Source organism: Salmonella sp. SSDFZ54, from assembly GCF_004010735.1.
GTDB classification, from domain to species: Bacteria; Pseudomonadota; Gammaproteobacteria; order Enterobacterales; family Enterobacteriaceae; genus Salmonella; species Salmonella enterica.
This window is the reverse complement of the sequence record NZ_CP034819.1, coordinates 2993776-3051446: the sequence shown is the minus strand read 5'-3', so window position 1 is coordinate 3051446 and position 57671 is coordinate 2993776. Positions and strand designations below refer to the sequence as shown.

General features: G+C 53.5%; 50 protein-coding genes, 4 tRNA genes, 3 rRNA genes and 1 pseudogene (2 of these 58 only partly in view). 18 read left to right on the top strand and 40 right to left on the bottom strand.

Annotated features, from left to right (window positions below; genetic code table 11):
• From tssM to tssH, 16 genes and pseudogenes are all read right to left on the bottom strand, one after another.
• Window positions 1–3212, bottom strand: partial view of a type VI secretion system membrane subunit TssM gene (gene tssM / locus EOS97_RS15065; protein ID WP_001168963.1) — the 5' portion only. It extends 658 nt beyond the left edge of the window; only the first 3212 of its 3870 coding nucleotides appear in the window; it begins with the start codon at window positions 3210–3212; its stop codon lies off the left edge, out of view.
• A 33-nt stretch (window positions 3213–3245) separates the two neighbouring features.
• Window positions 3246–3677: a putative Shiga-like toxin A subunit gene (locus EOS97_RS15060; protein ID WP_023166851.1), complete on the bottom strand. Its 432-nt coding sequence runs from the start codon at window positions 3675–3677 to the stop codon at window positions 3246–3248.
• 202 nt (window positions 3678–3879) lie between these two features.
• Window positions 3880–4653 carry a Rap1a/Tai family immunity protein gene (locus EOS97_RS15055; RefSeq protein ID WP_023165879.1) on the bottom strand — a complete coding sequence of 258 codons (774 nt, stop codon included), beginning with the start codon at window positions 4651–4653 and terminating at the stop codon, window positions 3880–3882.
• A gap of 4 nt (window positions 4654–4657) precedes the next feature.
• Complete coding sequence (tssL, locus tag EOS97_RS15050) at window positions 4658–5962, bottom strand: type VI secretion system protein TssL, long form (protein ID WP_000132481.1); 1305 nt, start codon at window positions 5960–5962, stop codon at window positions 4658–4660.
• Entirely contained in the window at window positions 5959–7302 is a 1344-nt protein-coding gene (tssK, locus tag EOS97_RS15045) for a type VI secretion system baseplate subunit TssK (RefSeq protein WP_000118732.1), read from the bottom strand. The genes tssL and tssK overlap by 4 nt, the downstream gene beginning before the upstream one ends.
• 3 nt (window positions 7303–7305) lie before the next feature.
• The gene (gene tssJ / locus EOS97_RS15040) at window positions 7306–7842 is read right to left on the bottom strand and encodes a type VI secretion system lipoprotein TssJ (protein WP_001007107.1); all 537 of its coding nucleotides are present in this window, start codon (window positions 7840–7842) and stop codon (window positions 7306–7308) included.
• Between the two features lie 66 nt (window positions 7843–7908).
• Window positions 7909–8394 carry an Hcp family type VI secretion system effector gene (locus EOS97_RS15035; protein WP_000119443.1) on the bottom strand — a complete coding sequence of 162 codons (486 nt, stop codon included), beginning with the start codon at window positions 8392–8394 and terminating at the stop codon, window positions 7909–7911.
• A 142-nt stretch (window positions 8395–8536) separates the two neighbouring features.
• Window positions 8537–8920: a type VI secretion system amidase immunity protein Tai4 gene (locus tag EOS97_RS15030; RefSeq protein ID WP_000379146.1), complete on the bottom strand. Its 384-nt coding sequence runs from the start codon at window positions 8918–8920 to the stop codon at window positions 8537–8539.
• Window positions 8905–9390, bottom strand: a complete 486-nt coding sequence (locus tag EOS97_RS15025) for a type VI secretion system amidase effector protein Tae4 (protein ID WP_001081550.1) — start codon at window positions 9388–9390, stop codon at window positions 8905–8907. Before EOS97_RS15025 ends, EOS97_RS15030 begins: the two co-directional genes overlap by 16 nt.
• A gap of 42 nt (window positions 9391–9432) precedes the next feature.
• A pseudogene (locus tag EOS97_RS27225) lies at window positions 9433–9627 on the bottom strand (type VI secretion system lipoprotein TssJ); the annotation flags it as partial.
• Between the two features lie 67 nt (window positions 9628–9694).
• Window positions 9695–10180 (bottom strand): Hcp family type VI secretion system effector, encoded by a 486-nt coding sequence (locus EOS97_RS15020; RefSeq protein WP_000312802.1) that lies wholly within the window; start codon window positions 10178–10180, stop codon window positions 9695–9697.
• A 253-nt stretch (window positions 10181–10433) separates the two neighbouring features.
• Entirely contained in the window at window positions 10434–10880 is a 447-nt protein-coding gene (locus tag EOS97_RS15015; RefSeq protein ID WP_001804665.1) for an STY0301 family protein, read from the bottom strand.
• A gap of 12 nt (window positions 10881–10892) precedes the next feature.
• Complete coding sequence (locus EOS97_RS15010) at window positions 10893–11003, bottom strand: BPSL0067 family protein (protein WP_077905252.1); 111 nt, start codon at window positions 11001–11003, stop codon at window positions 10893–10895.
• A gap of 62 nt (window positions 11004–11065) precedes the next feature.
• Window positions 11066–12574, bottom strand: a complete 1509-nt coding sequence (tssC, locus tag EOS97_RS15005; RefSeq protein WP_000013884.1) for a type VI secretion system contractile sheath large subunit — start codon at window positions 12572–12574, stop codon at window positions 11066–11068.
• Window positions 12575–12597: 23 nt separating this feature from the next.
• A complete protein-coding gene (gene tssB, locus EOS97_RS15000; RefSeq protein ID WP_000996815.1) occupies window positions 12598–13140 on the bottom strand; it encodes a type VI secretion system contractile sheath small subunit in 543 nt (180 codons plus the stop codon).
• 99 nt (window positions 13141–13239) lie between these two features.
• The gene (gene tssH, locus EOS97_RS14995) at window positions 13240–15879 is read right to left on the bottom strand and encodes a type VI secretion system ATPase TssH (protein ID WP_000449790.1); all 2640 of its coding nucleotides are present in this window, start codon (window positions 15877–15879) and stop codon (window positions 13240–13242) included.
• A gap of 367 nt (window positions 15880–16246) precedes the next feature.
• Here tssH and tagK point away from each other — a divergent pair, with 367 nt between their 5' ends.
• From tagK to EOS97_RS14965, 6 genes are read left to right on the top strand one after another with little or no spacing between them, the layout of a single operon-like run.
• Window positions 16247–17149, top strand: a complete 903-nt coding sequence (gene tagK / locus EOS97_RS14990) for a type VI secretion system-associated protein TagK (protein WP_001524811.1) — start codon at window positions 16247–16249, stop codon at window positions 17147–17149.
• A complete protein-coding gene (locus tag EOS97_RS14985; protein WP_000750537.1) occupies window positions 17136–17960 on the top strand; it encodes a type VI secretion system accessory protein TagJ in 825 nt (274 codons plus the stop codon). Before tagK ends, EOS97_RS14985 begins: the two co-directional genes overlap by 14 nt.
• On the top strand, window positions 17957–18451 hold the full coding sequence (gene tssE / locus EOS97_RS14980) for a type VI secretion system baseplate subunit TssE (RefSeq protein WP_000108007.1): 495 nt from the start codon (window positions 17957–17959) through the stop codon (window positions 18449–18451). Before EOS97_RS14985 ends, tssE begins: the two co-directional genes overlap by 4 nt.
• Before the next feature lie 15 nt (window positions 18452–18466).
• Window positions 18467–20350, top strand: a complete 1884-nt coding sequence (tssF, locus tag EOS97_RS14975) for a type VI secretion system baseplate subunit TssF (RefSeq protein WP_000371508.1) — start codon at window positions 18467–18469, stop codon at window positions 20348–20350.
• Window positions 20347–21342, top strand: coding sequence for a type VI secretion system baseplate subunit TssG (gene tssG / locus EOS97_RS14970; RefSeq protein WP_000145236.1), 996 nt, complete (start codon window positions 20347–20349; stop codon window positions 21340–21342). Before tssF ends, tssG begins: the two co-directional genes overlap by 4 nt.
• 10 nt (window positions 21343–21352) lie before the next feature.
• Complete coding sequence (locus tag EOS97_RS14965) at window positions 21353–22408, top strand: ImpA family type VI secretion system protein (protein ID WP_000367621.1); 1056 nt, start codon at window positions 21353–21355, stop codon at window positions 22406–22408.
• 320 nt (window positions 22409–22728) lie between these two features.
• On the opposite strand, the gene EOS97_RS14955 is transcribed toward EOS97_RS14965, so the two are convergent.
• Together EOS97_RS14955 and dnaQ are read right to left on the bottom strand one after the other, a co-directional pair.
• Window positions 22729–22805, bottom strand: a tRNA-Asp gene (locus EOS97_RS14955).
• Window positions 22806–22938: 133 nt separating this feature from the next.
• Window positions 22939–23670 (bottom strand): DNA polymerase III subunit epsilon, encoded by a 732-nt coding sequence (gene dnaQ / locus EOS97_RS14950; protein ID WP_001670675.1) that lies wholly within the window; start codon window positions 23668–23670, stop codon window positions 22939–22941.
• A gap of 63 nt (window positions 23671–23733) precedes the next feature.
• Here dnaQ and rnhA point away from each other — a divergent pair, with 63 nt between their 5' ends.
• The gene (gene rnhA / locus EOS97_RS14945) at window positions 23734–24201 is read left to right on the top strand and encodes a ribonuclease HI (RefSeq protein ID WP_000917872.1); all 468 of its coding nucleotides are present in this window, start codon (window positions 23734–23736) and stop codon (window positions 24199–24201) included.
• Here the strand turns inward: rnhA and EOS97_RS14940 are convergent.
• Window positions 24198–24920: a class I SAM-dependent methyltransferase gene (locus EOS97_RS14940; RefSeq protein ID WP_000801238.1), complete on the bottom strand. Its 723-nt coding sequence runs from the start codon at window positions 24918–24920 to the stop codon at window positions 24198–24200. The genes rnhA and EOS97_RS14940 overlap by 4 nt on opposite strands.
• A gap of 34 nt (window positions 24921–24954) precedes the next feature.
• Between EOS97_RS14940 and gloB the strand changes: the two genes are divergently transcribed.
• Window positions 24955–25710, top strand: a complete 756-nt coding sequence (gene gloB, locus EOS97_RS14935) for a hydroxyacylglutathione hydrolase (protein WP_001052775.1) — start codon at window positions 24955–24957, stop codon at window positions 25708–25710.
• A 71-nt stretch (window positions 25711–25781) separates the two neighbouring features.
• Window positions 25782–27149 carry a murein transglycosylase D gene (gene mltD / locus EOS97_RS14930; RefSeq protein ID WP_000644706.1) on the top strand — a complete coding sequence of 456 codons (1368 nt, stop codon included), beginning with the start codon at window positions 25782–25784 and terminating at the stop codon, window positions 27147–27149.
• A 55-nt stretch (window positions 27150–27204) separates the two neighbouring features.
• On the opposite strand, the gene EOS97_RS14925 is transcribed toward mltD, so the two are convergent.
• The 3 genes from EOS97_RS14925 to EOS97_RS14915 form a co-directional block, all read right to left on the bottom strand.
• Window positions 27205–27975, bottom strand: coding sequence for a class I SAM-dependent methyltransferase (locus tag EOS97_RS14925; RefSeq protein ID WP_000207222.1), 771 nt, complete (start codon window positions 27973–27975; stop codon window positions 27205–27207).
• A 77-nt stretch (window positions 27976–28052) separates the two neighbouring features.
• Window positions 28053–28853, bottom strand: coding sequence for an endonuclease/exonuclease/phosphatase family protein (locus tag EOS97_RS14920; protein WP_001230970.1), 801 nt, complete (start codon window positions 28851–28853; stop codon window positions 28053–28055).
• 131 nt (window positions 28854–28984) lie between these two features.
• The gene (locus EOS97_RS14915) at window positions 28985–30160 is read right to left on the bottom strand and encodes an MFS transporter (protein WP_023165878.1); all 1176 of its coding nucleotides are present in this window, start codon (window positions 30158–30160) and stop codon (window positions 28985–28987) included.
• A gap of 104 nt (window positions 30161–30264) precedes the next feature.
• Between EOS97_RS14915 and yafC the strand changes: the two genes are divergently transcribed.
• A complete protein-coding gene (gene yafC / locus EOS97_RS14910; protein WP_000648522.1) occupies window positions 30265–31179 on the top strand; it encodes a DNA-binding transcriptional regulator YafC in 915 nt (304 codons plus the stop codon).
• Window positions 31180–31199: 20 nt separating this feature from the next.
• On the opposite strand, the gene dkgB is transcribed toward yafC, so the two are convergent.
• The 8 genes from dkgB to gmhB form a co-directional block, all read right to left on the bottom strand.
• Window positions 31200–32003: a 2,5-didehydrogluconate reductase DkgB gene (gene dkgB, locus EOS97_RS14905; protein WP_000154878.1), complete on the bottom strand. Its 804-nt coding sequence runs from the start codon at window positions 32001–32003 to the stop codon at window positions 31200–31202.
• 164 nt (window positions 32004–32167) lie between these two features.
• Window positions 32168–32244 (bottom strand) — tRNA-Asp (locus EOS97_RS14900).
• Window positions 32245–32298: 54 nt separating this feature from the next.
• Window positions 32299–32414 (bottom strand): 5S ribosomal RNA (rrf, locus tag EOS97_RS14895).
• A 197-nt stretch (window positions 32415–32611) separates the two neighbouring features.
• A 23S ribosomal RNA gene (locus EOS97_RS14890) occupies window positions 32612–35598 on the bottom strand.
• 182 nt (window positions 35599–35780) lie between these two features.
• Window positions 35781–35856, bottom strand: a tRNA-Ala gene (locus EOS97_RS14885).
• A gap of 109 nt (window positions 35857–35965) precedes the next feature.
• Window positions 35966–36042, bottom strand: a tRNA-Ile gene (locus tag EOS97_RS14880).
• 69 nt (window positions 36043–36111) lie between these two features.
• A 16S ribosomal RNA gene (locus EOS97_RS14875) occupies window positions 36112–37653 on the bottom strand.
• Together the 16S, 23S and 5S rRNA genes with 3 tRNA genes alongside form the textbook arrangement of a ribosomal RNA operon.
• Before the next feature lie 370 nt (window positions 37654–38023).
• On the bottom strand, window positions 38024–38590 hold the full coding sequence (gene gmhB / locus EOS97_RS14870) for a D-glycero-beta-D-manno-heptose 1,7-bisphosphate 7-phosphatase (protein WP_001140158.1): 567 nt from the start codon (window positions 38588–38590) through the stop codon (window positions 38024–38026).
• A 189-nt stretch (window positions 38591–38779) separates the two neighbouring features.
• Between gmhB and metN the strand changes: the two genes are divergently transcribed.
• The 6 genes from metN to proS all read left to right on the top strand — a co-directional run bounded on the left by metN (window position 38780) and on the right by proS (window position 44367).
• Complete coding sequence (metN, locus tag EOS97_RS14865) at window positions 38780–39811, top strand: methionine ABC transporter ATP-binding protein MetN (protein ID WP_000594021.1); 1032 nt, start codon at window positions 38780–38782, stop codon at window positions 39809–39811.
• Entirely contained in the window at window positions 39804–40457 is a 654-nt protein-coding gene (locus EOS97_RS14860; RefSeq protein WP_001287486.1) for a methionine ABC transporter permease MetI, read from the top strand. The genes metN and EOS97_RS14860 overlap by 8 nt, the downstream gene beginning before the upstream one ends.
• A 38-nt stretch (window positions 40458–40495) precedes the next feature.
• The gene (gene metQ, locus EOS97_RS14855) at window positions 40496–41311 is read left to right on the top strand and encodes a methionine ABC transporter substrate-binding lipoprotein MetQ (protein ID WP_000874215.1); all 816 of its coding nucleotides are present in this window, start codon (window positions 40496–40498) and stop codon (window positions 41309–41311) included.
• A gap of 118 nt (window positions 41312–41429) precedes the next feature.
• Window positions 41430–41834 (top strand): Rcs stress response system protein RcsF, encoded by a 405-nt coding sequence (gene rcsF, locus EOS97_RS14850; RefSeq protein ID WP_001202315.1) that lies wholly within the window; start codon window positions 41430–41432, stop codon window positions 41832–41834.
• A complete protein-coding gene (gene tsaA / locus EOS97_RS14845) occupies window positions 41831–42538 on the top strand; it encodes a tRNA (N6-threonylcarbamoyladenosine(37)-N6)-methyltransferase TrmO (protein WP_000093985.1) in 708 nt (235 codons plus the stop codon). Before rcsF ends, tsaA begins: the two co-directional genes overlap by 4 nt.
• 110 nt (window positions 42539–42648) lie before the next feature.
• Window positions 42649–44367, top strand: a complete 1719-nt coding sequence (proS, locus tag EOS97_RS14840) for a proline--tRNA ligase (RefSeq protein WP_001260683.1) — start codon at window positions 42649–42651, stop codon at window positions 44365–44367.
• 73 nt (window positions 44368–44440) lie between these two features.
• Here the strand turns inward: proS and nlpE are convergent, their stop codons facing one another.
• From nlpE to EOS97_RS14825, 3 genes are read right to left on the bottom strand one after another with little or no spacing between them, the layout of a single operon-like run.
• The gene (gene nlpE, locus EOS97_RS14835; RefSeq protein ID WP_000252578.1) at window positions 44441–45142 is read right to left on the bottom strand and encodes an envelope stress response activation lipoprotein NlpE; all 702 of its coding nucleotides are present in this window, start codon (window positions 45140–45142) and stop codon (window positions 44441–44443) included.
• Window positions 45143–45173: 31 nt separating this feature from the next.
• On the bottom strand, window positions 45174–45596 hold the full coding sequence (gene arfB / locus EOS97_RS14830; protein ID WP_000560523.1) for an alternative ribosome rescue aminoacyl-tRNA hydrolase ArfB: 423 nt from the start codon (window positions 45594–45596) through the stop codon (window positions 45174–45176).
• A complete protein-coding gene (locus tag EOS97_RS14825) occupies window positions 45593–46138 on the bottom strand; it encodes a YaeQ family protein (RefSeq protein ID WP_001185319.1) in 546 nt (181 codons plus the stop codon). Before EOS97_RS14825 ends, arfB begins: the two co-directional genes overlap by 4 nt.
• A 197-nt stretch (window positions 46139–46335) precedes the next feature.
• On the opposite strand from EOS97_RS14825, the gene EOS97_RS14820 reads away from it, so the two are divergent.
• Both EOS97_RS14820 and rof read left to right on the top strand, forming a co-directional pair.
• Window positions 46336–46536: a YaeP family protein gene (locus tag EOS97_RS14820; RefSeq protein WP_001518678.1), complete on the top strand. Its 201-nt coding sequence runs from the start codon at window positions 46336–46338 to the stop codon at window positions 46534–46536.
• Window positions 46523–46783 (top strand): Rho-binding antiterminator, encoded by a 261-nt coding sequence (gene rof, locus EOS97_RS14815; protein WP_000062330.1) that lies wholly within the window; start codon window positions 46523–46525, stop codon window positions 46781–46783. Before EOS97_RS14820 ends, rof begins: the two co-directional genes overlap by 14 nt.
• Window positions 46784–46866: 83 nt before the next feature.
• Here rof and tilS read toward each other — a convergent pair whose 3' ends face one another.
• The 7 genes from tilS to rnhB all read right to left on the bottom strand — a co-directional run.
• On the bottom strand, window positions 46867–48159 hold the full coding sequence (gene tilS, locus EOS97_RS14810; protein WP_000210057.1) for a tRNA lysidine(34) synthetase TilS: 1293 nt from the start codon (window positions 48157–48159) through the stop codon (window positions 46867–46869).
• Between the two features lie 62 nt (window positions 48160–48221).
• Entirely contained in the window at window positions 48222–48611 is a 390-nt protein-coding gene (locus EOS97_RS14805; RefSeq protein ID WP_000901086.1) for a VOC family protein, read from the bottom strand.
• Between the two features lie 55 nt (window positions 48612–48666).
• Complete coding sequence (gene ldcC / locus EOS97_RS14800; RefSeq protein ID WP_001021045.1) at window positions 48667–50808, bottom strand: lysine decarboxylase LdcC; 2142 nt, start codon at window positions 50806–50808, stop codon at window positions 48667–48669.
• Window positions 50809–50883: 75 nt separating this feature from the next.
• Window positions 50884–52647, bottom strand: a complete 1764-nt coding sequence (locus EOS97_RS14795) for a chitinase (RefSeq protein ID WP_000524171.1) — start codon at window positions 52645–52647, stop codon at window positions 50884–50886.
• A 179-nt stretch (window positions 52648–52826) separates the two neighbouring features.
• A complete protein-coding gene (gene accA, locus EOS97_RS14790; RefSeq protein ID WP_000055753.1) occupies window positions 52827–53786 on the bottom strand; it encodes an acetyl-CoA carboxylase carboxyl transferase subunit alpha in 960 nt (319 codons plus the stop codon).
• 12 nt (window positions 53787–53798) lie between these two features.
• Window positions 53799–57281: a DNA polymerase III subunit alpha gene (gene dnaE / locus EOS97_RS14785; protein ID WP_001294818.1), complete on the bottom strand. Its 3483-nt coding sequence runs from the start codon at window positions 57279–57281 to the stop codon at window positions 53799–53801.
• Window positions 57282–57304: 23 nt separating this feature from the next.
• Window positions 57305–57671 carry the 3' portion of a ribonuclease HII gene (gene rnhB, locus EOS97_RS14780; protein ID WP_000569412.1) on the bottom strand. The gene runs 230 nt beyond the window's last position, so the window shows 367 of its 597 coding nt (coding positions 231–597); its start codon lies off the right edge, out of view; the stop codon is at window positions 57305–57307.

Here is a 57671-nt window from a genome sequence, read left to right as displayed (position 1 = left end):
CGGCAGTCGTCGCCCATCATCGCCTCCATCTGGGTGTTCAGCACGTCGCCGGTCCCGGCGTTGATTTTGCGCGTTCCCTGCTTCGTCAGATCCAGCAGGATGTTTTTCAGCGGCGCAGGCAGTTTCGCCGCCTCCAGTTGCAACTTGTCTGCGGCAGTAATGCGCGCTGGCAACGTCCCCGCCGCCAGCGCGCTATCAGCAATGGTCAGTTGGGTGTAATACTCGTTGAGCATGGTCAGCAGCGAAGCGATCTGCATCGTCCCACCGCCGCTCTGTCCGCCGTCCGTCCGCCCGGCAATGACCTCGCGCAGCGCGGCGAAACGGTCATCCACCAGCGTTTTTTCCAGCCGTTCTTCCGGGTGAATATCCTGGAACAGTTTTGCCGTCTGTACCACTTTCCCCGCGTTACCGGACGCGCGCTGCGCCAGCTGTTTCTGTCTGGCCTGCGGGTCCGGCGGCGGCACCAGCGTGGTCTGCTCCACCACCGCTTTTCCCAGCCGCATCAGCGGTGAGTCCGGCGATGCCAGGGTGCGCAGCACCTGTAAATCATAGGCCAGGCCGGAACTGCCCTCTTCCCCGGCACTGTTGATACTATGGATACTGTCCAGAAAATCCTGCCAGCGGCGGGCATATTCTGTCAGGTACAAACGGCGGACTTCGCGGGCGACAGACTGCTCCTGCCCCGGTATCTGGCTGCGCAGGCTGTCAGTCAGCTTTTTTGGCGTACTCTCCCGGCCCATCACCCAGCCATCGTTCTCCGTCGCCGCCGCCACAAATTCCGGTAATCGTTTGTCGAACAGCTCCCGGTAACCTTCACGGGTAAAAATACCCGGCACGCCCCGATCCAGCGGCGCGCCGTTGCTACGCACAAACACCGTTCCCGCATCCGCGCCCACAGCGCGTACCAGCGTGAACTCCTGCGGCGCTTCGCTCTCCATTGCCGCCAGCGCCCGCGCATAGATACGCTCGGTACTGGTGTGACCGTCGAGGAATGCCCGCGCCTGGCGGATCAGCGCCTCATCTTTCTCATACGGTGAATGCACCACCCGGCTGCCGTCAAACAGCGCTTCGATATGCGTCAGCACGGCGGCGCGCCCGCCGAACCCGGCCACGCTGTCGCTGTTCCCCAGATCGTTAATCACCCACGACTGGATCTCCGCCGCGTTGTATTTATCTTCGTGATCTTTATCCAGATTCAGTAGCAGATAGATGCGCAGGGCATCGTAGGCCGCTTTACTGTCCTGACGGGCAATGGCGTCCGCCAGCACATACTCCATCCGTTTCACCAGCGGCGGCAGCAGCAGTTGATCCAGCAGGCGGTTGTACAGCGACGCCACGCTGTCGGTTACCGGCGGTACGCTGTACAGGCCGTAGCGCCAGGTCAGCGGCGGCGCGTCCGGGTCCAGTTCCGGCCAGGCGGACAGTTCCCTTGCGCTATCCAGCAGTGCCGGGACGGGAGCCATCGCCGGTTTACCGGTGTAGGCTTTCACTTCACCGTCCAGCCGGGTCGCGCGGGCGCTGATTTCATTCATATAGTCGCCGTTGGTCTGCTGGCTGGTCTGCATCCCCTGCCACAACAGGAATGCCAGCACCAGTACCAGCAGGTGCCCGCCGAGGCGCAGCAGGCGGTAACGCCAGGCCCACTGGAGGTTTGGCTCCACCAGGTGCGCTTCACGGAAAATAAACTGTGTTAGCAGATCATGCAGAAAGTAGCTGCGGTTGCCGTCCGGCAGAGCGTGTGGGAGAGAGGCGGAGGATTCGCCACGGGCGGTTTTTATCGCCCGGACAAAGCGCTGCCAGATACTCAACTGGTCGGCCACGGCGTCGGCCTGCGCCTGCGCGGCGCTGGTGAAAAACACCCCGCGCAGCGTGTTATTCAGTTGCGTGGCATCGAATTTTGAATCGAGGAAGATCTGTTCAATAGCCTCCAGCAACGGCTCGCCGAGGGCGGCGAACTCACGCGGGAAGGTATACAGCCGCTGGCGGCTTTTAAGGTCGTACTCTTCCTGTAACCGGGTATCCAGTCCCTGATCCAGCCGCAGCGTCAGGCGCGCCAGCTCCTGCGCGCAGGCGGCATGCAGCGCCTGCGGGTCGCCCGTTTTTCGCCTGCGGCTGTACGGCAACGTAAAGCCCCAGATTTGTGCGCGAAGATGGCTGGTCAGCGTGCGAAAATACTCGCTGAACCCCGGCAACAAATCCATTTTGGTGACCACCAGATAGACCGGAAAGCGAATCCCCAGGGTCTCGCGCAGTTCTGCCAGTCGCGCCCGCAGAGCGGCGCAGGCCGCCAGGCGTTCCGCCGGTGACTGTGCGGTTAAATCCGCCACGTTTAGCGTCAGGATCACGCCGTTAAGCGGCGCGCCGGGGCGATGTTTACGCAGCAGACCGAGAAAGCCCTGCCACTCTCCGGCGTTACGCTGCGCGGCGCTCGCTTCACCACCGTCATCGTGGCGGGCGTAGCGTCCGGCGGTATCAATCAACACCGCTTCGTTGGTAAACCACCAGTCGCAGTGTAGCGTGCCGCCACCCGGCACTGTCAGGATACGCGAGGTCTGCTCCATTTGCTCCGCCAGCGGGAACTGCAATCCGGTGTTCAGCAGGGCCGTGGTTTTGCCATCGCCGGGACTGCCGACCACCATGAACCACGGCAGCTCATACAGAAAGCGTTTACCCTCGAAGATTTTACGCCAGCCAGGCATATCCACCCGCAGCTGCCGCAGCTGCCGGATGGCCTGCGTGACAATATGGTTGACGGTGCGCAGGTCGGCTTTGATCTCGCCTGCCACCGGTACCTCTTCCCCGCGCGGATGCAGGAAGCGACGCAGCAGTTGTTCATCCATACGCAGCGCACGCCACAGCCGGTACAGGCCGTACAGCGCGTACATCAGCAGGATGAAACCAATTAATGTCAGGCGGACCCACAGCGGCGCAAACGGATGGACATCGCCCAGGGCCAGCAGCGGTGTGACGAAGCCAATCGCCAGGCACAGGACACTGATGCCGATGATACTCATCGACCAGTTGACCAGCCACAGTACCAGCAGCATCAGCAACAGGGCAATGGTCACTACCCGGCTACCCACGGAGGCCAGCGGGCGCAGGGTATCAAATGACACCAGCGGCCCGACAAACCAGACCAGCAGCGCCAGAACCAGAACGCCCACAACTGCCAGCGCGCGCCGGGAAAAAAGCAGACTAAGAAATTTTTGCATTATATTTCGACTCGCCACCCAATAATCAATATTTTAAAATTCCCTGGATAAAGTAATATAACCATTAAATCTTACAGAACACTCATCAGCATTCATGAAGCTGGATGCAATGAAAATATCTTTTTCTTTATCTTTGTTAATATAGGTATATTTTGCCACGATAGATTTAACCTGATTTTCATAGTAACTATCGAAATAGGATTTTTTATCTAATATTGCCACTTTATTTTTGGCCTTATCTTTTTCATAATCCATCCTGGCCAGAGATTCTGCATAGACCTTAGATACAGGCGAGATATCAAGAATCTCTACCTTTGTTTTATCCTTTATAATAGTAGCGACATCTATATTCAGGTCATTTTTTATGGCATCAAATAATGATGACTCCATTGATGCTCCAACCGTAGCACACCCATAATCGTGCGCATAAGAAATGGCAGGAATACCCACCAACAGACAGACCATTATCTTAAACATATCAATCCCTTACTACCAAGACTTTACCACCAAGACTTTATCTGAACTGGCAGCGATAACATTATCACAGGGTATACCTGTCACATTTCAGGCTACATGTGCGCTGGCTTTACTCTCTTACCCCAGTCACGAACCAATGTATGCTCCCGGGGATTTATTTCCTTGCCGCCTTGATGCAACTTGAATGATTTTATATCTTACAGGGGTACTCTATTAATTTATTTATGATAAGTTCAGCCGCGCGAGAATTCAGTTCCTCATTGGTTTTATTTTTAAGAGAAACATAGACTAATTCATTTAATGTTAGCGTCTTAAATAAAGCGTATCCACACCACAGTTTGTTCTCTGTCGCATCCTCCACGCCGAGCAGATAGACACCCGCCCTGAGTTTATCCCGTTGATTACCAGACACCCAAAATTTAAAAAAGTCATTACCTGAAAGATTAAGCGCATCCGGAGTCAGGGATAAAATGGGAGATGACCGGGAAGCAATTTTTATGGAGGAGTCTGTCCTCTGACAGGGAAAATTTTTAACTAATGCTTCCTCTATTAGTATTGAAGCCCTTACATCAGGCTTTTTCACTGCGTGCTGTTCAAACCAGGTCAGCACAGTATGGTTTATTGTTATACTGTCAACCTGACCATATCCACACCAGGCTTTACTTTCTGTAGCATCCGCCACCCCCAGCATATACATCAGAGCATTGTCTTTTTTCTGTACGTTGTCAGTGGCATAAAATTTCAGGAAATCCCGAGTACTGAGGTTGACATTATCGGGGGAAATGAATCCTGCGTTAATCGGGGATCCGGCAAAAGCGCCACCGGATAACAGGCAACATAAGATGATCAAAAAAACACGAACAGATCGTGTTATGTGATATGTCGCTGAGATCCGATAATAATCCCCCGTCACGCCACATACTGCCGAATGATGAGACACATCATAGGTTGATTTTTTCATCATTCATTCACTCCACTACCAGAATTTCCACCCGACGGTTTTTCGCCCGCCCGGCTTTACTGCCGTTATCCGCCACCGGCACCGTATCGCCCTTGCCGACGATATGTACCCGTTCGGCAGGTACGCCGCCGGAGGTCAGTAACGCCGCAACTTCCGCCGCCCGTTTTTCCGACAGCACCAGGTTGGATGGGAATTCAGCCGAATGAATGGGCTGGCTGTCAGTGTGACCCGTTACAGTGACTGCGCCGCCCACGCGGGCGATTTCCCGCGCCGCTTTGTTAATCACTGGCCGGATTGCGTCACTCACCGTTTTCTGTCCCGGTACAAACATGGCGTCGCCACGGAAGACCACCCTACTGTGCTGGTCATCTTCGTCCACGGTCAGCAGGCCACGGGCGATTTCGTTTGCCAGCAGGATTTTCAGCCGCAGCTTATGAACCGGCACGGGCGGCGGCGGCAGTTTTATACCAATCGCATCAATATGCTGTTGTACGGTGACGGTCTGCACATCCATCCGGTGGCTGTAAAGGCCAAACAGCGTCAGCATCGCCAACAGAGCAATCCCGGCGCTCAGCCAGACCGGCACCCGGCGCATCCGCCGCAGTCGTCCGCTTATCGCCCCCTGAAAGTCAGGCGAGAGCGCGGGCATAACCGGATCGCGACGCTGTGAAAGCTGTGTCAGCAATTGCTGACGAATATTGTCCAGTTGCTTACGCCCGTCTGGCTGCACGCTGTAGCGGCCTTCAAATCCCAACCCCAGCAGGTGGTAGATAACCTCCAGTACGTTGCCATGCTCCTGGAAGCTGGCCGCCAGACGCCCGATGATCTGGAAAAGTTTTATCCCGCCTTCGCTTTCACCATGAAATGTTACCAGCAGGCTTTTTCCGGCCCAGACGCCGCGCCGTCCCCAGGTTGTGTTATTGGCGGCTTCATCAAGCGCCGTACACAGGCAGTAACGTACCGCCAGTACGTGCTCGCGCCGCAGATTCGCCTGATCGCATAATGTCTGGTACAGATGCATCTCGCGTACCAACAGATTACGGTAAGGCTCTACCAGGGCCGCATCCAGTTTAGCGGGCATGGCTGCGAGAGCGCACAATAAAGGCCGGGCAGCGGCGAGCAACGGGTTAGCCGCCGCGCTGATTTCAGCCAGCCGAAGTTTGCTGTCCGGACCGTCTTCAACGATGACATTGAGTTCCGTGCGCTGGCTGGTGTGTACCGGCGTTTCATATTCACTGTCCTTATGCTCCGGCGTGGTGGACAAAAAGGACATCATGTCCGCCGCTGGCGGCGTCAGGGTACTGTCTGTCATTTATCGCGCACTCCCCACAGTTCTGTCTCCAGCCCCGGAAATTCCCCGGCGGTATGCATGGCCATCCCGCCGTAACGGGCAATGTGTTCCCACAATGCTCCCTCGCGGCGGATGTCGTAATAGATGTATCCGGCCTGAAACGGGATTTGGCGCGGTGGTACAGGCAGAACCTGCAAAGCCAGCCCCGGCAGATGCGAGCGGATCAGTTCCGGCAGGCGATCGGATGGCCCGATTTTGGTCTGGGCGGCAAAATGTTGCAGTAGCACATCGGTCGGCATTGAAGCCTTTATCGCCAGTACCAGCGTGCTGAAATCGGCAAGATCGGAAGGGGCCACCACCGCATTCAGGATGCCGTAAGTCCCCTCTTTCAGCTCGATGCGCTGCGCGCCCCGGATCAGTACCGCATTCAGCAGGAACTGCACCTCATCAACCAGCGATTTCAACCCGGCATAGGGCGTCAGGTGTTTGTACTCTTTGTATTCAGCGGGCCGTCGCGTTTGTGGACGCACATAGGTGGAGAGTTCCCCGGCCAGTTCGGACAGGTAGCGATACAACACTTCCGGGGCCAGCGGGGTTTTCGCCAGGTGAGTCAGCAGCGGCTCAAAGCGATTGAGAATTTGCAGCAGCAGGTAATCGGAGACCTCCGCTGCTTCATGGCCGTGGTTGTCGCTGCCGGTCAACCGTTCCGCCAGCGAATCGGCCCGCATTCGGATGAGATCGTTGATCCACGACAGCCAGGTACACATCAGTGAACTGGCCTGATAATTAATGATGGGCGGGATCAGGTCGTGGTCGATATCTATCCGCCCGTCAGGGTTTAGCCCGGTGATGCGGGTCAGCGGCAGGCCAATCCAGGCGCCCGTCACCGCTTTTTCCGGCAGCAGCCGCAGGCGCAGGTGACTGAGCTGTAATAACTGCGCGCCACGTCCCAGCGAGTTGGCGTCGCGGATGTCGTGTTCATGTACCGAGAAACGCGCCAGTGATTCCGGGTTATTGTCAAACGTGGTTTCTTCGCTGTTCGGCGCGCGTACCGGTACCGCCAGACAAATCTGCTGGTTCAGGTGCTCCGGCAGGATGGTCAGCGGCGGCGGCAGCGGGGTGTGGTCCGGTGCGTTAAACGGCGTGCCGTCAGGAAAAATCCCTGATGCCTCTTTCAGTATCAGTTTACCGATGTTCAGCGCTTCGCCATCAATATTGTAGTGGCTGAATCCCCAGAAAAAGGGGGTCAGCGGCAGGCTGCGGTAATGCATGACGTGTTCCAGATAACGCTCTTGCTGCTGAAACATCTGCGGCAGTAAAAATTGTCCTTCACTCCAGACTACGCGGTCATTCCAGCTCATAATTCATTTATCCCGTTCCGTAATTACAATGGCGCTTTGTTCCAGTTCCGCCTCCAACTGCACTTTTCCTTTCCCCGGTATGAGGCTGCTGTACCAGGCTTTTTCCGGGGCTTCCGGGATTTTATAGGTTACCCGCCAGACCGATTTGGCCAGGTTACGGTATCCGGCCAGTACGCCGATTGCCGTGGTCTGCGCATTCAGCGGGCGACGCAGTTTTTTCTCTTCGCCGGGACGCAAAATAAAGCTGTCGCGACGCACTAAATCGTCGGTAAGGACGGATTTGTCGTTGTCATGGAGCGACCAGTAATCAGCTGTCGTGAAAGCGGCGTCATTTTTTAGTTCATAAACACGTATCTCAATGGGCGCGGCCTTCTTCTGATTGTCAGGATTCACCTTATCGGAGGCTTTCACGCTCAGGTCGAGTCGCTGTGATTCGAGGTCAGGTAACGCATCGCTACTGCCGCATCCGGAAAGCAGGAGCAGTGCAAAAGGCATAGCTACCGCACATAACCACCGAGTGGGGTTACGCCATTCATTCACTGTAAATTCCTTTAAAATCAAAATAATAAATCCGGCCAGATATAAATCTGGCCGGAAAAACAGCCGTTAAATTTCTTTGTTGGCCTTGAAGTCGTAGCCTGCGGTGATGGTGCCGCCGCTGCCACCCTGCTGGTTCTGCACCACGTATTCCTGCTTCACGGTGCTGAAGGAGAGTTCAATTGATTCGCGAGACGCAATTTCCCCTCCCTGGCTTCCGCTGGGCGATACCATTGCAATAATCAGATCTGTGAAAGTGTACTTGAGGTACTCCAGCGGATTGCCGCCAGCCTTACGCATAACCAGAATGGCCTGCGGAATGTGCTTACCGGAAGAGCAGTATTTGAACAGGTTCGGGCTGGCGCGATCGATGTAATGTTCAAATGAAAGATTAGTGACGGAGACCTTACCGGAACCGAGACCGCTACCGGCGTGCATGGTGGATTCCTGATGAATATTCCAGCGCCAGCTCAGTACTTCAATTTCATTTTTGTGTTTGTCATCCATTGACTCGCCGTCAATGCCGTCAATTTTCAGAAAAATGTCATAAGACATATCTACTATCCTTTTAACTACCTAAATTAAGCCCTGATTTATCTGCTTTATTAGGTGAACAGATTAACTATTCCTGTACAGCTCTTTCTTACCCATAAATTCATCAGAGCAAGAGAACGTATGCTTTTAATATCTTTGAATTTTACTTCTCGACACGCCTTTTAATTAATTCATTTAATTCCCTGTCATGGATAAAATCTATGCACTTCATGGTATTAAAATCTGATGATATCGAACCGTTATATTTCAACCCTGAATATTTTTTCGCAATCTCATCAATTTCATGGTAAATCTCCACAGATTGTTTACCATATTCAAGGTAAGCACTGGCCGTAGCTCTGGCATCGTTTTTAACGACATCATCTTTGTATACTAATGCCAGACAATGACTCAGCGCCCAATTTTTTAAGAGTTCCGACTGTGAATATTGTGTGGTCAATGCTTCTTGTGCAAAGGATGGCTGCCATACCAGCATTCCACTTATGCTGAAAGTAACTAATATTAACCATTTCACGGCAGTATCCACAGAGTCCCAACTTCAGGAACAAATGGTCCATTATCTGGGTCATTTAATAAGTGGCACTGATCTGAACAGATACTGCCATTCCATAATGTAACGTGTCCTCTGGCATTGCTCCAGCCATGCCCTTTTACTACGATAATTCCTTTCTTCCCGATAAAGTCACTCTGTTTCGGATTATTAACAATAAGATCAGGCTTGCCCATAGTATGAGTAAGATAATCAATCATATCATTCACGCGATAAATATAGAATTTATTATCGGCACCACTAACCTTTGCATACGGAGAGTTACGGGCTATTGGGAACCCTGTCGCATTCAAAACATAGCTCATTCGAATAGGGCAGGCATTTTGAAAATAACCACCAGTTATATTTTTCCCAACGTTTCCACCAATAATGCTACCCACATCAGCGACGGAATGATTCACCTTCCTAAAAGCTAACCACGCTTCATTGAATGAAGGTCTGTTCATTTTGCTTAACCTCTAAAAATTCTGTGTAGGTCATTAATTCTCAACACGTATCTTCATGGACGCCGCTTTCTTCTGATTGTCAGAATTCACCTTGTAAAACGCTTTCACGCTCAGGCCAGGCCGCTGCGATTAGGGGTCAGGTAGCGAATCGCTACTGCCGCATCCGGAAAGCAGGAGCAGTGCAAAAGGCATAGCTACCGCACATAACCACCCAGTGGGGTTACGCCATTTATTCACTGTAAATTCCTTTAAAATCAAAACAATAAAACCAGCCAGACATAACATCTGGCCGGAAAAACAGCCGTTAAATTTCTTTGTTGGCCTTGAAGTCGTAGCCTGCGGTGATGGTGCCGCCGCTGCCGCCCTGCTGGTTCTGCACCACGTATTCCTGCTTCACGGTGCTGAAGGAGAGCTCCACCGTTTCACGGGAGGCGATTTCACCATCGTGGCTGCCGCTCGGGGAAACCACGGCGACAATCAGGTCGGTGAAGGTATACTTGAGGTACTCCAGCGGATTGCCGCCAGCCTTACGCATAACCAGAATGGCCTGCGGAATGTGCTTGCCGGAGGCGCAGTATTTGAACAGGTTCGGGCTGGCGCGATCGATATAGTGATCAAAATCCAGGTTGGTGACGGAGACCTTACCGGAGCCGAGGCCGCTACCGGCGTGCATGGTGGATTCCTGATGAATATTCCAGCGCCAGCTCAGTACTTCAATTTCATTTTTGTGTTTGTCATCCATTGACTCGCCATCAATGCCGTCAATTTTTAAAAAAATGTCATAAGCCATTTTTATATCCTTATTAAGTTTTACTTAAAATAAACCTGATTTTATCTATATCTTTTTGTTTATAGATAAATCATTGCCGTACAGAATCCTTCTCCAATAACTTCAGGAGAACAGAAGACTGTATATTTTTCCGGTACCGATAATGTATTTAGTTATTTTATGAATTTGCATTATTTAATGCATATGAATAATGCTTCATAACTTCCGATAATAAAAACCATAACCTGTACTGAAATTTTCACGTCTCAAATCGCTAATTACAGATAAAAGATATAGACTGGTCTTCTGGCGATCCCTCAAAATTATGAGTCTTACAGCGAGTAGAAGAAGCAGGTATTGGTTGCGTCAACCATATCTGTTCATGACCATAAATACACGAAACCCAATAGCGATCGGTTTCTTTATCGCTAACACGTTCTGTTTCCCATACAGACCAATTTTCACCGTTTACTTTTTTAGTCTCTGGTTTGAGATCCATCAGGTTTTCAGGTTTACCCTGCGTTACCCCAATACTACTTAACCATAAACGCGACATATATCGGGGAGAAAGCTGCCACGGCGCTGGGACATCAGACTTCAGGCTCACAGCAGAAGACTGAGTATCAATAACAGCCGGACAACTGACTTCCCAGGCTACAGCATATTGTGAAAAGAGCAGAACAATACCAGGTAACAGATGAAAAGTTGGGCTTATGGTCATAATATGTATTTCCTACTCAATGATATAAAAAGCTTCGGCATTGTTACTGGCATTCGGATATGTGTCATCATTACGTACCCCACCTTTACGAGAAAGTGAGCGGGACGAAATTCTTTTCTTCATATCCCTCTTTATATTCTCTATCTTCTCTGTCTTCACTCGCTTAAACATTCATAAAATATATATCAGGCATTGCCCTGCTTCACTGACGGCAGTTTTGTCACCAGGCGCAGCGATCCCGTCAGCCCTTCAAGCTGGAAATGCGGACGCAGGAAGAATTTCGCGTCGTAATAACCTGGATTGCCTTCCACCTCTTCCACCACTACCTCTGCGGCAGCCAGCGGACGACGGGCTTTGGTTTCTTGCGAGGAGTTCACCGGATCGGCGTCGACATAATTCATAATCCATTCATTTAGCCAGCGCTGCATATCCTCACGCTCTTTAAAGGAACCGATTTTGTCGCGGACGATACATTTGAGGAAGTGAGCGAAGCGCGAGCAGGCGAACAGGTACGGCAGACGGGCGGACAGGTTGGCGTTGGCCGTCGCGTCCGGATCGTAGTATTCCTGTGGTTTTTGCAGCGATTGTGCGCCGATAAAGGCGGCATAGTCTGAGTTTTTACGGTGGATCAACGGGATAAAACCGTTTTTCGCCAGTTCAGCCTCGCGGCGGTCAGAGATGGCGATTTCGGTCGGGCATTTCATGTCCACGCCGCCATCGTCAGTCGGGAAGGTATGGCAGGGAAGATTTTCCACCGCACCGCCTGATTCCACACCGCGAATCAACGTACACCAGCCGTAGTGTTTGAAGGAACGGTTGATGTTTACGCCCATCGCGTAGGCCGCGTTGCTCCAGACGTATTTGGTATGGTCAGAACCATCCGCATCTTCTTCAAAATCAAACTCGTCCACCGGGTTGGTTTTTGCGCCATACGGCAGGCGGGCAAGAAAACGCGGCATCGTCAGGCCAATATAACGGGAGTCTTCGCTAGCCCGCAGCGAGTTCCACGGCGCATATTCCAGGTTCTGGGTGACGATTTTGGTCAGGTCGCGGGGATTCGCCAGCTCCTGCCAGGAGTCCATTTGCAGTACCGAGGGGGAAGCCCCGGCAATAAACGGCGCATGGGCCGACGCGGCGACTTTGGCGATAGAGCCAAGCAGATCCACATCGGGCGGTGTATGGTCGAAGTAGTAATCCGCAATGATACAGCCATAAGGTTCGCCGCCTAACTGGCCGTATTCGGCTTCATACAGTTTCTTGAACATCGGGCTTTGATCCCAGGCGATGCCCTTGTAACGCTTCATGTTGCGCCGCAATTCATCTTTTGACAGATTCATGAAGCGAATTTTCAGCTTTTCGTCGGTCTCGGTGTTGTAAACCAGATGCTCCATACCGCGCCACGAGGATTCCAGCTTCTGCCAGTCGGGATGTTGCAGGATCAGTTTGATCTGTTCGGTCAGTTTAAAGTCGATCTGCGCAATAATAGCGCTGATGCTTTTATAGGCGTCATCGCTGACGGTGATCGTGTTCGCCAGCGCCTGTTGCGCCAGCGTCTGCACCGCGGCTTCCACGGCTTTTGCCGCCTGGGTAGTCTTGGGTCGGAAGGCCTGATTCAGCAACGCATCAAATTCACCGGATGCGGAGACGGTATCCTGAGCAACCGCGTCGGTTGCCTGCATATTACTGTTTGCCATGAAAATTCCTTAAAAATTCGACATTATTCCGCTGATTCATTATCCGCTGACACACCTTGCTGGGTAGCGGCCGGTTTCGGCGCATTCGCCAGCGTTTTCAGCAGAGTCGGGTCCTGCAACAGTTTATTGACCAGATTTTCCGCCCCGGCCTTGCCATCCATGTAGGTCTGGAGGTTCGCCAGTTGAGTGCGGGCTTCCAGTAACTGGTTCAGGGCGTCCACCTTGCGGGCAATCTGTGCCGGCGAAAAGTCGTCCATATTTTCCAGCGTGATATCGACCATCAACTGACCTTCACCCGTCAGCGTATTCGGCACGGCGAACGCCACGCGCGGCGCAATGGCTTTCATGCGCTCATTGAAGTTATCAATATCAATATCGAGGAATTTGCGATCCGTCACCGGCGGCAGTTCTTCACGCGGTTTCCCAGCCAGATCGGCCAGCACCGCCATCACGAACGGCAGCTCGATTTTTTTCTCAGAGCCGTAAATCTCTACGTCATATTCAATCTGCACGCGCGGCGCGCGGTTGCGCGCGATGAATTTCTGCGCGCTATTGTTGATAGCCATAATCCTTCATTTCCTTTTTAGTCAACTGGTTGCCGCAAGGGGAGCGGTATACCGGTACAGTTTTTAAAATCGCACTACGGACACTTCGAACGGCCGGTTTCAGCAAACGATCTCAAAAACAATCTGCTCATCACCATTAACGCCGATATCAATTTGCCTGATAGCGGCTTTTTCCGTCATGGCCTGCAACCAGTAGCGCGACAGTTGTGGCAGGATGTGCTGTTCGATGTAGCCAATCAGCAACCGCGCGCCCGTTTCATGCATTGGACAGCACGCCACAATATGTGCGACCAGTTCCTCGCTATACGTCAGCGTCACGCCGTGCTGCTCACCCATCCGCGCCACCAGCCGGTCAAGGTGCAGACGGGCAATCACGCCACGCGACGTTTCGTCCAGTGGCAGGTAAGGGATCACCGTCACGCGGCCCAGAAATGCCGCCGGGAAATGCTTGCGTAATTCCGGCATTAGCGCCTCTTTAAGCCCCGTAGCATCGGGCATTAAGGCCGGATCTTCACACATCTGGCTGATGAGGTCGGAACCCACGTTGGTGGTGAGTAATAGCGTGGTGTTTTTGAAATCGACATGTGTTCCCTCACCGTCCTCCATCCCGCCCTTGTCAAACACCTGATAGAAGAGTTCATGGACGTCATGGTGCGCTTTTTCGATCTCGTCGAGCAGCACTACGCTCCAGGGGTGGCGACGCACTGCTTCCGTCAGCACACCACCCTCGCCATAGCCCACATAGCCGGGGGGCGCGCCTTTCAGCGTGGAAACGGTGTGAGCCTCCTGGAACTCGCTCATATTGATGGTAATCAGGTTCTGCTCACCGCCGTAGATAGCCTCCGCCAGCGCCAGCGCGGTTTCGGTTTTACCGACACCGGACGGCCCGGCCAGCATAAACACTCCCACCGGTTTGCGTGGATCGCCCAGTCCCGCCCTGGCGGTCTGAATACGTTCACCAATCTGCGCCAGCGCGCCGTCTTGCCCGGTAACGCGTTGCGCCAGTCGGGCAGGCAGTTCCAGCACCTGGCTGGCCTCATCTTTCACCATGCGCCCGGCAGGAATACCGGTCCAGTCGGCGACAATCGCCGCGACAACCGCCGCGCTGACTTCCGGGAACACCACCGGCGCGTCGCCCTGCCACTCCCTTAGCGCCGTTTCGGCCTGTTGCAGCGTGGTTTTGTCATCAGCATCAGACTCTGCGACACGCAGTTCCTGCAACGTATGTACCAGTTCCAGCTCCCGCTGCCAGCGAGATTCGGATGCAGTCAGTTCATTGTTGAGCGAGAAAATTCGCGCCGTCAGCGCATCGCGCCGCTCATCTGACTGAATCCCCATTTTTTCCTGCTTCTGCAACAGCGACCGTTCCATTTCCGCCGCTTTTAGCTGCTGGCGCAGGAACTGTACGCTGGCAGGCGGCGTGTGCAGCGTCAGCGCCACGCGGGCCGCGGCGGTATCCAGCAGGCTGATAGCCTTATCCGGCAACTGCCGGGCGGGAATGTAGCGGTGAGAAAGCTGTACCGCCGCACGTACCGCCTCATCCAGAATCAGTACGTTGTGGTGTTTTTCCAGCGTATCCACCAGACCACGCACCATTTCCATTGCGGGGATCTCTTCCGGTTCGGCAATCTGCAACACCTGAAAACGACGGGTCAGCGCCGGATCTTTCTCAATATGCCGCTTGTATTCGCTCCAGGTGGTGGCGCCGATAGTCCGCAGGGTGCCGCGCGCCAGCGCCGGTTTCAGCAGGTTAGCGGCATCGCCCGTGCCGGATGCGCCGCCCGCGCCCACCAGAGTGTGAACTTCATCGACAAACAGAATAACCGGCTGCGGCGAGCGCCCGGCCTCTTCCAGTAACCCTTTCAGACGCGATTCAAACTCGCCTTTCATGCTGGCTCCGGCCAACAGAGCGCCAACGTCCAGCGCCAGCAGCCGTACTTCCCGCAGCGCGGGCGGCACTTCCCCCTGCGCAATCGCGAGGGCAAAACCTTCGACGACCGCCGTCTTTCCGACGCCCGCCTCACCAGTCAGTAGTGGATTATTCTGGCGACGGCGCAGCAGAATATCCGTCATGGTGCGGATTTCATGCTCACGCCCCGTCACCGGGTCGATTTTGCCGTCGCGCGCCTGTGCCGTCATGTCCTGACAGTATTTTGCCAGCGCGGATTTACCGTCCTGCCCGCTGTTGGGAATCGCCTGACTGCTTTCACCGGGAATGGCTGATGCCAGGCCGGAGCCGTCATAAGGGCGCTCCTGCGCTTCCGGCGATGTTTCGATCAACGAGGGCAGTATTTCCGTCAGTTCATCAACCGGAAGCGTGGCCAGCGGCGCGCAGATACTGCTCAGTACCCGACGCAGTTCTGGCGTGGTCAACAAGGCCAGCAGCAACCAGCCGCTGCGAATTTTGTTATCGCCGTAACGGACGCTCGCCAGCATCCAGGCCTTTTCAACGCTGAGATCGATATGGTGAGAAAAATCACTAATGGCGCTGGCCCCGGCGGGCAGCATATCCAGTTGCCGGAGTAACGCTTTCTCCACATCAGAAAGAGGGATCTGGTAATGCCGAAGAACGTGGAGAATATCGTTATCGGGCTGCTGTGTTAACTGGTGCAGCCAGTGAGTCAGCTCAACCCAGGGATTAGAGCGTAGTTTGCAAAATGCCGTTGCCGATTCCAGCGACCGGAATAGTGGGCCGGCCAGTTTTCCATACAACGCACTGCGTGAAACAGGAGTTTCCATGTGTTATGCCTTGTGACATAAAAATTCATAAAAATAATGCATCAATGCATATAAATATATAAACAATTCTTTATTGATAGCCTCGAAAAAATATCGAAACAAAACAATGATACAGATCAGGGACTAATTAGCAACTAAGCCGTTAATATTAAATAATCAATGAACAGCAAGATAAAAATCGCAATTGCAGAATTAAAAGAAATAATATTTCAAAAAAGACATCTATGCATACAACAATGCATTCACGACGAAAATAATAAAAAGGGTGTCATCAATAATGACTCCCTATGAATTTAGTTAAAATTATTTATGAATTAAAACTCCCTAAACGTTTCCTCCAGAAAAATAAATACATTTAAGGGACATAATGAAACAAGACATGTGGGAATTACGGAAAATACAGTCGCAGGGTATAACGGATAACGCACAGTATCCCGCAGGGACATACATCGTATTTACTGCCGCCGCCCCCTACATTCCGCTTTTTGAGCAACATGGGAAAGACGATATCGCGCTCAGTCTTGTTCGCCACGAAGAGGCGTGGTGGATTGTTAATCACTCTGATGAACTGTGCTGTGCCGTCAATGAGCAGGTGATGGAACCTCATCACCGTATGCGGCTGAATGATGGAGATACGATTGAATGGGGTCTGTCATCCTGGTGCCTTGCCCGCACCAATGATGAGTCCCGTCCCGATGTTTCGTTTCCTCAGTTGGTTCAGTCATCTGAATCCGTTGCTGAGTACCTGGATCTGGACTGGTTTAAACAACAACAGCTCAATCCGCAGAACCCGTTCGATATTATTCCCGTCCGGGAAACCGCATCCTCTTACACCGGCCATGAGGCGGATAGCACGCTACACCAGCTTTACCAGGAATATCAGCAGGCATTGCGGCCCTCCGGGCAGGAAAAGCCCCTCCGTCCTAAACCGTTTCCCCGAAATGAAGACGCTGTCACCCAGGATTTGACGTCGTTATACGATAAAAAGGGCGACACCGACACGTTACAGGATATGGTGGCAGGCGCGCCCGGTATTGATGCCATTCTGGATACGCTGGACACGACCGGTGAGGGTGAAATGCACTGGCTGGCGATGGAATCAATGCCCGATATCCTGCAACTGCTCTCGCCGGAACAGGCGGGGAAAACCGCACATAGCGAGATACTGCCCGATCTGACCCGCCGCGAGCATCGTATTATTGGCATCGACAGCCACTACCGAATCACTCCGACACAGAAAAATGGAAATACCGCCCATGAAAAAAACTGACACGCTTCCTGCTACCCTGTCCGCGCTGATACAGGAATACTCTATTGCGGAGGGGATTCAGATGGCGGAGCAGCAGGTTCGGGAAAATCCGGCGAAAGCGCTCTGCCGCCACAGCCTGTTTCAGTTGCTGTGTGTGGCCGGAGACTGGTCGCGGGCGCTACACCAGCTTCAGCTATGCGCCAGGATGGAGGCCAATTATACCCAGGAGGCCCGGCTGTACCGGGAGCTGGTTCGCTGCGAAATGTTCCGCCACACCGTTTTTCAGGGTGAACAACGACCCGGTTTTCTTCTGCCGCAGCCCGTTTGGGTGGAGTCACTGCTGGCGGCACTCGCCTGTCATGACAATACCGGTGAGGTTGATAAACACCGTAATACCGCACTGGAAGCCATAACAGACACGGGCGGGCAGTGGAACGGCGGCGCATTTGACTGGGCGAGCGACAGCGATTCCCGCCTTGGCCCGGTACTTGAGCTGGTCACCGGCGGCGTGTATATCTGGCTGCCGTTTTCGCAAATACGCTCGCTGGAATCGCCGCAACCGGCGCGCCTGACCGATCTGCTGTGGAAACCCGTTAATATCACCCTGGTGAATGGCGATACGCACGGCGCCTGGCTCTTTACCCGTTACAGCGGTTCGGAAAGTGCATCTGACGCCCTGCGTCTGTGCCGGGAAACCGCCTGGCAGGATGGCCCCGGCGAAACCACCGTGCGGGCGCTGGGGCAGAAAGTGTGGCTGACCAGCCACGGCGATATCAGCCTGCTGGACATGGCCCATTGTACCTTTCATGCTCAGGAAAACGATGGCGCATGAGCACGTCTCGTTTTACACCCGCTAACCACCTGCTGCCCACCCTATTTGATCGGCTGTGTGACAATGCTCCGTATCAGAAAATTGACCGGGATATCAGCGTCACGCCGGTACAACTGAAGGAGATCATTCGTCGGGATCTCTCCTTTTTGCTCAATACCATTAGCCACGAGGGTGACATCGACGCCCGGCGCTATCCGCAGGCGGCGGCGTCAGTGCTCAACTATGGCCTGCCGCCGCTGGCGGGCAGCTTTATGTATGAGCATAAGTGGGACGATATCAGCGAGGCGATCCGGCGCGCCATTATCCGTTTCGAACCCCGGCTGAACGCCGCCACACTCAGGGTCACGCCCTTGCTCGATAAAACCCGGCAGGGTAGCTATAACACGCTACAGTTTGAAATTCGCGGACAAATTCTGACGCAGCCGTATCCCACGGAGTTTCTGGTACGCAGCGCGCTGGATATGGAGCTGAGCCGCATTACGTTCTTTTAATACAGGGCATTATTCATGGATCCACGGCTACTGGAGTATTACAACCGCGAACTGAGCTACCTGCGGGAGACCGGTGCTGAGTTCGCCACCCTCCATCCCAAAATTGCCGCCCGGCTGGGGATGCAGGGAACCGATATTGCCGACCCGTATGTGGAACGCATGATCGAGGCGTTCAGCTTTCTGAGCGCCCGCACTCAGCTAAAAATTGACGCCGAGTTTCCCCGCTTCACACAGCGGTTACTGGAAGTCGTCAGCCCCAATTACGTCACCCCCACGCCATCGATGGCAGTGGTAAAGCTGTATCCCGATACGCAGGAAGGCGACCTGGCGAAAGGGGTCACCGTGCCGCGCGATACCGCGTTCGTTTCCCCTATCCCGGAAGGTGAAAATACCGCCTGCCAGTTTCGCAGCAGCCAGGACGTCACTCTGTGGCCGCTGTCCATCGAGGAGGTACGCCTGACCGCCGCGCCGCCGGATATGCCCGCCCTGCACCGCTATCTGCCGCCTAATATTCATGTCGCCGGGGCATTGCGCATCACCCTGCGAACCTTCGGGGAACTGACTTTCAGCGAGCTGGCCGGTCCGGCACGGCTGCCCTTTTACCTCTGCGGCGAAGAACGCATTGCGTCACACCTGTTTGAGCTGCTGCATACCAGCGCCGTCGCCACACTGGCCGGTGAACCCGGTCACTTTGACGGCGAACTGAATGTGAATCTTCAACACCCGGTGGCGCACGAAGGGCTGGAGCCAGGGCAGGGGCTGCTGCCGCTCGCCTGGAACGTGTTTCACGGCCATAATCTGCTGCATGAATTTTTCGCCTGTCCGGAACGGTTTTACTTCTTCACCCCGACCGGATTGTCTGCCGGGTTACAAAAGGTGCAGGGCAATGTGGCGGAAATTGTCATACTGCTTAACCGCCTGCCGCCGGACTGGCTGATTCATCAGACGGACGCTGCACAGTTCAGCCTGTTCTGTACGCCGGTGATCAACCTGTTTCCCCGCACCACCACCCGGATTGAAGTTACTCACAGCGTGACGGAACAGCATCTGGTGGTGGATCGTACCCGTCCGCTGGATTACGAGGTGTTTTCTGTTCAGGAAGTCGAAGGCCTGGAAGCGGAAACCACACGGAAGATGATTTTTCGTCCGCTGTATCACACCCGTAATAATGACGAAGGCAACCACGGGCGTTATTTTTCACTGCGTCGTGAGCCGCGCCGCTCGTCAGAAAACGCCCGCCGCTATGGCACCCGAACCCCTTATACCGGCTCAGAAGTCTTCCTGTCGCTGGTTGATCAGCATGAAGCGCCCTACCCGGAAAATCTGCGCCATATCACCGTCACGGCAATGGTGACTAACCGCGATCTGCCCTGCCTTATTCCACGTAATGGCCGGGATGATCTGACCGTAGATGCGGCGATTCCGGTGGCGGGCGTGGGTCTTATCAGACCGCCGCGCCCGCCGCAGCCGCCGCTGGCTGAACGCGAAATGGCCTGGCGGCTGATCCGGCAGTTGTCGTTTAATTATCTGCCGCTGGCCGATCTGGATCACCGCACCGGCGGCCAGGCGCTGCGCGATCTGCTGAACCTGTTTATCCCGGCTCACGACAGCCCGCAGTCGCGCCAGGTGCGCAGCCTGATTGGCTGCAAAACCACCCCGGTGACCCGCCGCCTACCCGGCTCCGGCCTGTTGGTCTATGGCCGGGGCGTCAGTTGCGAACTGACCGTGGACGAAGAAGGATTTTCCGGTATCAGTCCTTACCTGTTCGGTCTGGTGCTGGAACACTATATTGCCCGCCATGTTTCCATTAATACCTTCTCGCAGATGACGCTGCACTCGATGCAACGCGGGCATGTCATGACCTGGCCGGTCAGAACCGGGCAACGGGGGAGCGTATGACCGGCGCTCTCGACCAGGCGCAGAAAACCCCCTGGCGTTACGGATTCCTGAACCTGATGCGGCGCGTGGATGCCCAGCTCTGTGATACTCCGGCAGGCAGTATCTGGCAGCCACGGATGGAAAAATTCCGTCTGGGACAGACGCCGACGATGACCTTTGCGCCACGGGAAATCGCCCAGGTCAGCTGGCAGGATGGACGCCTGCACCTGAGCCTGTACAGCCTCGGACTATGGGGGCCAAACGGCCCGTTGCCGCTGCACTATACCGAGCTGGCGCTAAACCGCTCAGAGAGCCGTCACGATCCGACGCTGGTTCATTTTTCCAATATTTTTCACCACCGCTGGCTGACGCAGTTCTGGCAGGCATGGCGCAGCGCCCAGTCCGCTGGTGGCGGGCTGGACAAACCGGAACACGACCGTTTTGCGTTTTATATCGCCAGTATCAGCGGGCAGGATCTACGGGAAAGCGCCGAAAGCCCGCTGTCAGATCATGTTCGCCTGGCTGCCTCCGCCCATCTGGTACGCGAATCGCGCAATCCTGACGGACTGGCCGCCACGCTGGCACACTATTTCAGCGTACCTTTTGCGGTGAAAGAGTTCGCCCTGCACTGGATAACGGTGGCGAACGATGAAATCACCCGTCTGGGCACGCCCGCGCAGTCTTCGGTGCTGGGCAACGGGGCGCTTATCGGCCAGGCCGTACCGGATATGCAGTACAAATTCCGGCTAATTATCGGCCCGCTCACGCTGGAGGATTACCTGCGTTTTCTGCCCGGCGGCAACAATCTGCCCGTGCTGACAGAACTGGTGCGTACGTTCATCGGTTTTGAATATTGCTGGGAAATTGAGCTGCAGTTGAAGCCTCATGCCGCACCGCCTGCGGTGATCGGCGGCGCGCAGCGGCTTGGCTGGACGGCCTGGGCAGGTAAAGCCATGCATGACCGTCCGGTGACCGGCATGATTTTTGAACCTGAACACGGCTTAACCCACTGAGAGTAATGATATGGATATGTCCCTGACTAAACCGGTAAGCGCGGAACAACCCTGCGGCCCCGATCCGGAGTACGACCCGGAATACCTGCTGCTGTTCAGTCGCGCCGCCCCCCAGGCGGAGGCGCAATATGGTGATTTTGTCAGTACGCCGGAAGCCGTGAACTGGCCGGAAATTGAGCGTGATGCGCGCCGTCTGCTCACGCGCAGTAAGGATATCCGGGTGTTGATCCTGCTGCTGCGCAGTCGCATCCAGCAGGCTGGCGCACAGGGACTGGCGGAAATGCTCACACAACTGGCAGAACTGAGCGTAATCTGGTCTGATGCACTCCATCCACAGCTGCTTACCGGCGAAGGCGCATCCGCAGAATCTATTGAAGATGCGGCGCTGGCGCGCAGTAATGCCCTGGCGGCGCTGCTGGATCACGAAGGCGTGATGGCAGACATTCGCGGTATCACGCTGTCAAACAGTGCCGCCCTGCGCCTGCAGGTACGGGATGTGGAGCGAGCGTTATCCGCCCCTCGCCCGGCTGATGCGCTGGCCCCCGAATCCGTCCGCCAGCAACTGGCCGACCTCGAAGCCCGTGGGGCATTACCGCTGGCAGCGTTTCGCGAAGCGCAGGAAAGCGCAGAACGCCTGCAAGTGTGGGCGCGTGAGACATTAGGCGATCTGTCTCCAGATTTTTCACGCCTGCGGCAGTTGTTAGCGCTGCTGCCTGACGTGGTACAGACAACCACACCGGAAATCCCTCCGTCGCCAGCGCCAGTGCCAGACCCCGCAGGCACGGTTATGGATAATGCCGTTCCGGCACGGGCAGAGGATGTGCCGCCTGTCAACGCGCCACCCGGTATATCCCTCCCACACAATGCTGAACCGGGGCCAATTCGCGATCGTAATGATGCGCTGGAGCGCCTGCGGTGCATTCGTCGCTGGTTTGAGAGCAGTGAACCCAGCAGCCCGACCATCCCACTGTTACGCCAGGCTGAAAGACTGGTGGGAAAACGGTTCTCGGAGGTGATCAATGAGATCCCGGTGGAGTTGCTGGAGAAGTGGGATGCCCTGGAGTGATGATGCGCATGTCTGGCGGTTCTCCGTGATTATCTGAGTGACATCAACATTACGCAGTCTGCTTCTGCGCTGAACATGTCCCGATCCCGGTTAAGCACCGCCATGAGGCCGCGCCTTAAATGCCAGTGGGATCAAAATAGCCATGACAGTGAAAGAAGTGGCGGTAATATCCTGTTCGTCATCCAGGCGTAGGTCCATTTGCATTAGATTCCACGATAGGCGGTGGCACTGCTGAAGACGAAAAAAAACCGTATCCCTTTTACAGTGATACGGTTTTTTTTACTTCACAGGATGTATAAAAACACCCTGAGATTTGTATCTGGCGGAACGGACGGGACTCGAACCCGCGACCCCCTGCGTGACAGGCAGGTATTCTAACCAACTGAACTACCGCTCCGTGATGTTCCCGCTGGGAACGAGGCGAATATTACGGTTTGCGGTGTCGCCCGTCAACGCTTTTTCTCACCTTTTGAATCAGTTGCTGCAAAAATCGCCCGAAGGATGATTTTTATAGCCTAAAAAGGAATAAATTATGCCCGCCAAAGGCAACTTCCGCCCTTTTTCTGCACCAGATCAAGCCGCGATTCATGCGCAGCCAGCTCTTCCTCAGAGGCAAAAACGACCCGTAACCGGCTGGCCTGGCGAACGATTCGCTGAATGGTCGCCTCACCTTGCTGCCGTTGCGTCTCTCCTTCCATCGCAAACGTCATGGACGTTTGTCCGCCCGTCATCGCCAGATACACTTCGGCAAGGATCTGGGCATCGAGCAATGCGCCGTGCAAAGTACGTTTGCTATTATCTATCTCATAACGCGAACACAGCGCATCAAGGCTGTTACGCTTGCCGGGGAACATTTTCCGCGCCAACGCCAGGCTGTCGGTAACTTTGCAGAAAGTATTGGTTTTAGGAATATCGCGTTTAAGCAGACCAAACTCATAATCCATAAAGCCGATATCGAACGATGCGTTATGGATGACCAGCTCCGCACCGCGGATATAATCAAGAAACTCATCGACCACATCAGCAAAAACCGGCTTATCCAGCAGAAACTCATCGGCAATACCGTGTACGCCAAACGCTTCCGGATCGACCAGCCGATCCGGCTTCAGGTAAACGTGGAAGTTATTACCGGTCAGACGACGGTTTATCACCTCAACCGCACCGATCTCAATAATCTTGTGACCTTCATAGTGCGCGCCTATCTGGTTCATACCGGTGGTTTCGGTATCGAGGACAATCTGTCGTGTAATTGCAGTGCTCATATCGGTCATTTATGTCAGACTTGCGTTTTGTTATCGATTTCAATTACAGGAAGTCTACCAGAGATGCTTAAACAGGTAGAAATTTTCACCGATGGCTCTTGCCTGGGGAATCCAGGGCCTGGTGGTTATGGCGCTATCTTACGCTATCGCGGTCATGAAAAAACGTTTAGTGAAGGTTACACGCTGACCACCAATAACCGTATGGAACTGATGGCGGCGATCGTCGCGCTTGAAGCGTTAAAAGAACATTGCGAAGTGACATTGAGCACCGACAGCCAATATGTGCGGCAAGGAATTACCCAATGGATTCATAACTGGAAGAAACGCGGCTGGAAAACAGCGGAAAAGAAACCCGTAAAAAATGTCGATCTGTGGAAACGTCTCGATGCTGCGTTAGGTCAGCATCAGATCAAATGGGTATGGGTCAAAGGCCATGCAGGCCATCCCGAAAACGAGCGTTGTGATGAACTGGCGCGCGCCGCGGCAATGAATCCCACGCAGGAAGATAGTGGCTACCAGGCGGAAGCTTAGCCATCCGGTTTGCGATATTGCCGGGTGGCGCCAACGGTCTGGCGGATAGGGGTTTTACTTTTATTATGTCGCAGCGGATTAAGCGTAAGCGGAATGGTCCGCTTACGGGCCACAATAAGCTGTAAACAGCCCAGCGCCGGGATATGCGTATTTAAAAGCCGCCCTCCCTGCTTTTTCCAGGGTAAGACATGAAAACGGCTATAATGTAGCACTTCAAAATTGAGTAAAGACAGCCAGTCCAGTTGCCGCATAAGGGTAAACATCCGACTATTATAGGGCGGTGTTTTACGTAAAACGGGTACCAGTTTACGTAACCCCATCAAACTCAGCGGGTTAAATCCACTGATGACCAGCCAACCGTCATCAATCAATACGCGGTCGGCTTCCCGCAATAAACGGTGCGGATCGGTACACCACGGCAAAGTATGCGCCAGCAGACAAACATCGACGGATTTATCTGCAAAAGGAAGGTGTAGCGGATCGGCCAGAACTTGCATCGGCGACCCCTGCGATGAAACATTCACCTGATGAGAGACCGCGCACGCTTCGGAATTGATTTCTGCGCTTAAATTACCGATTTTAAGCAAATGGAAACCATACATTTTTGCAAACCACGGATTGAGCTGCTGTTCCAGCGCCTCACGGTAGTAATTGCCCCAGGGCAACTCACCCCAACATCCGGGCGCAACGACAGTTTGAGAGAGCCTTGCCGGTTTCATCGCAACCTTCCGCTAATTATTTGAGAGGTAATATATGAATCTTAACAGTATTCCCGCGTTTCAGGACAATTACATCTGGGTGCTGACCAATGATGAAGGCCGCTGTGTGATTGTTGATCCCGGCGAAGCGGCCCCCGTCTTAAAGGCCATTGCTGAACATAAGTGGATGCCGGAGGCGATTTTTCTGACGCATCACCATCACGACCATGTTGGCGGAGTCAAAGAGCTGTTGCAACACTTCCCGCAAATGACGGTTTATGGACCGGCGGAAACGCAAGACAAGGGAGCAACCCATCTTGTTGGCGATGGCGATACTATTCGCGTTTTAGGCGAGAAATTTACTCTTTTTGCCACGCCGGGTCACACGTTAGGGCACGTCTGTTACTTTAGCCGTCCTTACTTATTCTGCGGCGACACGCTGTTCTCTGGCGGCTGTGGTCGACTGTTTGAAGGCACGCCATCACAGATGTATCAGTCACTTATGAAAATTAATTCTCTGCCTGACGACACGCTCATTTGCTGCGCTCACGAATACACTTTAGCTAACATTAAGTTCGCATTGAGCATACTTCCGCACGATTCGTTCATAAATGAATATTATCGTAAAGTTAAAGAGTTACGTGTAAAAAAACAAATGACATTACCCGTTATTCTTAAAAATGAGCGTAAGATTAATCTTTTTTTAAGAACTGAAGATATTGATTTAATTAACGAAATCAACAAAGAAACAATATTGCAACAACCAGAAGCGCGTTTTGCATGGTTAAGGTCAAAGAAAGACACGTTCTGATAATTCTTACTTGTCATTCGCTAACTTCGCCGTTATGATCGGTCGTCTTTTAAGCAACTATTGACACACACATGAAGGCAAAAGCGATATTACTCGCCTCTGTCCTGCTTGTGGGGTGCCAGACGTCTCAGAACACTGGCAACGTCCAACAGCACGCACAGAGCCTTTCTGCAGCTGGTCAAGGGGAAGCAGGAAAGTTTACGAGTCAGGCACGATGGATGGACGACGGAACGTCTATCGCGCCAGATCAGGACTTGTGGGCTTTCATTGGCGACGAGCTAAAGATGGGAATTCCGGAAAACAGCCGGATTCGCGAACAGAAACAGAAGTATTTACGCAATAAGAGCTATCTCCACGATGTAACTTTACGGGCAGAGCCGTATATGTACTGGATAGCGGGGCAGGTTAAGAAACGTAACATGCCTATGGAGCTGGTACTACTACCCATAGTGGAGAGCGCTTTTGATCCTCACGCAACGTCTGGCGCCAATGCCGCAGGCATCTGGCAGATCATACCGAGCACAGGGCGCAATTATGGTTTAAAGCAGACCCGTAATTATGACGCGCGTCGCGACGTTGTAGCCTCTACGACCGCCGCGTTAGACATGATGCAGCGTCTGAACAAAATGTTTGACGGCGACTGGCTGTTAACCGTTGCAGCGTATAACAGCGGCGAAGGCCGTGTTATGCGGGCAATTAAAGCAAACAAAGCGCGTGGAAAACCGACGGATTTCTGGTCGCTTTCTTTGCCCAGAGAAACGAAACTCTACGTACCTAAGATGCTGGCATTGAGTGAAATTCTCAAAAACAGCAAACGCTACGGCGTACGTCTGCCAACAACAGATGAAAGCCGAGCGCTGGCACGAGTTCGTTTAAACAGTCCAGTTGAAATGGCCCAGGTTGCGGATATGGCGGGCATGTCTATCAGCAAGCTGAAGACGTTTAATGCCGGTGTAAAAGGGTCTACCTTAGGCGTAAGCGGTCCGCAATATGTTATGGTGCCCAAAAAGCATGCCGAGCAGTTGCGTGAGTCGCTGGCTTCCGGTGAGATTGACGCCGTTCAGTCCCAACTGATCGCCGACAATACGCCGTTGAATAGCCGTAGCTATAAGGTGCGCTCTGGCGATACACTTTCCGGTATTGCTTCGCGGCTTGGCGTAAGCACGAAGGACTTGCAGCAGTGGAACAACCTGCGTGGTTCGCGCCTGAAAATCGGGCAAAGCCTGACCGTAGGCGCTGGCAGCAGCGCGCAACGACTGGCAAACAATAGCGATAGCATTACCTATCGTGTCCGTAAAGGCGATTCGCTTTCCAGTATCGCCAGACGTCACGGGGTGAACATCAAAGATGTAATGCGCTGGAACCATGATACGGATAATCTACAACCGGGCGATCAGCTTACGTTGTTTGTGAAGGACAATAGCACGCCAGACTCCTGATATTGTCCGACGAAAAAGCCAAAAGGCGCCGCTTCCCCCGGCGCCTTTTAAATTGCTATACCGCTTTATGCGCTTCCAGCATGATAGTATCGCTGCTAAACGAGCCGTCATCCTGCAACTCAAAATAACGCTTCACCTCTACCGGGGCGCTCGCCTGATATAATCGAATCGCCTCAACCAACGGCGCTGGCGTACGCATCCGCGTTACCCATGAGCGAAACTCCAGCGATAAACGATCGGTTATCACGGTATTCGTTACCAGCATCGCGTTATTGACCATCGTCAGCCATTCGCCACTGGAATAGTTACGGACATGCGACGTGTCGCGTAACGCCTCCACCGTTTGCAGCCAGATATCGCGTACAGGATGTCCAGGCGACATGACATCCATGATAATCAGCACGCCGCCGGGTTTTAATACACGATAAACCTCACGCAATGCCTGACCAACGTCGTGCCAGTGATGCGCGGAATAGCGGCTAATCACCACCTCAAACGATGCATCTTCAAAGGGCAGTTTTTCGGCATAGCCTTGGCGGAGAGTAATATTACTTAAATGTCTTTCTTCCGCCGCTCCAGCGACAACCTCAAGCATGCTGGCGGATAAATCGTATGCCACGACCGAGTTGGCATGTTGCGCAGCGACAAAACTCGCGTGTCCAGCCCCACATCCCATATCCAGTACGTTCGCGTGGGAAAAATCAGACAGCCTTTGCGCCAGCCGCGCTAAGTCACGACCCGCTGCGTGAACGGCGCTATGTAAATAGGCGTTCGCCTGTGAACCAAACTGCTTTTCAACATTGTCATGGTGGGAATGCGTTGTCATGGTAGTGCCCTTCTGTTATGAGAAAAATATAGGGCAGTACCCGCAGAGGCCTGCCCCACGGCAGACCTGACTCACCTTTATTGCTCAGGTTTGCCGGGACTGAATTCAACGAGTAGCGGATTGTGATCGGAAGCGCGCGTCACCAGTACGGAGGCTTCATTCACGTTTAACCCACGATAAAAAACAAAATCCAGCGGTCGTCCAAACGCACGACGGCGCTGATCGTCAGTGAAACGCACCTGGCGCAGCGACATCTCACGTGCAAAGCGGTACAACGCATTCATACGTGGGCGGCTCCAGGCATTAAAATCACCCGCCATAATGACAGGGCCGCTATGGTGCGCAATCTGGTCGCCGATCGGAAGTAACTGCTTACTGTATACGTCCACGCCCAGACTAAAATTTACCGCATGAACATTTACTACCATTAATAAACGGGTATCCGGCAACGGATATACCGTCACCAGGGCTGATTTCGCCAAACGTAAAATTGGTTCTCTTTCCCGTAAAGGGCAGCAGTAAACAGGATGGGCGGCAGAAAGCGTCATGACGCCAGACGGATGCTGAGGTAATACAAAAGCGGGAACCTGGTCGGCGGCAAGATAGTTAGCGGTGGCAAACTGTACCAGTTCAGGCGTCGTCTGTGCCTCCTGCAACAGGACCAGATGCGCATCTTTGCCGTAGTTCTTCAGCACCGATAACCATTCGGCTCGCTGCTGCTTGAATATATTCCACACGAGGATACGGATCCGCTCTTCACTGCTTAGCGGTTCCCCGGCGGGCAATGCCTGGCCGATGCTCGCAAACGACCCTGGCGGCAAAATCCGCTCGGCGGGCTGTCCGGCAACATAGCGCATCGCATAGGTATTTTTTCGCACTTTTGACTTTCAAACCTCTGTAACGTCAACCAGTCCTCAACCGGACTGGTTCTTCTGTTATAGGGATTTTAGCACTCACTTTCAACGAACAATTGCAGTTTGTTTTGTAAGTAGGCGCTTACATCAATAATTTACTCCAGAGCAATGCGTACAGGTTTATCAAGACGTCCGCTGACGCCCATCAGCAGGAAAGCCACCAGAACAATGAGGGCGCCAATCCACGGCGTCTGCGCCAAACCGTAATGCTCCACCGTTTGCCCGCCAATCACGGAGCCCAGCGCAATACCAATGTTAAACGCCGCAATGTTCAGACCTGACGCCACATCTACTGCATTAGGCGTGAATTGTTCCGCTTTCTGTACCACATAGACCTGTAACCCCGGTACGTTACCGAAGGCAAAGACCCCCATCAACAGAATGGTAGCCAGCGCGGCATACTGCGTGGAGGCCGTCACCTGGAAGACCATCAGCAGAACAAACAGCGCGGCGAAAATAAATTTCAACGCCGGCACGGCGCCATGCTTATCCGCCAGTTTACCGCCCCAGATATTGCCGATAGCCACTGATACGCCATACCCCAGTAAGATCCAGCTTACTGCTGTCGGGGAGAATCCCGCCAGATCCTGCATCATTGGCGCCAGGAAGGTGAATGCCGTGAATACCCCGCCATAGCCCAGCGCCGTAACGGCGTAAATCAGCAACAGACGAGGATGGGTCAGCACTTTCACCTGGTCACGAATGCTGGCGGCCGCCCGACCGGGAATATTGGCCGGGATCAGCAATTGACTGCTCATCAGCGCAATCACCCCTAACAGTGATACCGCAAGGAAGGTCTCACGCCAGCCAAAATGCTGACCGATAAATGTCCCCAGCGGCACGCCCGTGACCAGCGCTACCGTTAAACCACCAAACATAATAGCGATAGCAGAAGCCGCTTTCTCTTTTGGCACCAGACTTGTCGCGATGGTAGATCCAATCGAGAAGAACACGCCGTGCGCCAGGCCCGTTAGCAGACGGGCGACGATTAATGTCATATAGCCCGGTGCCTGCCATGCCAGCAAATTCCCCGCCGTAAACAAGACCATCAGCGCGACCAGTAACTGTTTACGCGGCAGGCGTCCGGTCAGCGCGGTTAGCACCGGCGCGCCAATAGCCACACCCAGCGCATAGATTGAAACCAGCATTCCGGCGGAAGGTAACGAGATAGCCAGTTGTTGAGCAATGGTCGGCACCAGGCCGACAATCACAAACTCAGTCGTACCGATAGCGAAAGCACTTATTGTCAGTGCAAATAAAGCGAGAGGCATACATAACTCCATAACAGCAGTAATCAGATGACACGCAGTATGCCTGGATGTTTTAATGACAAAAATAGCCAAAATATCAATTTAATTTTGCTTCAGGAGCAAAAATGAAAGCCACCTCCGAAGAACTCGCAATTTTTGTCGCTGTCGTGGAAAGCGGCAGCTTCAGCCGGGCGGCAGAGCAGCTTGGACAGGCCAATTCCGCTGTCAGCCGGGCAGTTAAAAAGCTGGAGATGAAGCTCGGCGTCAGTCTGCTTAATCGTACGACCCGACAGCTGAGCCTGACTGAAGAAGGAGAGCGATACTTCAGGCGCGTGCAGCAGATACTGCAAGAAATGGCCGCCGCAGAAACGGAAATCATGGAGTCGCGTAATACCCCGCGCGGCTTACTGCGTATCGATGCGGCAACGCCGGTAATGCTGCATTTCCTGATGCCGCTGATTAAACCTTTTCGTGAACGGTATCCGGAAATAACGTTGTCTCTTGTCTCCTCAGAAACGTTCATCAATCTTATTGAACGAAAAGTGGATGTTGCGATACGCGCAGGCACGTTGACAGATTCAAGTCTGCGCGCGCGTCCGTTATTTACCAGTTATCGTAAGATTATCGCTTCACCGGATTATATTGCCCGTTTTGGCAAGCCAGAGGCCGTTGAAGAGTTGAAACGGCATCTGTGCCTGGGGTTCTCAGAACCTGTTTCGCTCAATACCTGGCCGATTGCCTGTAGCGACGGGCAGCTCCATGAGATCAAATGTGGGATTTCTTCCAATAGCGGGGAAACGTTAAAACAACTTTGCCTGAACGGTAACGGCATTGCATGTCTTTCAGATTATATGATTGATAAAGAGATCGCGCGGGGAGAACTGGTGGAACTGCTGGCCGATAAACGTCTGCCGGTAGAAATGCCTTTCAGCGCCGTTTACTACAGCGATCGCGCCGTCAGCACACGCATTCGGGCATTTATCGACTTTTTGAGCGAATATATAAGAACAGCTCCCGCAGGAGCTGTGAAAGAGGGGTAAAGGTACAAAGGATCGGGTAATTAATCCCAGGCAGGAGCCAGTCCTTCCGGGCTAACCAGACGATCGTTGCAGTCCAGTGCCGCGATCGCATTTTTATCTTCGGCATCCAGATGCAGATCCTGCGCCAGCAGGTTGCTTGCCAGATTTTCACGCCTGGTGGATGAAGGGATCACGGAGTAACCTTCACCCATTGCCCATGCCAGAATAACCTGCGCCGGGGTCGCATTATGTTTAGCCGCAATGCGCGCAATCACTTCATCTTTCAGCGCCTTACCGTATGCCAGCGTCATATAAGAGGTGATGTGGATACCGTGCGCTTTCGCCCAGTCAACCACCTTACGATTCTGCAGATACGGAGATAGCTCAATCTGGTTGGTGGCGATATGGTCTGCGCCCACCGCGGCAATAGCCTTTTTCATCAACGGAATGGTGAAGTTTGAAATGCCAATTTCGCGAGTCAGCCCTTGTTTTTTAGCTTCCAGCAATGCCTGCATAAATTCTTCGACAGACACAGCATCACCCGGAGATGGCCAGTGGATCAGCGTCAGATCGACATAATCGGTACGCAGTTTTTTCAGGCTCTCTTTCAGGCTTGGGATTAGCTTGTCTTTGCTAAGGTTTTCAATCCAGATCTTGGTGGTGATGTACAGCTCATTACGCGGTACGCCGCTCTCAGCAATCGCCTGTCCAACAGCCGCTTCATTATCATAGATTTGCGCAGTGTCGACAGCACGGTAGCCCAGTTCAAGCGCCGTTTTCACAGAAGCGATAACCACGTCGTCTTTCAGGCGAAAAGTACCTAAACCGAATGCAGGGATAGTCATAGAATTCCTCTTTTTAATCACTATGTTCGTTAACTGAGGGGATTATGACCTTCAGCGCTTTGCAGAAAAAGAGCGAGAAATGCAGAGGATTTTTGCGAATTGAGCAATAATTAAATGACAGGCAAAGAAAAAGCCCTGAGCTAATGCTCAGGGCTCTTAATAAGTGGCGGAACGGACGGGACTCGAACCCGCGACCCCCTGCGTGACAGGCAGGTATTCTAACCAACTGAACTACCGCTCCACCGAATTCTTTTACAACCACTGATTTTTACATCAGTTTACTGCTTAATTTGATGCCTGGCAGTTCCCTACTCTCGCATGGGGAGACCCCACACTACCATCGGCGCTACGGCGTTTCACTTCTGAGTTCGGCATGGGGTCAGGTGGGACCACCGCGCTACGGCCGCCAGGCAAATTCTTTTATGCTCTGTACGCAATTCTTTATCGCATCAGCGGCGTTGCCTGCGCTCGTAAACTCAGTCACATACTTCTGTATGCTCCTTCCTTTCCTTCGCTTGCCGCCTTGCTGCTGCGCAAATTATTGCGTACTCAACTCTGAATCAGTGCTGAAAATCATCTCTCATCCGCCAAAACATCTTCGGCGTTGTAAGGTTAAGCCTCACGGTTCATTAGTACCGGTTAGCTCAACGCATCGCTGCGCTTACACACCCGGCCTATCAACGTCGTCGTCTTCAACGTTCCTTCAGGAGACCTAAAGTCTCAGGGAGAACTCATCTCGGGGCAAGTTTCGTGCTTAGATGCTTTCAGCACTTATCTCTTCCGCATTTAGCTACCGGGCAGTGCCATTGGCATGACAACCCGAACACCAGTGATGCGTCCACTCCGGTCCTCTCGTACTAGGAGCAGCCCCCCTCAGTTCTCCAGCGCCCACGGCAGATAGGGACCGAACTGTCTCACGACGTTCTAAACCCAGCTCGCGTACCACTTTAAATGGCGAACAGCCATACCCTTGGGACCTACTTCAGCCCCAGGATGTGATGAGCCGACATCGAGGTGCCAAACACCGCCGTCGATATGAACTCTTGGGCGGTATCAGCCTGTTATCCCCGGAGTACCTTTTATCCGTTGAGCGATGGCCCTTCCATTCAGAACCACCGGATCACTATGACCTGCTTTCGCACCTGCTCGCGCCGTCACGCTCGCAGTCAAGCTGGCTTATGCCATTGCACTAACCTCCTGATGTCCGACCAGGATTAGCCAACCTTCGTGCTCCTCCGTTACTCTTTAGGAGGAGACCGCCCCAGTCAAACTACCCACCAGACACTGTCCGCAACCCGGATTACGGGTCCACGTTAGAACATCAAACATTAAAGGGTGGTATTTCAAGGTCGGCTCCATGCAGACTGGCGTCCACACTTCAAAGCCTCCCACCTATCCTACACATCAAGGCTCAATGTTCAGTGTCAAGCTATAGTAAAGGTTCACGGGGTCTTTCCGTCTTGCCGCGGGTACACTGCATCTTCACAGCGAGTTCAATTTCACTGAGTCTCGGGTGGAGACAGCCTGGCCATCATTACGCCATTCGTGCAGGTCGGAACTTACCCGACAAGGAATTTCGCTACCTTAGGACCGTTATAGTTACGGCCGCCGTTTACCGGGGCTTCGATCAGGAGCTTCGCTTGCGCTGACCCCATCAATTAACCTTCCGGCACCGGGCAGGCGTCACACCGTATACGTCCACTTTCGTGTTTGCACAGTGCTGTGTTTTTAATAAACAGTTGCAGCCAGCTGGTATCTTCGACTGACTTCAGCTCCATGAGTAAATCACTTCACCTACATGTCAGCGTGCCTTCTCCCGAAGTTACGGCACCATTTTGCCTAGTTCCTTCACCCGAGTTCTCTCAAGCGCCTTGGTATTCTCTACCTGACCACCTGTGTCGGTTTGGGGTACGATTTGATGTTACCTGATGCTTAGAGGCTTTTCCTGGAAGCAGGGCATTTGTTGCTTCAGCACCGTAGTGCCTCGTCATCACGCCTCAGCCTTGATTTTCCGGATTTGCCTGGAAAACCAGCCTACACGCTTAAACCGGGACAACCGTCGCCCGGCCAACATAGCCTTCTCCGTCCCCCCTTCGCAGTAACACCAAGTACGGGAATATTAACCCGTTTCCCATCGACTACGCCTTTCGGCCTCGCCTTAGGGGTCGACTCACCCTGCCCCGATTAACGTTGGACAGGAACCCTTGGTCTTCCGGCGAGCGGGCTTTTCACCCGCTTTATCGTTACTTATGTCAGCATTCGCACTTCTGATACCTCCAGCAACCCTCACAGGCCACCTTCGCAGGCTTACAGAACGCTCCCCTACCCAACGAACGTATCCTTAAACCGACTCGACTTTGTATACGCTTTGACGTCGCTTCGCTCCGTCAATCGTAACCCGCTGAATCGCTTTAAGTGATACGTTCGCTGCCGCAGCTTCGGTGCATGGTTTAGCCCCGTTACATCTTCCGCGCAGGCCGACTCGACCAGTGAGCTATTACGCTTTCTTTAAATGATGGCTGCTTCTAAGCCAACATCCTGGCTGTCTGGGCCTTCCCACATCGTTTCCCACTTAACCATGACTTTGGGACCTTAGCTGGCGGTCTGGGTTGTTTCCCTCTTCACGACGGACGTTAGCACCCGCCGTGTGTCTCCCGTGATAACATTCTCCGGTATTCGCAGTTTGCATCGGGTTGGTAAGCCGGGATGGCCCCCTAGCCGAAACAGTGCTCTACCCCCGGAGATGAGTTCACGAGGCGCTACCTAAATAGCTTTCGGGGAGAACCAGCTATCTCCCGGTTTGATTGGCCTTTCACCCCCAGCCACAGGTCATCCGCTAATTTTTCAACATTAGTCGGTTCGGTCCTCCAGTTAGTGTTACCCAACCTTCAACCTGCCCATGGCTAGATCACCGGGTTTCGGGTCTATACCCTGCAACTTAACGCCCAATTAAGACTCGGTTTCCCTCCGGCTCCCCTATTCGGTTAACCTTGCTACAGAATATAAGTCGCTGACCCATTATACAAAAGGTACGCAGTCACACAGGTAAACCTGTGCTCCCACTGCTTGTACGTACACGGTTTCAGGTTCTTTTTCACTCCCCTCGCCGGGGTTCTTTTCGCCTTTCCCTCACGGTACTGGTTCACTATCGGTCAGTCAGGAGTATTTAGCCTTGGAGGATGGTCCCCCCATATTCAGACAGGATACCACGTGTCCCGCCCTACTCATCGAGCTCACAGCACATGCGCTTTTGTGTACGGGGCTGTCACCCTGTATCGCGCGCCTTTCCAGACGCTTCCACTAACACACATGCTGATTCAGGCTCTGGGCTCCTCCCCGTTCGCTCGCCGCTACTGGGGGAATCTCGGTTGATTTCTTTTCCTCGGGGTACTTAGATGTTTCAGTTCCCCCGGTTCGCCTCATTAACCTATGGATTCAGTTAATGATAGTGTGACGAGTCACACTGGGTTTCCCCATTCGGAAATCGCCGGTTATAACGGTTCATATCACCTTACCGGCGCTTATCGCAGATTAGCACGTCCTTCATCGCCTCTGACTGCCAGGGCATCCACCGTGTACGCTTAGTCGCTTAACCTCACAACCCGAAGATGTTTCTCGCGATTCATCGTCGTGTTGCGAAAATTTGAGAGACTCACGAACAACTTTCGTTGTTCTGTGTTTCAATTTTCAGCTTGATCCAGATTTTTAAAGAGCAAAACTTCGCAGTGAACCCTTTCAGGTACACTCTGAAGTATTTTTTCGTAAACACTCACGAGATGGTGGAGCTATGCGGGATCGAACCGCAGACCTCCTGCGTGCAAAGCAGGCGCTCTCCCAGCTGAGCTATAGCCCCATCGTGTAGTCAGAACCTCTTACCTTTGATTCGTTTCCGGGCGCGGCGTGGTGAAGCGAAGCATACTGAAGTATGCGAGCTTTGCCACAACAAAGCACGGGAGCGAATCTGGTAGGCCTGAGTGGACTTGAACCACCGACCTCACCCTTATCAGGGGTGCGCTCTAACCACCTGAGCTACAAGCCTGTAGAGGTTTTACTGCTCGTTTTTCATCAGACAATCTGTGTGAGCACTGCAAAGTACGCTTCTTTCAGGTAAGGAGGTGATCCAACCGCAGGTTCCCCTACGGTTACCTTGTTACGACTTCACCCCAGTCATGAATCACAAAGTGGTAAGCGCCCTCCCGAAGGTTAAGCTACCTACTTCTTTTGCAACCCACTCCCATGGTGTGACGGGCGGTGTGTACAAGGCCCGGGAACGTATTCACCGTGGCATTCTGATCCACGATTACTAGCGATTCCGACTTCATGGAGTCGAGTTGCAGACTCCAATCCGGACTACGACGCACTTTATGAGGTCCGCTTGCTCTCGCGAGGTCGCTTCTCTTTGTATGCGCCATTGTAGCACGTGTGTAGCCCTGGTCGTAAGGGCCATGATGACTTGACGTCATCCCCACCTTCCTCCAGTTTATCACTGGCAGTCTCCTTTGAGTTCCCGGCCGGACCGCTGGCAACAAAGGATAAGGGTTGCGCTCGTTGCGGGACTTAACCCAACATTTCACAACACGAGCTGACGACAGCCATGCAGCACCTGTCTCACGGTTCCCGAAGGCACAAATCCATCTCTGAATTCTTCCGTGGATGTCAAGACCAGGTAAGGTTCTTCGCGTTGCATCGAATTAAACCACATGCTCCACCGCTTGTGCGGGCCCCCGTCAATTCATTTGAGTTTTAACCTTGCGGCCGTACTCCCCAGGCGGTCTACTTAACGCGTTAGCTCCGGAAGCCACGCCTCAAGGGCACAACCTCCAAGTAGACATCGTTTACGGCGTGGACTACCAGGGTATCTAATCCTGTTTGCTCCCCACGCTTTCGCACCTGAGCGTCAGTCTTTGTCCAGGGGGCCGCCTTCGCCACCGGTATTCCTCCAGATCTCTACGCATTTCACCGCTACACCTGGAATTCTACCCCCCTCTACAAGACTCAAGCCTGCCAGTTTCGAATGCAGTTCCCAGGTTGAGCCCGGGGATTTCACATCCGACTTGACAGACCGCCTGCGTGCGCTTTACGCCCAGTAATTCCGATTAACGCTTGCACCCTCCGTATTACCGCGGCTGCTGGCACGGAGTTAGCCGGTGCTTCTTCTGCGGGTAACGTCAATTGCTGCGGTTATTAACCACAACACCTTCCTCCCCGCTGAAAGTACTTTACAACCCGAAGGCCTTCTTCATACACGCGGCATGGCTGCATCAGGCTTGCGCCCATTGTGCAATATTCCCCACTGCTGCCTCCCGTAGGAGTCTGGACCGTGTCTCAGTTCCAGTGTGGCTGGTCATCCTCTCAGACCAGCTAGGGATCGTCGCCTTGGTGAGCCGTTACCTCACCAACAAGCTAATCCCATCTGGGCACATCTGATGGCAAGAGGCCCGAAGGTCCCCCTCTTTGGTCTTGCGACGTTATGCGGTATTAGCCACCGTTTCCAGTAGTTATCCCCCTCCATCAGGCAGTTTCCCAGACATTACTCACCCGTCCGCCACTCGTCAGCAAAGCAGCAAGCTGCTTCCTGTTACCGTTCGACTTGCATGTGTTAGGCCTGCCGCCAGCGTTCAATCTGAGCCATGATCAAACTCTTCAATTTAAAAGTTTGATGCTCAAAGAATTAAACTTCGTAATGAATTACGTGTTCACTCTTGAGACTTGGTATTCATTTTTCGTCTTGCGACGTCAAGAATCCGTATCTTCGAGTGCCCACACAGATTGTCTGATAAATTGTTAAAGAGCAGATGCGACGCGGCTTGCCGCCCACCGTCGCGAGGTGGCGTATATTACGCTTTCCTCTTTCAGAGTCAACCCTGAATTTCAGGATTTTTCTCTTCAACCGACCGGCTGTTTGTGTGAAGTGATTCACATCCGCCGTGTCGATGGAGGCGCATTATAGGGAGTCGGTTCAGGAAGACAAGCGGAAAAATGCATTTTTGTTTTAACCGCTCATCTTTTATCCATAACGCTTATTTTTGCTGCTTTTTTATCGCTGATGGCAGGTCAGCAAGGCTGTTTAACACCCAGTCCGCCGCGTTTTCTGCTTCTGCCGTGACCGGTTTGCCCGTACGCACCAGCACTTTTGTCCCGACATTTGCCGCCGCTGCCGCCTGCATATCTTCCAGCTTGTCTCCCACCATATAAGAAGCCGCCATATCGATATGCAGGAAATCACGCGCCGAGATAAGCATTCCTGGATGCGGCTTGCGGCAATCACATACCTGACGGAACTCTTCTATACTGCCCTGCGGATGGTGAGGACAATAATAGATGCCGTCCAAATCAACATCGCGATCCGCCAACGACCAGTCCATCCATTCGGTTAACGTTTCAAACTGCGCCTCAGTGAATTTGCCGCGCGCGATTCCGGACTGGTTCGTCACCACCACCAGCGCATAGCCCATTTTTTTTAGCTCGCGCATAGCGTCAATAACGCCGTCTATAAACTCAAATGCATCGATTTCATGTACGTAGCCGTGATCCACATTAATGGTGCCGTCACGGTCGAGAAAAATTGCGGGTACAGACTTTGCCACCTTTTATAGCTCCTGAGTAAAGCAAGTGGCGCTAGTATCGCATGTTTCAGCAGGCAAGAAAGTGCTCATCGTATAAAGCCTGATTGATTTAGACGTCTGGATGCCTTAACATCCATTCTGTTGACGGCGTTGACCGTATTAGACAGACGAAAATGCCACGGCTAACTTAATTACGATAATAAATAACCAATGATTAAACTTTCGAATATTACCAAAGTGTTCCAGCAGGGGACGCGCACCATTCAGGCGCTAAATAATGTCAGCCTGCACGTGCCTGCCGGGCAGATTTACGGCGTCATTGGCGCCTCCGGCGCCGGTAAAAGTACGCTTATCCGCTGCGTTAACTTACTTGAACGCCCAACCGAAGGTAGCGTTCAGGTCGGCGGTCAGGAGCTGACAACGCTTTCAGAGTCTGAGTTGACCAAAGCTCGCCGTCAAATCGGCATGATTTTCCAACATTTTAACCTGCTCTCTTCCCGTACCGTGTTTGGCAACGTCGCGTTGCCGCTGGAACTGGATAACACACCAAAGGAAGAGATCAAACGCCGTGTCACAGAGCTGCTGGATTTAGTCGGTCTTGGCGACAAGCACGACAGCTATCCGGCAAATCTTTCCGGCGGTCAGAAACAGCGTGTCGCGATTGCCCGCGCGTTAGCCAGTAATCCAAAAGTGTTGCTGTGCGATGAAGCCACCAGCGCGCTTGATCCCGCGACGACCCGTTCGATTCTGGAATTGCTGAAAGATATCAACCGTCGTCTGGGGTTGACGATTCTGCTTATCACTCATGAAATGGATGTCGTGAAACGTATCTGCGACTGCGTTGCCGTCATCAGTAATGGCGAGCTTATTGAGCAGGATACGGTCAGCGAAGTCTTCTCGCACCCTAAAACGCCGCTGGCGCAGAAGTTTATTCAGTCCACTCTGCACCTGGACATTCCGGAAGATTACCAGGCGCGTTTGAAAGCGTCGCCGGAAACTGACAGCGTGCCGATGCTGCGCATGGAGTTCACCGGGCAGTCTGTGGATGCCCCGCTGCTTTCTGAAACCGCGCGTCGTTTCAACGTGAACAATAATATTATTAGCGCGCAGATGGATTACGCGGGCGGTGTGAAGTTCGGCATTATGCTAACGGAAATGCACGGCACACAAGAAGAGACGCAAGCCGCAATTGCCTGGCTGCAGGATCACCATGTGAAAGTAGAGGTACTGGGTTATGTCTGAGGCAATGATGTGGTTACTGGTTCGTGGCGTCTGGGAAACGCTGGCGATGACCTTTGTCTCCGGTTTCTTCGGTTTCGTGATTGGCCTGCCGGTTGGCGTATTGCTGTATGTTACGCGCCCGGGGCAGATTATGGAGAACGCCAGGCTGTATCGCTCCCTCTCTGCGGTGGTCAATATTTTCCGCTCGATTCCCTTTATCATCCTGTTGGTGTGGATGATTCCTTTTACCCGAATAATTGTCGGCACCTCCATTGGTTTGCAGGCCGCGATTGTACCGCTGACCGTCGGCGCCGCGCCTTTTATCGCCCGTATGGTGGAAAATGCGTTGTTAGAGATCCCTGCCGGGCTGATTGAAGCCTCGCGAGCGATGGGCGCCACGCCGCTGCAAATTGTACGTAAAATCCTTTTACCGGAAGCGCTGCCTGGTCTGGTGAATGCGGCAACCATTACACTGATCACCCTGGTCGGTTACTCCGCAATGGGCGGCGCTGTCGGCGCAGGCGGCCTCGGTCAAATCGGCTATCAGTACGGTTATATTGGATACAATGCTACCGTGATGAATACGGTGCTGGTATTACTTGTCGTTCTGGTTTATTTAATTCAGTTATCCGGCGATCGCATCGTCAGGGCTGTCACGCATAAGTAACGTTAAACACAACACAAATACTCATTAAGGAAATAAGCATGGCGTTCAAATTCAAAACCTTTGCGGCAGTGGGTGCTCTGATTGGTTCTCTGGCACTTGCGGGTTGCGGTCAGGATGAAAAAGATCCGAATCATATTAAAGTCGGCGTAATCGTTGGCGCAGAGCAGCAAGTTGCCGAAGTCGCGCAGAAAGTCGCGAAAGAAAAATACGGCCTGGACGTGGAATTGGTGACCTTTAATGATTATGTTCTGCCTAATGAAGCGCTGAGCAAAGGCGATATCGATGCCAATGCCTTCCAGCACAAACCGTATCTGGATCAGCAAATCAAAGATCGCGGCTACAAACTGGTTTCTGTTGGTAAGACTTTTGTCTATCCCATTGCAGGATATTCCAAAAAAATCAAATCTCTGGATGAGCTCAAGGACGGTTCCCAGGTCGCTGTGCCTAACGACCCGACCAACCTTGGTCGTTCCCTGTTGCTGCTGCAAAAAGTAGGGCTGATTAAACTGAAAGACGGCGTTGGTCTGCTTCCTACCTCGCTGGATATCGTCGAAAACCCGAAAAATCTGAAAATTGTTGAGCTGGAAGCGCCGCAGTTGCCGCGTTCGCTGGATGACGCGCAGATCGCGTTAGCGGTCATCAATACGACTTACGCCAGCCAGATTGGCCTGACGCCAGCGAAAGACGGTATCTTCGTTGAAGATAAAGATTCTCCGTACGTTAACCTGATCGTGACGCGTGAAGATAACAAAGACGCCGAGAATGTGAAAAAATTCGTTCAGGCTTACCAGTCTGATGAAGTGTACGAAGCCGCAAATAAAGTTTTTAATGGCGGTGCGGTGAAAGGCTGGTAAGTTTTAGGCTGATTCCACAATCTGTAATATTATTCAGGACGGGCTATTGCCCGTCTTGTCATTTATGCAAGCTCCTGATTCAATATCTGGCAATTAGAACATTCATTGAGGAAATATTATGCGTGCTTTACCGATCTGTTTATTGGCACTCATGCTGGGCGGTTGTTCCATGCTAAGCAGATCCCCTGTTGAACCCGTTCAAAGCACCGCAACCCCGCCAAAAGCGGAGCCGGAGAAACCTAAAGCGCCGCGTGCCGCTCCCGTCAGGATTTACACCAATGCTGAAGACTTAGTCGGCAAACCTTTCCGCGATCTTGGCGAAGTTAGCGGCGAATCCTGCCAGGCGACAAATCAAGACTCTCCGCCTAACATTCCAACTGCGCGCAAGCGTATGCAGATTAATGCATCTAAAATGAAAGCCAACGCCGTCCTGCTACACAGCTGTGAAATTACCAGCGGCACGCCAGGCTGCTACCGTCAGGCGGTTTGTATCGGGTCCGCCCTGAATATTTCGGCGAAATGAGCAGCTTTCAGTTTGAACAAATCGGCGTTATTCGCTCCCCCTATAAAGAAAAATTCGCCGTTCCGCGCCAGCCTGGTCTGGTCAAAAGCGCCTGCGGCGAACTGCATCTGATAGCGCCTTACAACCAGGCCGATGCCGTTCGCGGCCTGGAAGCGTTCAGCCATTTGTGGGTGCTTTTCGTTTTTCATCAGACGATGGACGGCGGCTGGCGGCCGACAGTTCGTCCGCCCCGTCTTGGCGGTAACGCCAGAATGGGCGTTTTTGCCACGCGCTCCACGTTCCGCCCCAATCCGATTGGCATGTCGCTCGTTGCGCTAAAAGGTATCGAGTGCCGGAAAGAGAGCGTAATTCTGAAATTAGGCAGTCTGGATCTGGTGGATGGCACGCCGGTGGTGGATATCAAACCGTATTTACCGTTTGCCGAGGCCTTACCGGACGCCGCCGCCAGCTATGCGCAACAGGCGCCGATAGCTGAAATGCCCGTGAGTTTTACCGCTGAGGTGGCTCAACAGCTTACGACGCTGGAAAGGCGTTATCCGCAGCTACGGACATTTATTTGCGATGTGCTGGCGCAAGATCCTCGCCCGGCTTATCGTAAGGGTGAAGAGACGGGCAAAACCTATGCCGTCTGGCTGCATGATTTTAACGTGCGCTGGCGTGTGGTTAACTCGGGATTTGAAGTGTTTGCGCTGGAACCACAGTAATTTCACGCCCTTCTCTTTTGACATCTCTTGCACGCTGGTAAACTAAATCACTTTTTTTGTATCAGGCTCACATTGAGCCTGTTCGATCGTTCAACTGGAACCGTAACAACATGCGTACTAGCCAATACCTGCTCTCCACTCTGAAGGAGACACCTGCCGACGCCGAGGTTATCAGCCACCAGCTGATGCTGCGCGCCGGGATGATCCGCAAGCTCGCCTCCGGGTTATATACCTGGCTGCCGACCGGCCTGCGCGTCCTGAAAAAAGTCGAAAACATCGTGCGTGAAGAGATGAACAACGCCGGTGCTATCGAGGTGTCGATGCCAGTCGTTCAGCCAGCCGACCTGTGGCAAGAGAGTGGTCGTTGGGAACAGTACGGTCCGGAACTGCTGCGTTTTGTCGACCGTGGCGAGCGTCCGTTCGTACTCGGCCCGACCCACGAAGAAGTTATCACCGATCTGGTGCGTAATGAACTCAGCTCTTATAAGCAGTTGCCGCTGAACTTCTTCCAAATCCAGACCAAATTCCGTGATGAAGTGCGTCCGCGCTTTGGCGTGATGCGTTCGCGCGAATTCCTGATGAAAGATGCTTACTCTTTCCACACCTCTCAGGAGTCGTTGCAGGAAACCTATGACGCCATGTACGCCGCGTATAGCCGTATCTTCAGCCGTATGGGGCTGGATTTCCGCGCGGTACAGGCCGATACCGGTTCTATCGGCGGCAACGCCTCGCATGAATTCCAGGTGCTGGCGCAAAGCGGCGAAGACGATATCGTTTTCTCTGATGTTTCTGATTACGCGGCTAACATTGAACTGGCAGAAGCTATCGCGCCGCAAACGCCGCGCGCAGCGGCGACGCAGGAAATGACTCTGGTCGATACGCCAAATGCCAAAACCATCGCGGAGCTGGTGGAACAATTCAACCTGCCAATTGAAAAAACGGTAAAAACGCTGCTGGTGAAAGCGGTGAAAGACAGCAAGTCTCCGCTGGTGGCTCTGCTGGTTCGCGGCGATCATGAACTGAATGAAGTTAAAGCGGAAAAACTGCCGCACGTTGCCAGCCCGCTGACCTTCGCTACCGAAGAAGAGATTCGCGCCGTAATTAATGCTGGCCCTGGCTCCCTCGGCCCGGTCAATATGCCGATTCCGGTCATCATCGATCGCACCGTTGCCGCCATGAGCGATTTTGCCGCTGGCGCCAACATCGACGGTAAACACTACTTTGGTATTAACTGGGATCGCGATGTGGCGACGCCTGTTGTTGCCGACATCCGTAACGTAGTCGCCGGCGATCCGAGTCCGGATGGTCAGGGAACGTTGCTTATCAAACGCGGTATCGAAGTGGGCCACATCTTCCAGTTAGGTACCAAGTACTCAGAAGCGCTGAAAGCCTCCGTTCAGGGTGAAGATGGCCGTAACCAGATCCTGACAATGGGCTGCTATGGTATCGGCGTAACACGTGTCGTTGCCGCGGCTATCGAGCAGAACTTTGACGAGCGCGGCATTGTATGGCCTGACGCCATTGCGCCTTTCCAGGTCGCTATTCTGCCGATGAATATGCACAAATCCTTCCGTGTGCAGGAGCTGGCGGAAAAGCTGTACAGCGAATTGCGCGCGCAGGGCATTGAAGTGCTGATGGACGACCGTAAAGAGCGCCCGGGCGTGATGTTTGCCGATATGGAGCTGATTGGTATTCCACATACTATCGTGATTGGCGATCGCAACCTGGATAACGACGATATTGAGTATAAATACCGTCGCAGCGGTGAAAAATCGCTGATTAAAACCGGCGATATCGTTGATTATCTGGTCAAGGCGATTAAAGGCTAAACGACATTTTGTTGGGATTGCCCGGCGCCACCCGGCAGATATGTAAAGGCCTCGCACCCTGCGAGGCCTTTTATTAGTGGGTGCAATCTTTACCCGGCGTAAACTTCGCATTTTTATCGGCTATTAGCATTTTTACCGGCTCGCCCGTGTCCGGGTTCGCGGCAAACACAAAATGCCCTTCTACCGTCAGCAGCACCGGTTTTTCCGCTTCACTTTTCGCCGTCAGATAGCCGCGCTCAAGCTGGGCGTTACTGGCGACCGGGAGCCGTTTTCCGGTCGCACAATCGGTAAAGGTCGCCGCATCGGCCCTGTATACATACATACCACGCAGCGGCATTGGCGTTACCGGCAGGCTGGCGGTAACAGGCACAAGCGTATAATTAAGCTGCGAAGCCACCGGATTGCCTTCTCTGTCGAGCATCTCCAGCGCATTGCCTTTCGCGCGATAATACGATTTCTCGCCATTGCTGTCGGTTAACACCAGTTTATCCGCCGTCCGCGCCCAGGTACCGTATGACGCAAAAGAGGAAGGTTCTTCACGCACGCCCTGATAGCGCTCGTTCATCACCCATGTGCCGTCTTTTTCCAGAAATAGTGACGTTTCAATACCTTCACAATCCGCACAGGGCAGCACGCCGCGCCAGCTTTGCTGCATGGGTTTTAATTCCGCCGCCTGCGCAGGTTGCAGGGCGTCAACTTCCGCACGGTTATTACACCCTATCAATGCAAATAGCGTACAGGCTGCCGCTACTGACAATATTGCTGTTCTCACCATAAAATCCTTATGAAATTGCTATTCCTGCCCGTCAATCCAGTGGACGACGAACTTTGCCGCGAAGCGCCTTTACAGAAGATTTTTGCGCCTTTGAGGACAAACGGCGCTCTTTCGAGGCACGCGTCGGACGGGTTGCGCGACGGCTTTTCTGCTCCGCGGTTAATTCTTTTATGACGGCAACCAGCCTGGCGATAGCCGCGTCCCGGTTGAGCTCCTGGCTCCGGAACTCCTGCGCCTTAATGATAATGACGCCATCATCGCTTATCAGATGGTGGCTGGCCGTCAGCAAACGCTGTTTATAATACTCTGGCAGGCCAGAGGCCCGAATGTCAAAGCGCAAATGAATCGCGCTAGAGGTCTTATTTACGTGCTGACCACCCGCGCCCTGCGCGCGAATGGCCGTAATTTCCAGCTCATTATCGGCTATGGAGACCGTCCGGGAGATGGCAATCATGAGGGCTGTTGCCAGGCGGTTAGCTGTATTTCCAGATTATTCCGAGCATCAGAAAGCCAGATTGCGCCGTCCTGAATCGTCGCCTGTAGCGTCATGGTACGATCGGCAAATTCACTGAGCTGCGCCAGTTGCCCGTCATCCAGATACCAGACGGACAGGTTAGCGAACTGCGCGCACTTGCTTTGATGCTGCTGCCACCAGATTTGCGCCGCCCGGGAGTTATAAGCAAAGAGCGCGACGTCGCTCGCCTGAGTACAGGCTTTCTTAATACGGCGCTCATCCGGCAGCCCCAGCTCTATCCAGAGATCGATGCCCAGATGATCGTTACGCAGCCAGGCCTCCGGCTCATCTTCCGCGCTGAGCCCGCGTGTAAACTGCAACCGTTCATCAGCATATTTTATCCATGCCAACAGGCGCAGCATCATGCGCTCCTGCGTTTCAGAAGGGTGACGCGCCAGCGTCAATGCCGCATCCAGAAACCGGTTGCGATCAAGGTCAGCCACATTGACGACGGCTTTATAAATTGTCGCTTTAAGCGCCATGAGAAAACTCCTTTCGAATCAGGCGCCCATTGTAGCGAAAACCGCGCTAAAAGGCTGTTAACGAATCTTTTACCCACTCGCGTCAGGCGCTGATATTGCGCAAATGAGTATGGTATAGTCACCTTGCTAAACAAGATTTAACTTCGTAGGCTTAGACTTGCATCCACGGTTAAGTCAGAATGCTGACAGGAGGGCATGTGGAAAAATATTGTGAGTTAGTACGCAAGCGGTATGCGGAAATCGCCAGCGGAGACTTAGGGTATGTCCCGGATGCGCTGGGTTGTGTATTGAAAGTGCTTAATGAAGTGGCGGCAGATAGCGCCCTTTCAGAGTCGGTCAGGGAAAAGGCAGCTTATGCTGCCGCGAACTTACTGGTGAGCGATTATGTCAATGAATGAAACGTATCAACCCATTAATTGCGATGACTACGATAGTCTTGAGCTTGCCTGCATGCATCATTTAATACTGACGCTAACGTTAAAAGATGGCGAGGTTTTGCAGGCAAAAGCGAACGATTTGATCTTACGTAAAAACGTAGAATATCTGCTTGCCGAAGTTTCCGGCGAGTCTTGTGAGCTTCGTCTCGATAAAATCGCCAGTTTCAGCCACCCGGAAATTGGTACCGTGGTAGTTAGCGAATCCTGAGTATTTTGTTGCCGGATGGTGGTGCAAGCACCTTATCCGGCCTACGTTCCATGCGATACGCAGGCCTGATAAGCGCAGCGCCATCAGGCATGCCAAACCAGACTCACCCCTTCTTTATCTTCTGCTGTTCCCTCACGCGTCACAAAAACACCCGCAGCCGCAATCAGCGTTTCGCCGTAAAACAACAGCGGCGTGGTATCTCGTCGCCAGGGCGGGATCCCCTGCTCCTGCCAGATTTTCTTTAATTTACGTCCACCGTTACGCCCGACAATATGTAACACGCCTGGCGCTTTAAAACGAATGCTGACGGATTCTTCCTCTCGCGGTCGGCGCAGTTCGCCACCAGGAACGAGCTGTACCGTCCCTAAGCCGGCAGGCAGCGCCAGCGGTGTTTGCCAGACGGGCCAGGCGACCGTCGTTTCGTGTTGTCCGGCCACGGATTTAATCCACCACAGTTGCGACTGGTAACGGCGAATCTCGTGATCGCCAAAGCGTAAACAGGGAGAGGCATCGTCGCGCGCCAGCGCCACCTCCTGCCAGATACGTTCCAGCGCGTCGCGAGAGGGCATCGGCGCATTACGCATCGCCAGCCAGCGACGCAAAATCGCCGCCCGCCGTACATCGCTCATCGACATTAATGGAGAGAGCCGCAATGTTCCCTCCGCCGTGATACAGTCAGTAAGATCGCTGGCCAGAAGCTCGTCCAGCAGCCTTTCTTGCTCGGCGCAGAGCGTCGCACTACGGGCTACCGCCGCAGGAAAATGCGGCCAGCGCTGCTGTAAGAGCGGAAGCGCGCGCAGGCGTAAAAAATTGCGATCGTAGGCGTCATCCTGATTGCTTTCATCTTCAATCCAGCATAAGCCATGACGCACAGCCCACTGTTCCAGCGTCTTCCGCGTTTCTCTCAACAGCGGGCGAAGAAGCAGAGTTCCGGCAAAAGGCGAGCGTTCTCCCATCGCGGAAAGTCCGGCCGGACCGCTGCCGCGCTTTAACGCCAGCAGAAACGTTTCACACTGATCGTCAAGGTGCTGCGCGGTTGCCAGCACTTCGCCAGGCAATAGCGTCTGTGCGAACGCCCGGTAGCGCGCTTCACGCGCATGGGCCTCGATACCCAGGCCATTATCCGCCAGCGTCACCCGCTCCACTACCAGCGGAACCTGCCAGCGTTCGCATACGGTTTCGCAATGCCGCACCCAGCTATCAGCATGAGGGCTTAAACCGTGATGAATATGGATAGCACGCAGCGTGACGTCAGGATGGCGTTCTCGCCACAACACCAGTTGATGCAACAGCACCGTAGAATCCAGGCCGCCGCTAAAGGCAGCCAGAATACGGCGAGAAGAGAGTAACGAGGTATTCAACGTGAGAGTGGTCATGATCCATGCTTATAGTGACTTAGCCCGGCAACGTTACCTGGCGAGCGTCTTAATGACAAGCCTTACTGCTCATACAGCTCAAGCGGTAAACCGTCCGGATCGTTGAAAAAAGTAAAGCGCTTCCCGGTATACGGATCGATGCGTATCGGTTCGCACTTAACCTGATGCTTTTCCAGATGCGCAACGGCGTTTTCCACATTTTCCACGCTGAAAGCCAGATGGCGCAGGCCGCAGGCTTCAGGTCGGCTTGGACGCGCCGGAGGGAAGGGAAAAGAGAAAAGCTCAATCACATACTGCCCGTTTAGCGCCAAATCGCCCTTCCATGAGTCACGCTCTTCCCGCCAGGCTTCGCTTAGCAGATCGAACCCCAGAATATCGCAGTAAAACGCCTTGCTCACCGCATAGTCTGTCGCAATGATCGCGATGTGATGAACCTGTTTTAATCCCAGCATAGCGTCTCCTTTATTGATTATCAGTACGTTACTCGTCACATTCCCGTCAGGCAAGCTAACAGGCGTGTTTTAAGACTCGTACCTGGTACACCCCGTCTTCATTCCGTTTCGCACCGTGAATATCCGTTTCAAAACCGGGATAATGCTGGCCAATCGAGCAGAGCATCAGCAGAAAATCGAGCACGGCCCGACTCTGTTGCGTAATCCTCTCGCCGGGCATCAACAGCGGAACGCCTGGCGGATAAGGCAGGAGCATATTCGCGGAAACGCGCCCTGGCAGTTGATCGAGCGCCACGGTTTCCACCTCGCCTTTGATCTGACGCTGCCAGGCCTGGTGCGGGGTCATGATCATCTCCGGTAAAACCTCGAACGCCCGCAGCATCAGCCCCGGAAGATCGTGCTGGCGGATCAGTTTATGGATCCCCTGCGCCAGATCCTGAATGCGCATATTGCGATAAAAATCCGGATCTTCCGCATACAGATCCGGCAACATATTTTTGACGCGCAGGTTAAGATCGTAGGCGCGTTTAAATTCCGTCAGTCCGCGCAGCAGCCCCATCGCACGGGTCTTATCAATCCCTATGCTGAACAAAAACAGCAGATTATACGGCCCGGTTTTTTCCACCACCACGCCTCGCTCATCGAGGAACTTCGCCACCAGCGCGGCGGGTATCCCCTCTTCGCTCATGTTGCCCTGTTCATCCATCCCCGGCGTCAGGATTGTCACCTTAACCGGATCGAGGAACATATGATCGTCATCAGCATCGGTGAAGCCATGCCAGGTTTCTCCCGGCGTGACCGGCCAGCATTCGGCCTCATCAACCTCTTCCGGCTGCCAGATATCAAAGAACCAGCTATCGGACTCTTCACGTAACCGCTGTACTTCTTTACGAAAATGGAGCGCCCGTTCCACCGAACGATTAATCAATCTTTTCCCTGGATTGCCGCGCAGCATCGCCGCCGCGGTCTCGATAGAGGCGACAATGGGATAGCTCGGCGATGTGGAAGTGTGCATCATAAACGCTTCGTTAAACGTCTCTTCGTCATATTCCCCTTTGATATGAATAAGCGACGCCTGCGAAAAAGCCGCCAGCATTTTATGGGTGGATTGCGTTTCGAAAATCACTTTTCCGGGCACCCGATCGCCGCTCATCCCGCTTTTCCCCTGGTAGATCGGATGGAAATGGGTATAGGGTACCCAGGCGGAATCAAAATGGATCGAGGGAACGTCCAGCATCTGCTTGATCCAGTTAGTGTTATACAGCAGACCATCGTAAGTCGAATTGGTGATAACCGCATGAACCGGCCATTGCGCCTGCGCGGTTTCCGCCACCTTACGCGCAATGCTGTCGCGGGTAAATTCACGCTTAGGAATACCGCCGAGAATACCGAGCGCATTGCGCGTCGGCTTCAACCAGAGAGGCACCACATCGCTCATCATCAGCAAATGCGCCAGCGATTTATGGCAATTACGATCAATAAGTAGCGTACTTCCCGCAGGCGCGGCATACATACCGACAATTTTATTCGAGGTCGACGTACCGTTCGTCACCATATAACTCTGCTCGGCGCCAAAAGTACGGGCGATATACTCTTCCGCTTCCAGATGCGGCCCGGTGTGATCCAGCAGCGATCCCAGTTCAGTCACCGAAATCGACACATCGGCCTTTAAGGTATTGCCGCCAAAAAAGTCATAAAACAGACAGCCTGGCGGGCTTTTCTGATACGCCGTTCCCGCCATATGACCCGGCGTACAAAAGGTATATTTTCCTTCTTTGGCGTAGGTAAACAGCGCTTTGGTAAACGGCGGCGTAATATTATCGAGATATTCGTTTGTATATTGATGAATGCGCGTCGCGATATCTTCAGCCAGCCCCAATGCATACTCAAAAAACCACAGCGCCATGCGCATATCGTGAACGCTAACGTCCAGCGTGGAGTTGGTATTGATAAAGGCGTAGAGAGGAAGGTATTCATTTAGCTGGTTGATTTCGCTACAAAGGTCGAGACTGTATTCATCCCAGTCAAAAATAACGCCGCAGATGCGCGGGTTATGTTCAATAAACTTCAACAAGTCAACGCTATTTTGCGGCCAGATAATTTGAAATCCCAGGGATTGTAATGCACGCTCAAGCTCCTTGATGGGTTCATCTTTATAATAAACCCCGTGCGGCCCCATAATGGCGATGATGTTCATGCTTTCTCCTGAAAAAACCTGAGATAAGCATAGTAACAATCCTGCCGATGCAAAGCACCGACAGGATTTATCTTATTACAATGCGTTCCATGCATCGGCCCAGGCAATCCCTACGCCGGGCTCATAGTAGGCAGGCGCAACATTACACCATGAGCCTTCCGGGAACGGTTTGCACTGGTACAATGCGCCATTACTGTTGACGATGTCGCCCGGATTCCATTTCTGGCTGCTGCTCCAGGCAGGATAGCTGGTGGTCTTATCTTCGTCATCCGCAGCGGCGGCCTTCGCTTTCACATTCAGCGTATAAACCGCTGTACTGGAGAGCGTACCGTCGCTAACGGTCAGATTCACCACATACTGGGTGTTCTGAGTGACATCCGGCGCGTTGAAAATCACAACGGCTTTATCCTGGCCGCTCAGCGTTTTGCCATCCTGTGACATCCAGGTATAGGTGAGCTTGTCGCCATTCGCGTCGGTCGATCCTTCCGCGCTGAGTGAAACCGGGCTACCGGCTTCCACCGCCCCGACCGGTCCGGCAATGCGCGCGACTGGCGCCACGTTTTCATCCGTCACTGGCGCCGGAGTTGGCGTGACATCCGGTTCAGTGGTTCCGCTATCATCGACGACATTAACGTTGAAATAATGCTGTACACATTTCGTGTAGTCGCCCTCTTTAAAGGCGGTATACGGCGTCTGATATCCCACTAACTGGCAGGAATAGGTTTTACCGTCCGCAGTATCGGCGCTCCAGCCCCAGTCTTGTTCCCAATAGATCGGTAACGCGCCAGCGCCGCCTTCATCGAACTGCTTCATCTTTTTACAGCCCAACACTTCGTCAGCCGGCACCGGCACTTTCAGGTAGTTGGCAAACTCTTTGTAGTAGGCGATACGGTTAAGCGACTGCGCATTCTCATCTGCGCCGCCGCACTCCACGCCGCCATTGATGATTTGAATGGTGACGCCGAAACCTGATACCAGGCCGTTTGCTTTATCGCGATCGTTTGGCTGCCAGGTACCGTCAATCACATGTAGCATAGACGGCTTCGGCGGCTGCGGATACACAAAGAAGAAGACGGCGCTCGCCAGGTTCATCCAGGTATCCGCAACCAGCTCGGGTTTATCCAGCAGAGGGCGAACGTCGCCATACATCGCGTCAGAGAAAGGCCCATAGTTGTAGTTATAAGAAAGCTGTTTTGCCCCGCGACCAAAATAGCTGAGGAAATCGCCGTCCTTATCTTTACCGCACGGCCAGGTCTGGCCCTGCCATACATCCGGGTTACATTCGCCGTTGTAGCCGCCTTTCTGCCCTTCTGTCCAGCCGACTTCGCGCAGATAGACCAGCGCCTGACGCCATTCCGGAATGTCACGCCAGCTTTCGTGACCGCCCGTCTCCTGGGCAAAATGCGCAAACATAGTAGCCAGGGTTTTACGGCAGATAGCGTCGCTATCGCGTCCATCGGTGTAGGTACCACAAACCGCCGGGAATTTACCTATCGCTTTCAGGAAGTTAGAGTAAGTGTATTCCGGCGCGCGCATCGGGAACAGATAATCCCAGTCGGCCTCTTTCAGAATACTTTCAACGCGTTTTACGTTTGCCGGGTTAGCGGCGCGCCCCGGTTCGATTTGTTCGACCGCGCTGTTATCCAACGTCTGGATAGAGGATTTCACTGCCTCCATTAACGGAAAATCCGTCAGCGCTTTCTCTTTCGCCGCCAGATCGCTGGCGTTGATGGTCATTGGCTCACTACTGCTAAGCAGCGGCGCGGCCTGCGCACCGGATAAGCTCAACATGATTCCTGCCGCCACGGCGCTGAGCGCCAGTGTTTTTTGCAATCCCATAATTTTCTCCTTGAAGGGTAGTTCACTGCCTGCCCTGGCCACACGCCTGGCAGTTGCTACAGTGTCAGGGAGAACATGCCGTTGCGTTTAATCACATCAACTCATCGGCGTCTCATTTTTCCTCGTCCAAAAAAAAGAGGCCGGATTATCCGGCCTCCTGGGAAAAATGAGGTAAATGATTAGGCGTAACCGTAGCTCATCAAACGCTGGTAACGACGGTTTTTTAAATCATCGGTGCTTAACACATCGAGATCGGCTAAATCTTCCAGCAGCTGCGCTTTTAGCGATGCCGCCATCGCTTCCGGATTACGGTGCGCGCCGCCCAGCGGCTCCGGAATGATGGAATCGATTAGCTTCAGCTCTTTCAGACGCGGCGCGATGATGCCCATCGCTTCAGCAGCCAATGGCGCTTTGTCGGCGCTCTTCCACAAAATAGAGGCGCAACCTTCCGGGGAGATAACGGAATAGGTGCTGTATTGCAGCATATTCACTTTATCACCCACGCCAATCGCCAATGCGCCGCCGGAGCCGCCTTCGCCAATCACGGTGCAGATGACCGGTACGTTCAGACGAGACATCTCACGCAGGTTGCGGGCGATGGCTTCAGACTGACCACGCTCTTCCGCGCCCACGCCAGGGTAAGCGCCCGGGGTGTCGATGAAGGTGATAATCGGCATGTTGAAGCGTTCAGCCATTTCCATCAGGCGCAGCGCTTTGCGGTAGCCTTCCGGCGCTGGCATGCCAAAGTTACGACGAATTTTTTCTTTGGTTTCACGACCTTTCTGATGACCAATGATCATCACCGGCCGCCCTTCCAGACGCGCGATACCGCCGACGATGGCTTTGTCATCAGCATAGGCGCGATCGCCCGCCAGCTCATCAAACTCATCAAACGCCAGACGGACATAATCCAGGGTGTACGGACGCTGCGGATGGCGCGCCAGTTGGGCTACCTGCCATGCGCCGAGATCGGCGAAGATTTTGCGCGTCAGTTCTACGCTTTTTTCGCGCAGGCGATGGACTTCTTCATCGATATTAATATCCAGTTTCTCATCCTGGCGGCTTACCGCAGTCAGAGAATCGATTTTCGCTTCCAGCTCTGCTATCGGCTGTTCAAAATCAAGGAAATTCAGACTCATAGTATTCCTGTATTAGTCAAACTCCAGTTCCACCTGCTCCGAACCAATGAGGCCACGCAGATCGTTAAGTAAACGATCGCTCGGAGAGACACGCCACGTTGCGCCAAAACGCAGCCGCGCACGCGCATCCGCCCTCTGATAGTAGAGATGTACTGGAATGGTCCCCGAGCGGTGGGGTTCCAGAGACTGACGGAGTCGGTTTAAAAGCTGGTCATCAATTTGCCTGTCCGTCAGCGAGATAGCAAGCCCGCGAGCGTATTTTTCGCGAGCTTCGTCAATATCCATCACTTCGCGGGCGGTCATTTTAAGCCCCCCGCTGAAGTCATCAAAGCTGACCTGTCCGCTGACGATAAGTATGCGGTCTTTTTCCAGCAACTGCTGGTATTTATCCAGCGCGTCGGTAAATAACATCACTTCCAGACGCCCGGAACGGTCATCCAGCGTACAGATGCCGATACGATTGCCGCGCTTGGTGACCATAACCCTTGCGGCAATCACGAGCCCCGCAGCCGTGGTGACTTTACCACGTTCTGTCGGATGCATGTCTTTGAGCCTTACCCCGCCGACATAGCGCTCAATTTCTTTTAAATACTGATTGATGGGGTGGCCCGTCAGGTACAGCCCCAACGTTTCACGTTCCCCATCTAACACCACCTGCTCCGGCCACGGCTGGCAGCTGGCATAGGATTGTTCGATTTGCTCCGGCTCTTCCGCCAGCACGCCGAACATATCCGCCTGACCGATAGCTTCCGCTTTAGCGTGCTGGTCGGCGGCTTTCAGCGCATCGCCCAATGAGTTCATCAGCGCGGCGCGGTGCGGCCCCAGGCGGTCGAACGCCCCGGACATGATCAGCTTTTCCAGCACCCGGCGGTTGAGCTTTTTGGTGTCGGTCCGCGCGCACAGATCAAACAGTTCGCGGAAATAGCCGCCCTGATTACGCGCGTCGATGATCGCTTCGATCGGCCCTTCGCCGACGCCTTTGATCGCGCCGATACCGTAGACGATCTCGCCCTCATCGTTAACGTGGAAATGGTACAATCCGGAGTTAATATCCGGCGGCAGAATTTTCAGTCCCATCCGCCAGCACTCGTCCACCAGGCCGACGACCTTCTCGGTGTTGTCCATATCGGCAGTCATCACCGCCGCCATAAATTCAGCCGGATAGTGCGCCTTTAGCCATAGCGTCTGGTAAGAAACCAGCGCATAAGCGGCGGAGTGCGATTTGTTAAACCCGTAACCGGCGAATTTCTCCACCAGGTCAAAGATTTTCATCGCCAGTTCGCCGTCGATACCGTTCTTTTTCGCGCCCTCTTCAAAAACGGAACGCTGTTTGGCCATCTCCTCCGGCTTTTTCTTACCCATCGCACGACGCAGCATATCCGCGCCGCCGAGAGTATACCCGGAAAGTACCTGGGCAATCTGCATCACCTGTTCCTGATACAGAATGATGCCGTAGGTCGGCTCCAGTACCGGCTTCAGGCTTTCATGCTGCCACTGAACGTCCGGGTAAGAGAGTTCTTCACGACCGTGCTTACGGTCGATAAAGTTATCTACCATCCCTGACTGCAACGGGCCGGGACGGAACAGGGCCACCAGTGCGATCATATCTTCAAAGCAGTCTGGCTGCAGACGTTTGATCAGATCTTTCATGCCGCGCGATTCAAGCTGGAAGACCGCCGTGGTTTCCGAGCGCTGCAGCATGTCGAAGCTTTTTTTATCGTCCAGCGGAATGGCGGCGATATCCAGCGGCGGCTCGCCGTTTTTCTCGCGCCGCTTGTTGATCATCTCCAGCGCCCAGTTGATGATGGTCAGCGTACGCAAACCGAGGAAGTCGAACTTCACCAGCCCGGCATATTCCACGTCGCTTTTATCAAACTGGGTAACCGGATGCTTGCCCTCTTCATCGCAGTACAGCGGCGCAAAGTCGGTAATTTTGGTCGGCGCGATGACCACGCCGCCAGCGTGCTTACCGGCGTTACGCGTGACGCCTTCAAGCTTACGCGCCATATCGATCAGCGCTCTGACCTCTTCATCCGCCTCGTAAATTTCCGGCAGTTGCGGTTCCGCTTCAAAGGCTTTTGCCAGCGTCATGCCCGGATCGGGCGGCACCAGCTTCGAGATACGATCGACAAAACCGTACGGATGCCCCAGCACGCGGCCCACATCGCGGATAACGGCTTTCGCCGCCATCGTACCGAAGGTGATAATCTGCGATACCGCATCACGCCCGTACATGTCTGCGACGTGCTCAATCACCTGGTCGCGTTTCTCCATACAGAAGTCGACGTCGAAGTCAGGCATCGAGACACGTTCCGGGTTCAGGAAACGTTCGAACAGCAGGTCAAATTCCAGCGGATCAAGGTCGGTAATTTTCAGCGCGTAGGCCACCAACGAACCGGCCCCGGAACCACGTCCCGGCCCTACCGGCACGCCGTTATCTTTTGACCACTGGATAAACTCCATCACGATGAGGAAGTAGCCAGGGAACCCCATCTGGTTGATAACCTGTAGTTCAATATCCAGACGCTCGTCATATTCCGGGCGACGCTTTTTGCGCTCTTCTTCGTCCGGAAACAGGAAAGCCAGACGCTCTTCCAGCCCCTCTTTCGCTTTTTTGACCAGATAATCTTCGGTGGTCATATCGCCGGTCGGGAACTGCGGCAGGAAATATTCACCCAGACGCACCGTTACGTTGCAGCGTTTGGCAATCTCCACCGTATTTTCCAGCGCCTCCGGAATATCGGAGAACAGCTCGCACATTTCTTCTTCACTGCGCATATACTGCTGCGGTGAATAATTGCGTGGACGTTTAGGATCGTCGAGGGTGAAACCGTCGTGGATCGCGACACGAATCTCATGGGCGTCAAAATCATCGCTTTCAAGGAAACGGACATCGTTTGTCGCGACAACCGGCAAACCACGTGCCTCAGCCAGTTCAACCGCAGCATGGAGATAGGTCTCTTCATCCTGTCTGCCGGTGCGGATCAGTTCCAGAAAGTAGCGATCGGGAAAATGCGTTTCATAGAAAGCAACGCACTCCTCCACCAGCGCCTGGTTGCCGCGTAGCAGACAGCGGCCTACGTCGCCCATGCGTCCGCCGGAAATCAGGATCAAACCTTCTTTAAGCTCTACCAGCCAGTCGCGCTCGATAATCGGGCCTGCCGCGCCGTAGCCGCGCTGATACGCTTTCGAGATCAGCAACGTCAGGTTCTGGTATCCCGTATTATTCGCCGCCAGTACCGTCAGATGAGTCAGCTCATCTCCCAGCAGTTCGTTGTGAACATTAAAGTCCGCCCCGACGATGGGTTTAATGCCCGCGCCATGACCCGCTCCGTAGAACTTCACCAGACCGCAGAGGTTGGTAAAATCGGTGATCGCCAGCGCAGGCATACCTAATGAGGCCGCCTTTTTCACCAGCGGCCCGGTCTTCGCCAGCCCATCGATCATAGAGTAGTCGCTGTGCACCCGCAGGTGAACGAAACGTGGTTCAGACATCTTCAGATTTCTCGATACAAGAATCAGGACACAAGTCCCAGAGCGCGTTTAACAGGCGCAAAACTGCGTCGGTGGTGCGCCGTCGCGCCATACTGTGCCAACTTTTCCAGATGAAAAGCGGTTGGATACCCTTTGTGCTGCGCAAAGCCATACTGAGGAAAAACGATATCCAGCGCCGCCATTTCTGCGTCGCGGGTGACTTTCGCCAGAATAGACGCCGCGCTAATCTCCGCTACGCGGCTGTCGCCTTTCACCACGGCCATTGACGGCACAGGCAGTTCCGGACAGCGATTGCCGTCGATCAGCACATATTCTGGCGCAATATGCAGACCAGCGACAGCGCGCTGCATGGCGAGCATGGTGGCGTGCAAAATATTCAGCTCATCAATT

Excerpts from the sequence above, each read along its gene's own strand:
- EOS97_RS15060 (WP_023166851.1), bottom strand. The coding sequence starts at position 3,677 with ATGGTCTGTCTGTTGGTGGGTATTCCTGCCATTTCTTATGCGCACGAT.
- EOS97_RS15055 (WP_023165879.1), bottom strand. The coding sequence starts at position 4,653 with ATGATGAAAAAATCAACCTATGATGTGTCTCATCATTCGGCAGTATGT.
- tssL (WP_000132481.1), bottom strand. The coding sequence starts at position 5,962 with ATGACAGACAGTACCCTGACGCCGCCAGCGGCGGACATGATGTCCTTT.
- tssK (WP_000118732.1), bottom strand. The coding sequence starts at position 7,302 with ATGAGCTGGAATGACCGCGTAGTCTGGAGTGAAGGACAATTTTTACTG.
- EOS97_RS15035 (WP_000119443.1), bottom strand. The coding sequence starts at position 8,394 with ATGTCTTATGACATTTTTCTGAAAATTGACGGCATTGACGGCGAGTCA.
- EOS97_RS15025 (WP_001081550.1), bottom strand. The coding sequence starts at position 9,390 with ATGAACAGACCTTCATTCAATGAAGCGTGGTTAGCTTTTAGGAAGGTG.
- EOS97_RS15020 (WP_000312802.1), bottom strand. The coding sequence starts at position 10,180 with ATGGCTTATGACATTTTTTTAAAAATTGACGGCATTGATGGCGAGTCA.
- EOS97_RS15015 (WP_001804665.1), bottom strand. The coding sequence starts at position 10,880 with ATGACCATAAGCCCAACTTTTCATCTGTTACCTGGTATTGTTCTGCTC.
- EOS97_RS15010 (WP_077905252.1), bottom strand. The coding sequence starts at position 11,003 with ATGAAGAAAAGAATTTCGTCCCGCTCACTTTCTCGTAAAGGTGGGGTA.
- tssC (WP_000013884.1), bottom strand. The coding sequence starts at position 12,574 with ATGGCAAACAGTAATATGCAGGCAACCGACGCGGTTGCTCAGGATACC.
- tssB (WP_000996815.1), bottom strand. The coding sequence starts at position 13,140 with ATGGCTATCAACAATAGCGCGCAGAAATTCATCGCGCGCAACCGCGCG.
- tssH (WP_000449790.1), bottom strand. The coding sequence starts at position 15,879 with ATGGAAACTCCTGTTTCACGCAGTGCGTTGTATGGAAAACTGGCCGGC.
- tagK (WP_001524811.1), top strand. The coding sequence starts at position 16,247 with ATGAAACAAGACATGTGGGAATTACGGAAAATACAGTCGCAGGGTATA.
- EOS97_RS14985 (WP_000750537.1), top strand. The coding sequence starts at position 17,136 with ATGAAAAAAACTGACACGCTTCCTGCTACCCTGTCCGCGCTGATACAG.
- tssE (WP_000108007.1), top strand. The coding sequence starts at position 17,957 with ATGAGCACGTCTCGTTTTACACCCGCTAACCACCTGCTGCCCACCCTA.
- tssF (WP_000371508.1), top strand. The coding sequence starts at position 18,467 with ATGGATCCACGGCTACTGGAGTATTACAACCGCGAACTGAGCTACCTG.
- tssG (WP_000145236.1), top strand. The coding sequence starts at position 20,347 with ATGACCGGCGCTCTCGACCAGGCGCAGAAAACCCCCTGGCGTTACGGA.
- EOS97_RS14965 (WP_000367621.1), top strand. The coding sequence starts at position 21,353 with ATGGATATGTCCCTGACTAAACCGGTAAGCGCGGAACAACCCTGCGGC.
- dnaQ (WP_001670675.1), bottom strand. The coding sequence starts at position 23,670 with ATGAGCACTGCAATTACACGACAGATTGTCCTCGATACCGAAACCACC.
- rnhA (WP_000917872.1), top strand. The coding sequence starts at position 23,734 with ATGCTTAAACAGGTAGAAATTTTCACCGATGGCTCTTGCCTGGGGAAT.
- EOS97_RS14940 (WP_000801238.1), bottom strand. The coding sequence starts at position 24,920 with ATGAAACCGGCAAGGCTCTCTCAAACTGTCGTTGCGCCCGGATGTTGG.
- gloB (WP_001052775.1), top strand. The coding sequence starts at position 24,955 with ATGAATCTTAACAGTATTCCCGCGTTTCAGGACAATTACATCTGGGTG.
- mltD (WP_000644706.1), top strand. The coding sequence starts at position 25,782 with ATGAAGGCAAAAGCGATATTACTCGCCTCTGTCCTGCTTGTGGGGTGC.
- EOS97_RS14925 (WP_000207222.1), bottom strand. The coding sequence starts at position 27,975 with ATGACAACGCATTCCCACCATGACAATGTTGAAAAGCAGTTTGGTTCA.
- EOS97_RS14915 (WP_023165878.1), bottom strand. The coding sequence starts at position 30,160 with ATGCCTCTCGCTTTATTTGCACTGACAATAAGTGCTTTCGCTATCGGT.
- yafC (WP_000648522.1), top strand. The coding sequence starts at position 30,265 with ATGAAAGCCACCTCCGAAGAACTCGCAATTTTTGTCGCTGTCGTGGAA.
- dkgB (WP_000154878.1), bottom strand. The coding sequence starts at position 32,003 with ATGACTATCCCTGCATTCGGTTTAGGTACTTTTCGCCTGAAAGACGAC.
- metN (WP_000594021.1), top strand. The coding sequence starts at position 38,780 with ATGATTAAACTTTCGAATATTACCAAAGTGTTCCAGCAGGGGACGCGC.
- EOS97_RS14860 (WP_001287486.1), top strand. The coding sequence starts at position 39,804 with ATGTCTGAGGCAATGATGTGGTTACTGGTTCGTGGCGTCTGGGAAACG.
- metQ (WP_000874215.1), top strand. The coding sequence starts at position 40,496 with ATGGCGTTCAAATTCAAAACCTTTGCGGCAGTGGGTGCTCTGATTGGT.
- rcsF (WP_001202315.1), top strand. The coding sequence starts at position 41,430 with ATGCGTGCTTTACCGATCTGTTTATTGGCACTCATGCTGGGCGGTTGT.
- tsaA (WP_000093985.1), top strand. The coding sequence starts at position 41,831 with ATGAGCAGCTTTCAGTTTGAACAAATCGGCGTTATTCGCTCCCCCTAT.
- proS (WP_001260683.1), top strand. The coding sequence starts at position 42,649 with ATGCGTACTAGCCAATACCTGCTCTCCACTCTGAAGGAGACACCTGCC.
- nlpE (WP_000252578.1), bottom strand. The coding sequence starts at position 45,142 with ATGGTGAGAACAGCAATATTGTCAGTAGCGGCAGCCTGTACGCTATTT.
- arfB (WP_000560523.1), bottom strand. The coding sequence starts at position 45,596 with ATGATTGCCATCTCCCGGACGGTCTCCATAGCCGATAATGAGCTGGAA.
- EOS97_RS14825 (WP_001185319.1), bottom strand. The coding sequence starts at position 46,138 with ATGGCGCTTAAAGCGACAATTTATAAAGCCGTCGTCAATGTGGCTGAC.
- rof (WP_000062330.1), top strand. The coding sequence starts at position 46,523 with ATGTCAATGAATGAAACGTATCAACCCATTAATTGCGATGACTACGAT.
- tilS (WP_000210057.1), bottom strand. The coding sequence starts at position 48,159 with ATGACCACTCTCACGTTGAATACCTCGTTACTCTCTTCTCGCCGTATT.
- EOS97_RS14805 (WP_000901086.1), bottom strand. The coding sequence starts at position 48,611 with ATGCTGGGATTAAAACAGGTTCATCACATCGCGATCATTGCGACAGAC.
- ldcC (WP_001021045.1), bottom strand. The coding sequence starts at position 50,808 with ATGAACATCATCGCCATTATGGGGCCGCACGGGGTTTATTATAAAGAT.
- EOS97_RS14795 (WP_000524171.1), bottom strand. The coding sequence starts at position 52,647 with ATGGGATTGCAAAAAACACTGGCGCTCAGCGCCGTGGCGGCAGGAATC.
- accA (WP_000055753.1), bottom strand. The coding sequence starts at position 53,786 with ATGAGTCTGAATTTCCTTGATTTTGAACAGCCGATAGCAGAGCTGGAA.
- dnaE (WP_001294818.1), bottom strand. The coding sequence starts at position 57,281 with ATGTCTGAACCACGTTTCGTTCACCTGCGGGTGCACAGCGACTACTCT.